Source organism: Schlesneria sphaerica, assembly GCF_044336245.1.
GTDB lineage: Bacteria > Planctomycetota > Planctomycetia > Planctomycetales > Planctomycetaceae > Schlesneria > Schlesneria sphaerica.
The window spans coordinates 2,272,106-2,329,776 of sequence record NZ_CP172346.1 but is presented as its reverse complement, the minus strand read 5'-3'; the positions used below and the strand labels follow the sequence as shown (position 1 = coordinate 2,329,776).

43 protein-coding genes and 1 tRNA gene (2 of these 44 running past the window's edge) are annotated in these 57,671 nt (G+C 55.7%); 23 read left to right on the top strand and 21 right to left on the bottom strand.

The features are described 5' to 3' along the window. From ACGY09_RS08565 to ACGY09_RS08545, 5 genes are all read left to right on the top strand, one after another. On the top strand, positions 1-1,483 hold the 3' portion of the coding sequence (locus tag ACGY09_RS08565) for a hypothetical protein (protein ID WP_397571221.1). It extends 446 nt beyond the left edge of the window; only the last 1,483 of its 1,929 coding nucleotides appear in the window; its start codon lies beyond the left edge, outside the window; it ends in the stop codon at positions 1,481-1,483. A gap of 63 nt (positions 1,484-1,546) precedes the next feature. Next, positions 1,547-2,515 (top strand): ABC transporter ATP-binding protein, encoded by a 969-nt coding sequence (locus ACGY09_RS08560; protein ID WP_373650702.1) that lies wholly within the window; start codon positions 1,547-1,549, stop codon positions 2,513-2,515. Between the two features lie 235 nt (positions 2,516-2,750). Next, positions 2,751-4,325, top strand: coding sequence for a hypothetical protein (locus ACGY09_RS08555; RefSeq protein WP_397571220.1), 1,575 nt, complete (start codon positions 2,751-2,753; stop codon positions 4,323-4,325). Positions 4,326-4,447: 122 nt separating this feature from the next. Further along, a complete protein-coding gene (locus ACGY09_RS08550; RefSeq protein ID WP_397571219.1) occupies positions 4,448-5,875 on the top strand; it encodes a DUF1501 domain-containing protein in 1,428 nt (475 codons plus the stop codon). 26 nt (positions 5,876-5,901) lie between these two features. Next, entirely contained in the window at positions 5,902-7,350 is a 1,449-nt protein-coding gene (locus tag ACGY09_RS08545; protein ID WP_397571218.1) for a DUF1501 domain-containing protein, read from the top strand. A gap of 102 nt (positions 7,351-7,452) precedes the next feature. On the opposite strand, the gene ACGY09_RS08540 is transcribed toward ACGY09_RS08545, so the two are convergent. Continuing rightward, positions 7,453-8,865 (bottom strand): APC family permease, encoded by a 1,413-nt coding sequence (locus ACGY09_RS08540; protein ID WP_397571217.1) that lies wholly within the window; start codon positions 8,863-8,865, stop codon positions 7,453-7,455. A 31-nt stretch (positions 8,866-8,896) separates the two neighbouring features. Then, positions 8,897-9,487: a lactate utilization protein C gene (locus tag ACGY09_RS08535; RefSeq protein ID WP_397571216.1), complete on the bottom strand. Its 591-nt coding sequence runs from the start codon at positions 9,485-9,487 to the stop codon at positions 8,897-8,899. Positions 9,488-9,924: 437 nt separating this feature from the next. On the opposite strand from ACGY09_RS08535, the gene ACGY09_RS08530 reads away from it, so the two are divergent. Next, positions 9,925-11,367 (top strand): hypothetical protein, encoded by a 1,443-nt coding sequence (locus tag ACGY09_RS08530; RefSeq protein ID WP_397571215.1) that lies wholly within the window; start codon positions 9,925-9,927, stop codon positions 11,365-11,367. A 34-nt stretch (positions 11,368-11,401) separates the two neighbouring features. Here the strand turns inward: ACGY09_RS08530 and ACGY09_RS08525 are convergent, their stop codons facing one another. From ACGY09_RS08525 to ACGY09_RS08510, 4 genes are all read right to left on the bottom strand, one after another. Beyond that, complete coding sequence (locus ACGY09_RS08525) at positions 11,402-12,256, bottom strand: hypothetical protein (RefSeq protein ID WP_397571214.1); 855 nt, start codon at positions 12,254-12,256, stop codon at positions 11,402-11,404. Between the two features lie 339 nt (positions 12,257-12,595). After that, the gene (gene aroB, locus ACGY09_RS08520) at positions 12,596-13,786 is read right to left on the bottom strand and encodes a 3-dehydroquinate synthase (protein ID WP_397571213.1); all 1,191 of its coding nucleotides are present in this window, start codon (positions 13,784-13,786) and stop codon (positions 12,596-12,598) included. Further along, positions 13,783-14,640 (bottom strand): sugar phosphate isomerase/epimerase family protein, encoded by an 858-nt coding sequence (locus tag ACGY09_RS08515; protein WP_397571212.1) that lies wholly within the window; start codon positions 14,638-14,640, stop codon positions 13,783-13,785. Before ACGY09_RS08515 ends, aroB begins: the two co-directional genes overlap by 4 nt. Positions 14,641-14,738: 98 nt before the next feature. Next, positions 14,739-16,055 (bottom strand): hypothetical protein, encoded by a 1,317-nt coding sequence (locus tag ACGY09_RS08510; protein ID WP_397571211.1) that lies wholly within the window; start codon positions 16,053-16,055, stop codon positions 14,739-14,741. A 500-nt stretch (positions 16,056-16,555) separates the two neighbouring features. On the opposite strand from ACGY09_RS08510, the gene ACGY09_RS08505 reads away from it, so the two are divergent. The 9 genes from ACGY09_RS08505 (at position 16,556) to ACGY09_RS08465 (ending at position 26,535) form a co-directional block, all read left to right on the top strand. Then, the gene (locus ACGY09_RS08505; RefSeq protein WP_397571210.1) at positions 16,556-17,308 is read left to right on the top strand and encodes a hypothetical protein; all 753 of its coding nucleotides are present in this window, start codon (positions 16,556-16,558) and stop codon (positions 17,306-17,308) included. Positions 17,309-17,701: 393 nt separating this feature from the next. Next, positions 17,702-19,177, top strand: coding sequence for a neutral/alkaline non-lysosomal ceramidase N-terminal domain-containing protein (locus ACGY09_RS08500; RefSeq protein ID WP_397571209.1), 1,476 nt, complete (start codon positions 17,702-17,704; stop codon positions 19,175-19,177). Positions 19,178-19,247: 70 nt separating this feature from the next. Next, positions 19,248-20,258 (top strand): hypothetical protein, encoded by a 1,011-nt coding sequence (locus tag ACGY09_RS08495; RefSeq protein ID WP_397571208.1) that lies wholly within the window; start codon positions 19,248-19,250, stop codon positions 20,256-20,258. Between the two features lie 132 nt (positions 20,259-20,390). Further along, entirely contained in the window at positions 20,391-21,326 is a 936-nt protein-coding gene (locus ACGY09_RS08490; RefSeq protein WP_397571207.1) for a carbohydrate kinase, read from the top strand. A gap of 195 nt (positions 21,327-21,521) precedes the next feature. Then, entirely contained in the window at positions 21,522-22,808 is a 1,287-nt protein-coding gene (locus ACGY09_RS08485) for a glucose-1-phosphate adenylyltransferase (protein ID WP_373650717.1), read from the top strand. Positions 22,809-22,811: 3 nt separating this feature from the next. Next, entirely contained in the window at positions 22,812-23,516 is a 705-nt protein-coding gene (locus ACGY09_RS08480; RefSeq protein WP_373650718.1) for a 16S rRNA (uracil(1498)-N(3))-methyltransferase, read from the top strand. A 193-nt stretch (positions 23,517-23,709) separates the two neighbouring features. Beyond that, positions 23,710-23,783: transfer RNA gene (locus ACGY09_RS08475), tRNA-Met, on the top strand. 287 nt (positions 23,784-24,070) lie between these two features. Continuing rightward, a complete protein-coding gene (gene ychF, locus ACGY09_RS08470) occupies positions 24,071-25,159 on the top strand; it encodes a redox-regulated ATPase YchF (protein ID WP_397571206.1) in 1,089 nt (362 codons plus the stop codon). Positions 25,160-25,194: 35 nt separating this feature from the next. After that, entirely contained in the window at positions 25,195-26,535 is a 1,341-nt protein-coding gene (locus ACGY09_RS08465; protein WP_397571205.1) for a Gfo/Idh/MocA family protein, read from the top strand. Between the two features lie 299 nt (positions 26,536-26,834). On the opposite strand, the gene ACGY09_RS08460 is transcribed toward ACGY09_RS08465, so the two are convergent. Then, the gene (locus ACGY09_RS08460; RefSeq protein WP_397571204.1) at positions 26,835-29,990 is read right to left on the bottom strand and encodes an efflux RND transporter permease subunit; all 3,156 of its coding nucleotides are present in this window, start codon (positions 29,988-29,990) and stop codon (positions 26,835-26,837) included. Positions 29,991-30,388: 398 nt separating this feature from the next. On the opposite strand from ACGY09_RS08460, the gene ACGY09_RS08455 reads away from it, so the two are divergent. Together ACGY09_RS08455 and ACGY09_RS08450 are read left to right on the top strand one after the other, a co-directional pair. Further along, a complete protein-coding gene (locus tag ACGY09_RS08455; protein ID WP_397571203.1) occupies positions 30,389-31,114 on the top strand; it encodes a hypothetical protein in 726 nt (241 codons plus the stop codon). 21 nt (positions 31,115-31,135) lie between these two features. Then, on the top strand, positions 31,136-32,155 hold the full coding sequence (locus tag ACGY09_RS08450) for a Gfo/Idh/MocA family protein (RefSeq protein WP_397571202.1): 1,020 nt from the start codon (positions 31,136-31,138) through the stop codon (positions 32,153-32,155). Between the two features lie 5 nt (positions 32,156-32,160). Here ACGY09_RS08450 and ACGY09_RS08445 read toward each other — a convergent pair whose 3' ends face one another. The 7 genes from ACGY09_RS08445 to ACGY09_RS08415 all read right to left on the bottom strand — a co-directional run bounded on the left by ACGY09_RS08445 (position 32,161) and on the right by ACGY09_RS08415 (position 41,324). Next, a complete protein-coding gene (locus ACGY09_RS08445) occupies positions 32,161-33,600 on the bottom strand; it encodes a DUF1501 domain-containing protein (RefSeq protein WP_397571201.1) in 1,440 nt (479 codons plus the stop codon). Positions 33,601-33,886: 286 nt separating this feature from the next. Further along, positions 33,887-34,654 (bottom strand): metallophosphoesterase, encoded by a 768-nt coding sequence (locus tag ACGY09_RS08440; protein ID WP_397571200.1) that lies wholly within the window; start codon positions 34,652-34,654, stop codon positions 33,887-33,889. A gap of 722 nt (positions 34,655-35,376) precedes the next feature. Further along, complete coding sequence (locus ACGY09_RS08435; protein ID WP_397571199.1) at positions 35,377-36,669, bottom strand: phenylacetate--CoA ligase family protein; 1,293 nt, start codon at positions 36,667-36,669, stop codon at positions 35,377-35,379. Positions 36,670-36,679: 10 nt separating this feature from the next. After that, positions 36,680-36,958 carry an exodeoxyribonuclease VII small subunit gene (locus ACGY09_RS08430; protein WP_397571198.1) on the bottom strand — a complete coding sequence of 93 codons (279 nt, stop codon included), beginning with the start codon at positions 36,956-36,958 and terminating at the stop codon, positions 36,680-36,682. Positions 36,959-37,371: 413 nt separating this feature from the next. After that, positions 37,372-39,141: a hypothetical protein gene (locus ACGY09_RS08425; RefSeq protein ID WP_397571197.1), complete on the bottom strand. Its 1,770-nt coding sequence runs from the start codon at positions 39,139-39,141 to the stop codon at positions 37,372-37,374. A 21-nt stretch (positions 39,142-39,162) separates the two neighbouring features. Beyond that, positions 39,163-39,801, bottom strand: a complete 639-nt coding sequence (gene pdxH / locus ACGY09_RS08420) for a pyridoxamine 5'-phosphate oxidase (protein WP_397571196.1) — start codon at positions 39,799-39,801, stop codon at positions 39,163-39,165. A gap of 119 nt (positions 39,802-39,920) precedes the next feature. After that, positions 39,921-41,324 carry a dicarboxylate/amino acid:cation symporter gene (locus tag ACGY09_RS08415; RefSeq protein WP_397571195.1) on the bottom strand — a complete coding sequence of 468 codons (1,404 nt, stop codon included), beginning with the start codon at positions 41,322-41,324 and terminating at the stop codon, positions 39,921-39,923. Between the two features lie 238 nt (positions 41,325-41,562). Here ACGY09_RS08415 and ACGY09_RS08410 point away from each other — a divergent pair, with 238 nt between their 5' ends. The 3 genes from ACGY09_RS08410 to ACGY09_RS08400 all read left to right on the top strand — a co-directional run bounded on the left by ACGY09_RS08410 (position 41,563) and on the right by ACGY09_RS08400 (position 45,394). Beyond that, positions 41,563-41,922, top strand: coding sequence for a co-chaperone GroES (locus tag ACGY09_RS08410; RefSeq protein ID WP_397571194.1), 360 nt, complete (start codon positions 41,563-41,565; stop codon positions 41,920-41,922). A gap of 244 nt (positions 41,923-42,166) precedes the next feature. Beyond that, the gene (locus tag ACGY09_RS08405) at positions 42,167-44,320 is read left to right on the top strand and encodes a hypothetical protein (RefSeq protein ID WP_397571193.1); all 2,154 of its coding nucleotides are present in this window, start codon (positions 42,167-42,169) and stop codon (positions 44,318-44,320) included. Positions 44,321-44,428: 108 nt separating this feature from the next. Beyond that, positions 44,429-45,394: a dihydrodipicolinate synthase family protein gene (locus ACGY09_RS08400; RefSeq protein WP_397571192.1), complete on the top strand. Its 966-nt coding sequence runs from the start codon at positions 44,429-44,431 to the stop codon at positions 45,392-45,394. A gap of 335 nt (positions 45,395-45,729) precedes the next feature. Here the strand turns inward: ACGY09_RS08400 and ACGY09_RS08395 are convergent, their stop codons facing one another. The 4 genes from ACGY09_RS08395 to tal form a co-directional block, all read right to left on the bottom strand. Next, positions 45,730-47,340, bottom strand: coding sequence for a CTP synthase (locus tag ACGY09_RS08395; protein ID WP_397571191.1), 1,611 nt, complete (start codon positions 47,338-47,340; stop codon positions 45,730-45,732). 79 nt (positions 47,341-47,419) lie between these two features. After that, entirely contained in the window at positions 47,420-48,172 is a 753-nt protein-coding gene (gene kdsB / locus ACGY09_RS08390; protein WP_397571190.1) for a 3-deoxy-manno-octulosonate cytidylyltransferase, read from the bottom strand. Positions 48,173-48,179: 7 nt separating this feature from the next. Next, entirely contained in the window at positions 48,180-48,704 is a 525-nt protein-coding gene (locus ACGY09_RS08385) for a tetratricopeptide repeat protein (protein ID WP_397571189.1), read from the bottom strand. 96 nt (positions 48,705-48,800) lie between these two features. Beyond that, on the bottom strand, positions 48,801-49,769 hold the full coding sequence (gene tal / locus ACGY09_RS08380) for a transaldolase (RefSeq protein ID WP_397571188.1): 969 nt from the start codon (positions 49,767-49,769) through the stop codon (positions 48,801-48,803). A 419-nt stretch (positions 49,770-50,188) separates the two neighbouring features. Between tal and ACGY09_RS08375 the strand changes: the two genes are divergently transcribed. Next, positions 50,189-51,324 (top strand): IS630 family transposase gene (locus ACGY09_RS08375; protein WP_397568373.1). Its coding sequence is split into 2 segments (ribosomal slippage): positions 50,189-50,618 and positions 50,618-51,324, totalling 1,137 coding nucleotides; the frame shifts between segments, so codons are not numbered across the junction. 7 nt (positions 51,325-51,331) lie between these two features. On the opposite strand, the gene ACGY09_RS08370 is transcribed toward ACGY09_RS08375, so the two are convergent. Together ACGY09_RS08370 and ACGY09_RS08365 are read right to left on the bottom strand one after the other, a co-directional pair. Beyond that, positions 51,332-51,643 (bottom strand): Rieske (2Fe-2S) protein, encoded by a 312-nt coding sequence (locus ACGY09_RS08370; protein WP_373650738.1) that lies wholly within the window; start codon positions 51,641-51,643, stop codon positions 51,332-51,334. Between the two features lie 41 nt (positions 51,644-51,684). Beyond that, positions 51,685-52,650, bottom strand: a complete 966-nt coding sequence (locus ACGY09_RS08365) for a sugar phosphate isomerase/epimerase family protein (RefSeq protein WP_397571187.1) — start codon at positions 52,648-52,650, stop codon at positions 51,685-51,687. 210 nt (positions 52,651-52,860) lie between these two features. Here ACGY09_RS08365 and ACGY09_RS08360 point away from each other — a divergent pair, with 210 nt between their 5' ends. Together ACGY09_RS08360 and ACGY09_RS08355 are read left to right on the top strand one after the other, a co-directional pair. Beyond that, the gene (locus ACGY09_RS08360) at positions 52,861-53,460 is read left to right on the top strand and encodes an aminodeoxychorismate/anthranilate synthase component II (protein WP_373650740.1); all 600 of its coding nucleotides are present in this window, start codon (positions 52,861-52,863) and stop codon (positions 53,458-53,460) included. Positions 53,461-53,584: 124 nt separating this feature from the next. Then, the gene (locus ACGY09_RS08355) at positions 53,585-54,640 is read left to right on the top strand and encodes a YhcG family protein (RefSeq protein ID WP_397571186.1); all 1,056 of its coding nucleotides are present in this window, start codon (positions 53,585-53,587) and stop codon (positions 54,638-54,640) included. A gap of 120 nt (positions 54,641-54,760) precedes the next feature. On the opposite strand, the gene ACGY09_RS08350 is transcribed toward ACGY09_RS08355, so the two are convergent. After that, positions 54,761-57,671, bottom strand: the 3' portion of a protein-coding gene (locus ACGY09_RS08350) for a DUF885 family protein (protein WP_397571185.1). 665 nt of this gene lie beyond the right edge of the window; only the last 2,911 of its 3,576 coding nucleotides appear in the window; its start codon lies off the right edge, out of view; its stop codon occupies positions 54,761-54,763.

Below are 57,671 nucleotides of genomic sequence, written 5' to 3'. Positions count from 1 at the left end.
GGATGACCCAAACGCGGTTTCAGGGAAGGGGGGCGGAATCAAATTCCACTTGCCTGATAATCTGTTCCCGCCGTTTGTGATTGCGACGGATGCCCTGCAACTGGTCGTCCTTGACCACGTCCCGCGCTGGGAAGAGTCGCGCCGCCAAGCCTTTCTTGACTGGCTTTATCTCGGCGGAACTGTCGTCGTCCTGCACGACACCAGCGGAAAATTCCCCGATTTCACGGGCCCCATGAGCGTTCTGAAAACTCCTCTGGACGATGTGCGATATGGCGCGGGCCGCGTGCTGTATATGCCTCTCACCCGCTCGCAGTTCAGCGAAGCGGAGCTGAAACAGGCCTGCGCAGGGTTGCCCAAAAACTACCTTCCACCAAACTCGGAAAGCACTGACGATATTGTCGACCGGGTGGAGGAAACTGAGGAGAACGTCCCGCAGCAGAACTTGAATTATAACATGAGCGAGGGGACTGACCCGTTTAAGTCGACCTCGTTCCTGTCCCAGCTCAAGCAGATGACCAAGCCAAATCATAACTGGGTCCTGCTCCACATGATGTTCTGGGCCTACATCCTGCTGATCTTCCCGGGCTGTTACCTGCTGGGGAAAAAATGGTCTGATTTTCGGGTCGTCTATGCGGGGTTGCTCGGGACAGTAGCACTCTTCAGCCTGCTCTTTTCTTACGTTGGTCAGCGTGGTTATGGCGAAGCCACCGCCGTGCATACCGTCGCCATTGCCAAGCCGTTGCCCGGGGGACAGATGGACGTCTGCAGCTGGTCGAACATCTTCGTCACGACCGGTGCATATTACGATGTCCGGCACAATGCATTCGCGGCACTCTACTCGACCTGTAATGAGCATGAGCAGGTCAAGGGTGAGGTCAACAATGGTGCCGAAGCACTATTCAAAGTCGATATTCCTCCCTTCTCGAATCGCGAACTGGCAGCACGCGCAAAAATGCCCATCGAAGGGCCGCAACTCAAAATTACTGATGTGAAGTTTACTGGCAGACAGTTGTCGAAGCTGGATATTGACGTCAGCGGTCTCAAACCGGAAGACGTACAAAAGCAGTATGCCCTGATCGGCAATTCGTTTTACCTGCTGAAATGGGACGACGGTAAACTGGTGATGTCGGCTGAGACAGGGAACGTCGTCGGGATGCTGCGGGTTCAGGAAAAACAGACTCAGTATCCCTATGGATTTAACTACGGATATGAATATGGGGATCAAACACCTGTGAGCGTACGCTACACGCAGATGTTCGATCTACTTCTCTCTCGCAGCATGAGTGTCAGCCGTACTTCCGACGCAGAACAGTATCGACTTCCACCCGGTCTCGTTCGAGTCTTTCTCTATGCCCGAATTCCGCCGGAATTCGGCATTCAAAATCCACTGCTCGGAAAGCAGGAAGGTTGGGTCCTCTACTGCATCGACCTGACGGCTACCGAGGAAAGTGTCATTCCAGCCGTCGGTCCCGTATCAGAATAATCTTCAAATTCTTCAGCTGAGTTCTTATCAGTCTCACTCACGACAACGCCGAAAGCCCCTCACATGAGCAATTCGACGAACGGCAGTGCAACGCGTCCGGTCATTGAAGTCGATGATGTCGTCCACTCTTACAAAGGACGACGTGCTCTAGACCATGTCAGCTTCAAAGTGATGCCGCAGTCGCTGCATGGATTTGTCGGGCCCAACGGTGCCGGAAAGACGACGTCGCTGAAGATCATCTGCACCCTGCTCCGGCCGCAGTTCGGAATTGTGAAAGTCTTCGGGCACGACGTCGTCGATGAACAGAAACTGGTCCGCCGTAAAATCGGGTTCATGCCGGATCACTTCAGTACGTACCGGCAGATGACTGTGTACGAGTATCTCGATTTCTTCGCTGCTGCCTACGGTTTACCCTTTGCTCAGCGGACGCAGGTCATTGATGAAGTTCTCGCCTTGACCGATATGGAAAAGCGAAAGAATGATCTGATCAGTGGCCTGTCTCGGGGGATGCAGCAGCGGACAAGCCTGGCACGCGTGCTGGTCAATGACCCGGAACTGTTGTTGCTCGACGAACCCGCTTCCGGACTCGATCCACGTGCCCGCATTGAACTCATGGAAATCCTGAAGGCATTGCGGTCGATGGGAAAAACGATCTTCATCAGCTCTCACATTCTGCCCGAGTTGGCCGAGCTGTGTGACTCTGTGACGATCATCGACAAGGGCAAGGTGATGTACAGCGGTTCGATGAGCGGCTTGCAGACTTCCTCCAACGAGTATCCGACCTGGCGTGTCACGCTGGATTCTGAAGTCGAAGGAATCGCCGAGCAGATCCTGGGACTGCCCGGGATTATCAGTGTTGACCAGGTGGAGGGACGACCTGATTATCGCGTTGCATACGACTGGACGGTGACCGACCGCAACAGCCTGCTACGGGGAATCCTGGACCTGGGGGCACCGATTACTGCGTTTACAGAAGACAAACGGCATCTCAACGATGCGTTTATGGATCTGACTACCAAAGGGGTTAAATAGCTCGTGGTGGCAGGCGAGACACCTCTCACGCTCTGGTTACTCGATTACGCAACGCGTCTCACTGTTGCGGTACTGCTCGATTCCCAACTCTGCGTCCAGGAGCGATCATGGCTTAAGCCGTTCCTTCGTCATCGTGGATCCAGCGTGAAACCCCGCTCATGCCAATTTGACCTGCCGACTCCTGAATTCGTCCCATCGTGTTGAACCGGATCATCCATTTTAGCCGAGTCGTTCTATGTACTATGGCGTAGTGGCGCTGCTGACTCGAGCTTTAAGGCAGGATGCGCGGCAGTTTCGAAATCATCTGTTCCGACTCGCATTTGTTGGCTTTATTTATCTGTCCCTGTTGATCGCCGGAATTCAGAGCTTTGTTCTGGGGGCACCCGGACTAAGGTTCTTTGAAAATATTGCCTGGCTGAACTTGTTCTTTATCACCTGCGCAGGAATTGGCTTCTTCTCGTCTGCAATCACAGAAGAAAAGGAAGAAGAGACCATCGGTTTGCTGCAAATGGCTGGATTGAACCATATCGGTATTCTGCTCGGCAAATCGACCAGCCGACTGATTCAGGTCCTGCTGCTGCTGGTCGTGCAGTTTCCATTTATGTTGCTGGCGGTCACGCTGGGGGGTGTCACGACGCACCAGCTTTTTGCCGCGTACGTGGACATGATGGCGTACACGGTTCTCCTCGCGAATGTGGCTTTGGTCTGCTCGGTCTGCTTCAAACGCGGGGGCAGTGCAGCCGGAGCGACCACGTTGTTGATGATTCTCTATGCCGTCGTGCCAGGAATTGCATCCTTGGGACTACGGGACCTGCTCGCGAGTGGCTGGACGAAGTCGGAATGGTGGAAATCGGCGATCCTCACGACGCTCGAATGGCTGCAGAGTTCGAGCGTGTTTTTTGAGATCAATTCCGTCCTGCAGACAGGTTTTGATCAGCCGATTCTCACAAAGCAGGTCATCTCGAACGTCGTTGCGGGCATTTTCTTCTTCGGCCTGGCCTGGCTATTGTTTGGGCCCTGTGTGCAGAACGCGGATGCGGGCGGTGACTCACGAGGTGCCGTACTCAAATCGACATCGCGAGTCCGGTTTCTCAGTGCCGGGCGTGCCTGGATAAATCCACTCAGTTGGAAGGATTTTCATTTTATCGGCGGCGGGACTTCGCACCTGATTGTGAAGTTCATGGCATATGTGGGCTTACTGATTCTGATCGCAGCCATTTCGCAGTCTCCGGGAAACTGGCTGGGACTGAGTTTGGCAGAATTTCCTTCAGTGTACTTCTCGATCATGCTTGGCGCACTGATTCTTGAAGCGAGCATCTTGGCATCGCGCGTGTTCCATGACGAGATTCGCCTGCAGACAATGTCATCGTTGCTGATGTTGCCACGATCCATCCCCTACATTGCCTACTCAAAAGTGGCGGGGTGCATCATCGGATTGGCTCCGGCCGCAATTTGTCTCGTCGCCGCAACGCTCCTGTTGCCTGACTTTCAGCCTCGCGATTTGGGGAACTTGCTGGCCGAGCCCGCCTTCTGGGGGGTTATCATGATAGTCCTGGTTTTTCTGCATCTCGTCGCGCTGCTGAGCCTCTTCGTGAAATGGGGGTCGCTACCTCTCGCCTTTTTCCTGATGGGACCGATTTCCTTCTGTTGCCCAATCTGGCAAGTGGTGTTCATTTTCAGTCAACAAGTCACGAACGATTTCTGGGGTAAGCTTCCAGCGACGATGACCGTCTGGGTGCTGATCGGGCTGATTTGCTTCGTCTTTCAGATGATGATTGCAGCACGATTGCAGGAACTCGGGACGAAATGACTCTGGACACCATTGCCGGTGTCAAAGTTGGCTGGCAGCGTGTGGGCTCTGCGGTATCATGCAGTTGGATTTGACCGACCCGAATTCTGATTCGCTGTTCCTGTTGCCCACCGGAATCGACTATGTCCCAAATCGACAGTCTGCATCGGCAGCACCTCTTGTCCCGACGAGACGTATTAAGTCGAGCGGGAGCAGGCTTTGGTGCGATAGCGCTGGCCGGGATGTTTGCGGAGGAACAGAACCTTCTCGGGGCCCCTGCATCACCGCTCCTTTTGCCTCACAAAGCAGGAACCGCACGGAACGTGATTTTCCTGTTTATGGACGGGGGGCCAAGTCATCTCGATACGTTTGATCCGAAGCCCCTCGTGAATGAGTATGCGGGAAAGCCTCTGCCCCCTTCGATTAAACGCGTGATCACTCCCATGGGGGTCACCGAGAACGGTCTGCTCGCCTCCAAAAGAACCTGGAAAAATTGCGGACAAAGCGGCCTGCCGGTTTCTGACTGGTATCCCCGCGTCGGTGAATGGATGGACGATATCTGCGTGATTCGGTCCTGTACTTCGGACGCATTGAATCACGTGGGGGGCGTGACTCAGATGAACACCGGCAGTATTTTCGGCGGGCGTCCGAGTCTGGGGGCCTGGGTCCACTATGGATTGGGTTCCGAGAATCGCAATCTCCCGGGGTATGTTGTGCTTCTGGACGGCGACCGAGAACCCCCCGGAGGAAACCGGGTGTGGGGAGCAGGATTTATGTCCGCAGGGCACCAGGGGACCAAGTTCCTGCCTGGCGACCACCCCATCCTGCATCTGAGTTCTCCCGCAGAGATCAGCGACCTTCGCCAACGACGGAAACTCAATTACATCAATCAGATCAACAGAGACCATCTGGCTCGTCGCCCAGGTGATAGTGAGCTCGAGGCTCGCATTGCTTCCTATGAACTTGCCTTTCAGATGCAGGCCCATGCCCCGGAAGCGGTGAATCTCGCCGAAGAGTCCCAAGCCACCCACGAGGCCTATGGACTCAATCAGAAGCGGACACAAGCCTTCGGCAAGAACTGTCTACTGGCAAGACGGCTGATCGAACGGGGCGTCCGCTTCGTTCAGGTCTATTCGGGTTCGGGCAGTCGGTGGGACGCTCATGCGAAGATCGAGCAGAACCATACCGAACTTTGCGGCGCGACAGATCAACCGATTGCCGCACTTCTTCAAGACCTCAAGCAGCGCGGACTTCTCGAAGAAACCCTGGTCGTGTGGGGAGGAGAATTCGGGCGGACGCCGATGAGTGAAAAGGGGGATGGACGTGATCATAACCCCTATGGCTTCACAATGTGGCTGGCAGGGGGAGGGGTCAAAGGGGGACAGATTATCGGAGCGACGGACGATTTCGGAATGCACGCTGTTTCACGTCCCGTCCACGTGCATAGTCTTCACGCCACAATTCTGGCAGCATTAGGACTGGATCACACAGAGGTGATCTATCGGCTACAGGGGAGGCCGGAACGTCCGACGGTTAACGAGGGTGAAGTCATCGATGAAGTCTTCGGCTGAGCAAGTTTTGATGAGGAGACAAATTGATGTCGCTTCGGTTTGTCGCCGATGATCGGGCGGGCCTGCGGATCGATCGGCGTGAATGGTTGCGAATCGGAGGTCTTGCGGGGCTCGGATGCGGAGTCGCATCGTCACTGAGTCAGCAATCCGCTTTCTCCGCTGACTCGGCCCGTGTACTATCCCGCCCCGACGGGTTTGGGCGAGCCAAGTCGGTCGTCGTGCTCTATGCGAGTGGAGGACAGAGTCAGCTTGAGACCTGGGATCCCAAACCGGACGCACCTGAGCAGATCCGAGGCGAGTTTTCCTCCATAGCGACCTCGGTCTCCGGCGTTCGACTCTGTGAATATTTGCCGCGAATGGCTCAACTCGCGGATCAGTACACAATCATCCGGTCGATGTCGCATGATGACCTCGACCACGGTTCCGCCATTTATCTGTCGTTGACCGGTCAGTTTCACCCGCAGAAGTCTTCGAATTTTCCTCCCCGACCTGAGGATGCTCCTTCCCTGGGGGCGATCCTTCACCGAGTTCGTCCCACTTCCCAATTCCCGTATTCGGCCATTGATCTGAATGGGCCCGTTCTGATTCCTGATCTTCCTTCCCCCGGTCAGGATGGTGGATTTCTCGGGCGGACCTACGAACCGCTCATGGTGGGTGATGTCACGGCCCCCTCTGCGATTTTGAACGGATTGGAACCACTTCCCAAGCTTCCAACGATCCGGCAATCTGCCAGAAGCTCGCTGCTGGCCACGATCGATCGGGCTCGCGATCAACTGGAGAATCATCGTTCGACCAGAGCGATGAGCGAGCTTTACCGCCAGGCCTACACGCTGCTGGCAAACCCGAAATGTCGGCTTGCATTTGATCTGACACAAGAGCCTGAAGCGGTGCGAAACCGTTACGGTCGTTTTCGGTCGGGCCAGGCCTGCCTGCTGGCTCGGCGTCTGGTCGAGGCAGAAGTGCCGTTGATTACGGTGTTCCTCAACGAGAGTATTCGAGGTCAGGATAATGAATTCGGCGTCACTGACGCTTATGGCTGGGACACGCACAATGACATTTTCGACTCAATGAAAGCTCATCTGCTTCCCCGGTTCGATTTTTCTGTCTCAGCCTTGCTTGAGGATCTGCAAACCCGTGGATTACTCGACACGACTCTGGTCGTTTGCATGGGCGAGTTTGGGCGAGCACCCCGAGTCGCGGTGGAGCCCAATTTCAAAGGAAGTTCGCCAGGTCGCAAGCACTGGGCCGCAGTTTACTCAATCATGCTGGCCGGGGCCGGAGTGGGTAAAGGGCACGTCATCGGGGCATCTGATCGAATCGGAGCCTATCCCGAATCGTCCCCTGTGTCCCCCGGCGATGTTGCCGCGACCATTTTTTCCTCACTGGGAATCGACCCTGCCGGACACTACAACGATCCGACCGGACGGCCAATTCCGCTCGCAACGGGACGTCCGGTGTCAGAGCTTTACCATTAGTGTCGCCTGACAATGTGTACCGGCTCGAAATTCTCAGAACGGTATCAACGGAAGCCTGGCGAGAACGCGGGCTCCTCTTTCGTCCGTCCGGCGTCTTCGAACTTAGGCCTTCGGTCTGGTAAGCCAACTGAGCCCGCAACTGAGAAAATAGAGCGGAATCCCCGCAAGAAACGGAACTGCGATCAGGGAGAGCAGTGGTCCCGCATAAGTGGCGGCGGAGTAGAGTCCAAATACGCATGTCGCACAAAACAGTAACGGGCATAGAGGAAACAACGGCGCAGTAAAGGGGCGAGACCTGTCCCGGTCAATCCGTCTCAGAATGAAATAGGCTATTCCGGTGCTGAGAAAGAAGAGCCAGAAGATCGGGGCTGATGCGGCAAACAGCGTATCGAATCCTCCATAGTACGAATCCCACGGCACGGGTTGCAGGTGAAGTTTCGTCAGAACAGCATCGATTATTGAACGCCCCTGATGAGTCCCCACGGCGAGGATCATGATGACCGTCACGATGCCTTGCGCCAGAAGTGACCAGACTGGTGCGTTTGTGCGAGCCGACCAGCGTCCCAGGAGTGAAAACAACGCATGATCGGCCCCAACGACCGCGTGCACGCGTGAGACAGCGAGAATCAATCCATTCAATCCACCCAGCGCCGATATCATGACCAGCAGACTCATGGCACGGCCCGCGTTGGCTCCCAGTGCTGCCGCGAGCGCATCTGCAGCAGGCTTTTGAGAATTTCGCAGTCCTTCGAACCCCAGCGCCTGTAAGTACGCCATGTTCACGAGGACGTAGACTGTTGTGATCAGTCCTAACCCGTAAAGCAGTGCGAGCGGAATATTTCGTGATCGGTTGCGAACTTCTGCAGTGACGAAAGCGGCATCATTCCAGCCGCCATATGCGTAAAGAACCAGAATCATCGCCAGTGACCACCCCGGTCCGGTAATCGGTTTGGTTGCTGTCATTTCAGCACCCGAATTTGAAGAAAGTCCGACGGCAATCAGCATGACCAGACCCAGCAGCTTCGCTGCGACGAGCACCTTTTGCGTGTGACGCCCAGCGTGGACTCCCAGCATATTGATCAGTGTGAGTCCGACGACGGAACCGAGCGCAAACCACACGACGCTCGCCGGTGGGGCGTGAAAGACTTCGACTGCGTATTCCGCAAAGACGTAAGAAAGAGCGCCAATACTGCCAGTTTGAATAATCGCCAGTTGGGACCATCCAAACAGAAATCCAGCCCAGGGTCCGAAAGCTCGCGTCAGATAGTTATACTCGCCGCCCGACCGGGAATAGGTGGTGGCAAGTTCGGCGTAGCAGAGGGCACCAACAAATGAGAGTCCTCCGCACAACACCCACAGCGTTAATGCGGCTGCGGGGCTGGGGACATTACTGCAGATGATTCCGGGTGTCTTGTAGATCGTGCTGCCGATGACGATTCCGATCACCAGACTCACTGCGTCCCACAGTGACAAGGGACCGGATTCATCTCGTTCGTTCGTAGTGATCTCTGCCAATCGTTTCCCTTTGCGACGGTTTCGTTGTGGATCATCCGACGATGAAAATCGTCATCGATCGGGATCCATGAGCTCCGATCACCAGCGACTGTTCGATATCCGCGGTCTTCGAGGGCCCGGCAATGAACCCCCCATAAGGCGAACCAGTCACGTCAAGCCGCTCATAAGCCTCGTACAGGTTGTTTACGATTGCGCTGGCCTGAACCACAAGTGAAAGGTGCTGGCAGAGAAAATAAATGACCCTGTGTTTGACGGCCTCGTCACTGACCCACACGGCGGCGTTTTCGGCGACGGCGACTCCTCCGGGCAAAATCGCGAAGTCGACGTCAGAAAGCTGGTGAGGGTCAGCGATCGCATCAAGGTCGACGTTACCTGTCACAGCAGTCGTAACAAGCGACAGCGTCTTGGATGCGGATGCGAACTGTGGAAGCGCATTCAGATGTTCCCGGATGTCTGCTTCAGACGCGACTCGGATAGCACGGCCGCCGATCGACTCGAGTACCGAAACGAACTGTGCAACGGGGTCTTCGTATCGAATCCAGGGCCCGTCCAAGGGAGGTAACGGAGCCGATTGAGGAAGTTGTCGACGAACTGATGCAAGAATCGAATCGCGTGAAGACATAACGATCTGCGATTTCCAATCGAGGGTAGTTCAAACAGGGCGAATCCTGGGTAATCGCATGCGAACTGGCATGCCCGATCTCCCGAAACTTGCACACAGTCTAAACAAGGTGAAATCACAACGCACGTCTGCCGCCTGATTGTGTGAAGTACACCGGTTGGCGACCGCAGCGTAGAGGGGGGCAGCCGACTTTCGGTGCAGTGTTCCGGGCCAATTTTATTTGGCAGTAACCACTGCTTTTTCACGTGGCGAGGGAACTGAACGCGACGCCGCAGGGGATACTGAAAATTTCGTTCTGAAACCGCCCCGATTCGGCAGAATCTGCCGATCGACGCAGATAAGTCCTCCTTCCAAATCCCTTTTGATTCAGCGTCAAAGTGTGGCCGGTCGATAGAAAACGGTAGGACGTGTTCTTTGCCGGAGTTGGGACGCTCACATTGTCTGCCATTTTGAAACATCAATCCGCTTCTGGACGCTACCCTCATCAGGTCCTGCTGGTGACTGGGGTGCTATTGATGCTGGTGGGGCAAAGTGGCTGTACTTACGCTCGCCCCGCGATGAAATCGTTTTGGCAACGGGTCCCTCCCGTGCGCTGGCCAGTTCGGTTGTCCGAACAACAAGTCGCCGAATCGCGAAAGAGTTCCGAGCCGACGGTTGCCGCCAACGTCGCTATCAATGATGACGTTCCGACGGATTCCGATTCGAATCAATCGGCCGTTGAAGGTGAAGCCGTTCCGCGATCGCAGTTTTCTCGCGTTACTTCCTGGTTGCCGCGGATAGACTCCTGGTCATCGGGTGAGGCGTCGACAACGCCCGAATCCCCAGCGACGACCGAAGAGAGTGCACAAGCGTCGCTGAAGTCGGATCGAAAAAGGTCTCCTTTAGAACGCCTGGATGCGGCGCTCAACAATGACTTGCAACAGGCCCGTGCTTTGCCTCAGCAGAGCGAGACCATCAAGGAGCAGCGAAATCGGGTGGACTTACTCATCGCCCGTGCCAAAGCGTTATTGTCGATGGGACAACACGAACAGGCACTCGAGATGGCGGACTTGGCGCAGCAGTTGAGTGATTCGCACCAGTTGGATTTCCATCCCGATGAAGACCGGCCCGCGGATGTCGTGAGGCGAATTGAAGGTCAAATGGAAGCGGTGGGAGATCTCCCTGAGTCGGAACTCGGGCGTTCGGAGTCCGGAAAGGCTTCAAAAGACGCTGTCGACCCTCTGGAAAAAAAGATCGATCCCAACTCGCCTGAGCAAGAGCTCAAAGAGCTGACGCGCAAGAACCGTAATTGGACGGCGCTGTTTCGCCGCGTGAAGAAAACATCGGCAGTTGAACTGGATGGGATCCTGCCATCCTCCGAAGCGGTAACTCTGGGTCTACCGCTGGATCTGAATACCGCAGAAACACTTCCCGAACGCGGGCTCAAATCGGTCCAACCCGGAGCGATCGTGAGGGCTAATCGCAGCGTATCGCTCAAGTTTGTCGATCCCGTTGGAGATTCAATTTCGCCTACAATTGAACCCGTCCTCGATGAATCGATCCCCTCGATTAATACGTCAATCCAGACGGAGAATGAGACCCCGATGGAAGCGCCCGCCATTGAGCAGCTCAATGAGGGAGAGGCCCGCTTTTCCGACCGCGAGCAGCGCGCTGTGACTCTCGGCGACCTGGATGATGAAAACGTCGAGATGCCGCAATTCGAGAATGTGGAAGTTCCCGCGAGATCGCGAAAAACTGAAACGCGGCTCGAGGAATCACAGTCACGGGTCTCGGATGACGAGGCGCACTCTGTCCATAATATCGATTGGCTGCTGGCTTACGGCGTAATTGGAGTTTGCACTGTCTTCGCTGTGGTCTGTTACCGAAGCGGGACCACCTGATCGATCGACTTCGCGCCTTTCGTAGAAGCTCGTTTCAGCAGAGACTTGTGGCGATCTTCCATTCGAGAGATTTCAAGAGCCGCTGATTCCGGGTTGACTCGAAATTCGGCAAGTTGGCGAGGATGGACTGCATCATCGCAGCGAACTCAGGCTCTTCCACCGGAGTGTCCGAGAGCTGCTGAATAAAGTTCATGCGAAGTCCCGCGGAGACGAGATCTTCGATAGGGTTGTGGCCAAGTTGAGCATCGGCGGAGCCAGTGCTCTCATGAAAATCGCTCGCTCGTTCCCGGTCGAATGCAAACTCGAATGATTCGCTGTCAGATGCCACTATCGATACCAGCAGGTCGGTCGACCGATCGCATTGACGACGCAGTCTGTCCAAGTTTCGGAACGGGATATCATACTCCTCGGGGAGGCTGACCAGCCGAGACAAGACTTCCAGTCGCAACTGGAAAAGACCACTGACAATGTTTCGACAGACGCGAGTCAGGTCGGTGGAATTGGTGACTTTGTGGTGTGCAGAAAGGCATGTCGCCCAGGTGCGGACGAGCATCTCACAGACGAACAGTCGGGGGGCGATTCGCTCTAACAGGCTGAGATTCCGTTTCGGGTCTTCTAGCCCCCTAGCGAGAAGCGCCGTCCAGCGTTGCTGGAGTTGCCGGTTGCTTTGCCAGAATATTCGGATCGCGTCGGGCGAGACAGGCTCATCACAGTGGCGATGGGCTTGTCCGAGACGCGAAACAAGCAGTGCTAGTTCCGCAACAGAGCGAGTTGAGATTCCAGAATTCACGGACAGCATACAGGCCTCATCAATAGCAACGGCGGGACTCTCCTTCGCAATTGCAAACGGAATGCCACCTCTGCTGATGACGGGATTTATGCCCGGCATGCCTCATTCATGAGGTGAATTCCACTGGAGAAGATTCCCCAAACCCCCGTGAATTCATGCGTCGACTTTGTACTGGATTGTAATAACAGCACGTGACAGCAAACGGTGAATCCTGATCAGGCCCGGGCTGTTTGCTGATGAGAACGCTGCCGCAATACGACATCGGGCGATCAATGTTTACCGGAAGCAACATCGATCGCCCTCGTCTTCGGTCCAGACAGAGATGCAGAATGGATCTTTGGATTCCGGTCAAGCGGCGATGGTATCCCATCTGGAACGGAATGTGGCCGCAGGAGTCTGCAGCCACATCTTCACTCCAGACTCACTTCTTGCGGGCTTTTACCGCGAGTGGTTGAGGACATTTCGCACGTCCGATTCAGGGACGTCAGAGAAGGTTTTGACGGCGCCTGCCCGGATCGGCAGGACGAACCTCAAGCTTCCGGAGACAGATTTTTTGTCCAATCGCATCCGAGAGATCACATCATCGTCCGACAGCCGCAGCGTGTCAGGAAGTGCGGTCGGAAGATGGAGAGCTTCCAGCAGACTGATTTGTCGCGCGGTCAGTGCGGCGTCGATCAAACCGCGTTGTTCGGCAAGGCGACTGGCGTGAATCATCCCGATTGCCACCGCCTCACCGTGCAGCAGTTCGCCGTATCCAGCAAGTGCCTCGAAAGCGTGACCAAACGTGTGGCCGTAGTTAAGAGCGGCACGCAGTCCTCTGGTCTCGAATTCGTCCTGTTCCACCACACTTGCCTTCAGTCGGCAGCTGCGGGCAATAATATGCCGAAGAACGAGGGGATCTCGATTGTTGATGGCTTCGATGTGGTGTTCGAGATATGTCAGAAATTCAGCGTCCAGAATCACACCGTACTTCACGACTTCGGCCAGCCCCGCACGATATTCACGTGCCGGGAGTGTGGCGAGTGTTGCCGTGTCGATCAGGACTCCGATCGGCTGATAGAACGCGCCAATCATGTTCTTGGCGCGAGTGTGGTTAATACCGGTCTTACCACCAACTGAACTGTCGACTGCAGACAGCAGGGTGGTGGGTACCTGGACGAAGGGAAGCCCTCGCATGTAGGTGGCAGCCAGGAATCCCGCAAGATCCCCAATCACTCCGCCGCCGACCGCGACGATCAGTGTGCGGCGATCCGCGTTCAGCGCGATCAGTCGATCATGCAGACGCGTCAACATTTCCGCCGACTTGGATGTCTCGCCCGCCGGGAGAACTTCCGTTTCACATCGCCATCCAGCCTCGATAAGCGATTGACTGACGACACGTCCGTGCGAGTTAAACAGGTTCTCGTCCGTCACGAGAAACGCGAACGGACGCTCCACAGGACGCTTCTCAGCGATCCAGACACTTCCCTGTGGCGGAGGCTGAGTGCAAAAAGCGGATGACATGCCATCGCGTACGTACCACCAGTTCTCAAACAATTTCCCGCAAGAGCTGAGTTGATCGGTGACAATGGCGATTTCATACGATCGTGGCCCAAGATCCACTTTCAGGCTAGCGTCGTCGTGAATCACTTTGGACCTCCATTCCCCGTTGAACGTCCCGTGGCAGACACTTCGTCATAAATCCGCTTGAGGTAGTTGATGCTTTCACGGGCAATAAGTTCGGCCCCAGGCTTGTAGTCGAAAACCTCGACACTGACCCATCCGCTGTAGTTCGTTTCGAGCAGGGCCTGGATGATGGGACGGTAGTCCGTCCGGCCCATTCCCGGTCCCAGCAGATTGTCGTCGTTCACGTGGAAGTGGCCCGTGATAGAAGCGTACTGCTTGATCAGATCAGGAATCGACACGGATTCGCTCAACATCGCTTTTACATCCTGGTGCAGCACGATACCGGGGTGGTCCACTCGGTTGATCAGTTCCGCTGCCTCTGCACAGGAATTGACGAAGTTGGTTTCTTTTGTCGTGAGTGGCTCCATCACGATTTTGACACCCCGGTCGGCGAATGCAGGCAGGGCGTTACGAAAAACCTCGGCTGCATTGTCGTACGCTTGCTCCCGTGAAACGCCCGGCTGAATGTTGCGCTGGAGGGGCGAACCGAATACCATGACTTCGCCCCCCAGATCGGCGCAGGCTTTCCCCAATTCGATCAGATAGTCCGTGGTTGCTTTACGGACAGCCTGGTCGTTGGTCGTGAGGTGAAACCCTTCTGTTTTTGCCAGCAGCCAGTGCAGCCCGCAAATCGTCAGTCCGTGATCTGCTGCGACGGACTTCAGTTCTCGCCGCTGCTCGGAAGAGACGTCTGAGATTCGAGAAGCAAGGGTAAACGGGGCCAGTTCGATACCGGTGTAACCCGTTTCTGCGATGAAGCGACACTGTCGTGCCCAGTCCCAATTCTCGAACAATTCCTGACAGATCGCGTATTTCATAACCTCTCCGGTGGGTGGGTGTCTCGCAGGTTCAGACCTGCTGCACTCAGAATTAATCGGTAAGTAAGGGACACTCCGCTCCAGCGGACTGCCTCAGTTTATTTGGAGGGAACAGCCTGTGGGGGATCATTCACGAGTCGTGACTTCAGTTGATCCAAATCGAAAGGCTTTCCCTTCAGTTGTTCGAACAGATCTCGCTGGGGTGCCGTCAGCACTTGGAGAACCTGTTCGTCGAGTTCCTGTTTCGTTGCCAGAATTTCCTGCTTCAAACGGTCTGCGAGATCTGCTGCTCCTGTATTGCGACCCGGAAGGCCTATCAGCATTCGGACCTTTTTGACCAGTTCCTGGTTCAGTTCTGCAATCAATTGCTGCTGATCCGCCGTGATTTCCAGTGCTGACGCAACCTCCTTCTCGTTGAGTGCTTCATTTCCCAGTTGCTGCCAGTAGATCTGTTGTAATCGCTCGAACTGGTTTGCTGTCAGCATCGTTTTCAGGTCGACAACATACTTGTCGTACAGTTTAGACTCCAGTTCCTGCCGCCAGTTTTGCTCTTCTCCTCTGGATTTTCGACGCACTTCATACAGTTGAGACGTGTATTCTTTCGCGAGTGCCCGCAGTTTTGCGACGAGGGGGAAATCATTTTCAATCCCCAGTTCCACTACCACCGGTTCCTTACCGATGAGGAAGAGGATTCCCCGTAAGCGTGACTGCGCGATGACAGGCGGTTCAGGCCTCGTCGCTGTCTCCTGCCGGGAGAGTTTGAACGGCCGCCCTTTGAGCTCGGCAAAGCGAATCCGCTGGTCGGCGGTCAGTACGTCATCGTAGGCGCGATCACGGTCTTTCATGATCTTTCGCAGCGATGCCCGGACGTCGCTGAGGTCACCTCCTCGGTTTTGCGAGGCATCCCTTTGACTCTCGAGGTCACGTTTCTGAGTTTCGAACAGGTTGTGTAGCGAGTTCAGCCCATCGATCTGTTCTGCGGTCAGCTCCAGGGCTTCAGTCACTTCGGCGTCGTGGAGTGCCTGAAAGCCCCAGCGTTGCCAGTGAATCTGTCGAAGCCGGTCGTACTGTGATGGTGTGAGCAGAACCTTTAGTTGCTCAACGTACTCGGATTCGACGTCAGCAAATACCTCCTGAGGCGTTCTGGGCTGTTGCCGATCTTCCTGGGCAGGAAAATTGATCCTCTGTTTCAAGGTGACTGGAAAGGACTTCAGTAGCAGGCGAATTCGCAGAAGTTCATCCGAGTCTGGCTCAATTTGAAGTTCACGCAGGACGGGCTCGCGTGCGATCAGGCTGATCATTCCCACGAGGTGGGGTGGGTTCACATTTTCCTGGTTCTGTCCGAACGACGGGACGACCGAACACACGACCATGGCAAATGCCAGGCACAGTCGATGAAAGGAATCTCGGTCCATGGGCCGTTTCCTGAAAGCAAAAACGTTGGTCGAAGCATCCTGCCACCGGTAATTTGTCTCCAGCGTAGATCCCAAACCACCTGAGTTCAACGAGTGCCTGACAAAAGGAGCAGGGGATTTCTGCCTGCAGAATGAAGCCCGAATCAGGGTAATCCGCAGGGCATAACCAAACCCCACAAATTTGCACGTGAACTGCAGGGTCGTCGCCATTGTCGTTTGACGCCGTTAGAACCGAGCCATACTTTGGCAACAGGAAGAAACAGAACTCGTCGGTCAGGGTGCTGCTGCTTCACCCGAAGCTGCGACTGTTTGTGAGGGCCGGATTTGGCAAATGTCACTTCAGGGCATGTGGCGTTTGCGTTCTGTGCGGTGGTCGTTGACCGACGCTGAAAGCGTGTCGTTCCTTCGATCGAGCGGGCTCCTCCAGATAATTAAGTCGGACTCAGTTTGGGTGTAACTGCCTTTTGAAAAGCGGTTGCTCGGTCGGGAAAGGTATTCAGTTGCAGAGACAAACGGACAAAGTCGACGTCGCTTTACAGGAAACCGGATCTGAACGTCCCGCGTTCATGGAAGTACTGGGGCTATTGCCTCCTTACGAAGCAGCGGACGTCAAGGCAGCTTATCGCGCCAAGGCATTACTGACCCATCCCGATCGAGGGGGAGATCCTGCTGACTTCAATCGGCTGAAGGACGCTTACGATCAAGCGCTGGAATTTGTCGCCTTCTCTGGTAGTCGCCGTGAATGGATTGCCGCTCGCGTAGAGCCTTATCTTTTGCAGGAGGAAGTGGTCGCTGAAGTCATCAAGCGAGGCGGACGAGTTCAGGTCGAGCGGATCCCCTGGATGGAAAAGTCGTGCGGAGAAGACTTTGCTCATCTGGCCGAGCGACTGCGACGGATCAAGCTGCATCATGTCGCCGACGGCGACAACTTTCTGAAGTTTCTCGCTGACCATAAAGCTCATTTCCTCGTCGAGCTTGATTTGGCGGGAAGCCGAATTACCAGCCAGGGGCTGAATCATCTTTCGTCGTTCGACGCGCTGCGCAGCCTTAACCTGAGCGGCACAGGTGCGGACGCTCGATCGTTGCGTAATCTGCTGCCAAGCTTACCGTCGCTTGAGTGGCTCAATGTCCGTGGCACAAAGCTGGGCTGGTGGAACCGGTTCATACTGCGACGCGCCTTTTCTCACATTTCGATCGTGACGGACACAACCCCCGCTGTCATTCCCGGAAGCGAAACGGTCGACCACAGTTGAGGATTCTGGGATGGAGCCGATTCTTCCAATTCGACTCTGAATGCCCGAGTTCTGAGAAAAGGTGACGTCCGCGCTACCGGTCCATGGGGGGCGTACGACGCCTCCTTCAGGTCAGCACAGAGCGAACTGAACTCGGATCGCTCCGCGTGCTCCAGAACTCTGCGCGCATCTGACCGATCCCTTCCGCACGTCATTTAAGTGAGTTGTCGCAGGTCCGTCTTTGCGCGGTTACTGACTGCAATGGTTCCTCCAGTTCTTCAATTATTGGACAGCCACGGCGGGTGCATCTCGATCTGAATGTCGCTACGATCAGCGCAGATTACCCGTGCGATCGAGCGGGTGATGTAGAACGCACTGGAACGTCAAGAAGAACTCGGTTGGATAAGGATCGTCATGAACTTTGCTCCTTTGTTCAGATCGGTGGGGTTGCTGCTTGTTTGTCTTGTGACGTACTCCCACCCGGAGGTTTTCGGTGGCGAGGGATTGCGAGTGGGAATCGCGGAGGTGGACATCACCCCTCCTGTCGGTTTTCCTATGGCGGGCTACTACCACGAACGACTGGCAGAAGGGGTGATTGACCCGCTGAAAGCGAAGGCAATTGTTTTCCGGGACGGCGATACTTCGGCGGCGCTGGTTGTCTGCGACCTGATTGGGATTGCTACGGATCTGGTGAAGGAGATTCGCAAGCGAGCCTCGACAGAAACGGGGATCCCGGTTTCCAATATTGTGATCACGGCCACGCACTCGCATACTGCGCCGGATTATATGAAGGAGCTTTACCTGAAGCTCGGGAAAGAGAATCAGGCACCGATGCGGGCAGAATTCATTGAGAAGCTGATTGCTGGCCCAGCGGAAGCCATTCGCAAGGCTCATGCGACGGCGAAGCCTGCGCTTCTGGAAGCAGGGGCGGCGACACAGCTGATCCCTGTTTCGTTTAACCGCCGCTTTGTCATGCGCGACGGCAGCGTCAAGACGTGGCAGAGTCATGATAATCCTGACGTTGTCCGAGCCGCCGGCCCAATCGATCCCCGAATCGAACTTCTGGCTGTTCGCGACGAGACCGGTGTGGCGAGGGGGATTCTCAGCAATTTCGCACTGCATCTCGATACCGTCGGCGGCATGCGATGGAGCGCAGACTACCCGTACTTTATTGATCAGGCACTCAAGAAATCCCTTGGGAATGAAGTGGTTTCGATCTTCGGAACGGGTTGCTGTGGAGACATCAATCACGTCAATCCTAACAGCAAAGAGCGAAACAAGGCCGACTACATTGGAACCAGCATCGCGGAATCTATTGAGCGTGAACTGGGGAAGCTCAAGCCGTTGGCAAAGACGGGTCTCGTCGCGAAGTCGGAAGTCGTCCAACTCCCTCTGCAGGAAGCGACTGAAGACGAAGTGAAGTGGGCGATCGAGATCCTGCAAAAGGCTTACCGCAAGGAAACGGTGGACTTTTTTGATCACGTCACCGCGCACAAGAAAATTATGCTCGATCAATTCCGCCATCGTGAACCCTACGCCAACGCGATTGATCACATCACGTGGGGACTGAGCCATTCGCTGAAGGGGATCGGCGAGACGATTCCCGCGGAAGTGAACGTCATTACACTGGGACAGGACGTGGCAATTGTCTGTCTCCCCGGCGAGGTCTTCGTCGAACTGGGTATGGCCATCAAGCAGGGGTCTCCCTTCAAAACGACTCTGGTGATCGAGCTGTCAAACTGTGTCGAAACGATCTACATCCCCAACCGTCCCGCCTATGCCGGGGGGAGTTACGAAGTGACAAACTCTGCAACGAAGCCCGGTTCCGGCGAAATGCTTGTCGAGACCGCACTTCGACTTCTGCGCGAGGCTGCATCGGCATCCAATTGACTTACCCCTGAGACTGGATGACAATCTCAGGTACAAAGTCTTTCGAGCTCGCTGCTGAAGGGGCATGACCATGTCTACTCACCAATGGATGCTTCTGGGTGTCACTGTGGCAATCGGCGCGATATGGACGCAGGGCCAGACCAATGCCCAGCAGATCTACGTCGGCAGTACGCCTGCTGAGATGCAATACCCTCGCAGTATGGGGCTCGATTCCAATGGCCGGGCGGTTGGCGTCGAAGGTCGGTCCGTCGACCAGTACGGTACTTACACCGATGACTACGGACGCCAGACGATGGCCGGCCCGGCAACTTTCACTGCCGTCCCCGGGCACTATCATGGGGGCGGCTACACCTCGGGCGGATACTATCCGGGTGGTTTCAGCGGACTTGGGTATTCCAACAGTATTGGGTATTCCGTCGGGCTCAGCGGTTACTCGGGGGGCTACTATTCGGCAGGCTATGGAGGGCCCGGGCCGGTCGTTGCAACAAACACTCTGCTGGCACCTCGGACGATTGTCGTGGGAGGTGTCTATCCTTCCAGAACAGTCTTGAATAATGCAACTCGTGGTGGAGTAATCGAATACACACACGGCGGAAACGGGTATGTCTACACCCCTGGATCGTCGTACCAGACGGTAATCTCGTCAGGTCCATCAATTTTCCCTGCTACGACGATCATTGAATCTTCTCAACCTCCAGTCATCATCGAGCAGAAGTCGAACAAGTTTCTGAACAATTCGAAAGTGACAGCCGCTCGGGGGACGGGCGGGACCGCCGAGATCAAGTTGATCTTCCCGAAAGAAGCGACGGGGGCACTTTCGTATGTATTGAACGGAACAACGTACACGATCAAGCCGGGGTATCATCAGACGTTCGTGGACGACCGGGTCTGGACGATTGAATTTTTGCGGGGGGGGAATCGCAGTCTGCCAATGCGATATCAATTGACAGCGGGAACATACATTTTTGAAGCCGACGAAAACGGGTGGGACCTGAAACAGGTTCCCCAGGTAATTCAGGCTGTGAACCAGACTGTTCCAGCTCCTCCACCTCCTGCACCGGTGCCGACCCCTGGTCTGTAGCGAAGCGTTGGTGTTTCTCCTAACGAGCAAGTTTTTTTCTCCCTTAAATACAACAACACATTTCCGAATATCGTTGAATCCGTCGAAGGTCTTGCCCGACCGTCCATCATCGATCGGATTGAAAGCAATCGAATGAATCAGACTGTGCAAATGATTGGACTGGGCGAGCTTCTGTGGGATTGTTTTCCTCATGGCCGTCTTCCCGGTGGTGCTCCCGCGAATGTAGCCTTTCATGCCCAGCAGCTTGGACTGTCGGCGGCGGTCGCCACGCGTGTCGGTGTTGAGGAACTGGGTGATGAGCTTTGTCAGTTCCTTCGATCGCGTGGGCTCAGTACTGACCTTGTCCAGCGTGACTCGAAGCATCACACAGGTACGGTCACCATCTGGCCTGCATCGAAGAATAATGCGGGGTACACGTTTCTGGAAAACTCTGCCTGGGACTTCCTGGAACCCGAGCAAGAGTTGCTGGATGCAGTCAAGTCCGCCAAGTCGATCTGCTTCGGGACATTGGGGCAGAGAAGGCCGGTCTCTCGCAGTACGATTCATCATTGTTTGCGGCTCACTTCCGATGATTGCCTGATCGTGTACGACGTGAACCTTCGTCCCCCCTTCTTTGCAAAGGACTGGATTCTCAAGTCCATTGCCCAGTCGGATATCGTCAAACTGAACGATGACGAAGTCAAAGTCCTCGCCAAATTGTTTGAGTTCGGTTCCGACGACGAAGTTCGCTTCGCAAAAAGTCTCCTCGACGATCATCCTGGACTCCGGCTGGTCTGTGTCACCCGGGGGAGTCGGGGCTGTCTGGCCGTGACGTGTGACGAGGTTATCGAACTACCGGGAATTCCCGTTGAGGTCGCCGACACGGTCGGTGCGGGTGATGCCTTTACTGCGGCGATTATCTATGGCCATCTGCAGAAGTGGTCTCTGGAAGCGTCACTGACGTTAGCCAACCAGTTTGGCGCCCTTGTCGCCAGTCGAGTCGGCGCCATGCCAATCCTGACGGAAGAGCTTGCTGGGCTTAAGTCCAGTCTTGACTGGTCTTTCCGTGACACAAGAGTGTCTCCCTAGACGGTCGGTCGACGGCGGGAAAAGGCCGGTTTGTTTCTGAGCCCGATTGCTCCCGTTTCCAAGTTGCACTCGCTATTGTGTAACGCCCACTCCCTCGCCTGATTCGACGCTTTTGGTACCCCTGCTGGGCGAAATTGAAGGTATCCAGGCGGTGGGTGCAAGCATTGAAACGCCCCTGTTTTCGAGGACTTTACGATGAAAAATGTGCTGGCTGTCATTCTCGGCGGGGGAAAAGGGAGCCGCCTCTTCCCACTGACGGAAGTTCGATCGAAGCCGGCCGTCCCACTGGCGGGAAAGTATCGTCTGATCGACATCCCGATTTCGAACTGCATCAACAGCGGGATTAACCGCATCTTTCTGCTGACTCAATTCAACTCGGTGAGTCTGCATGCCCACATTCGCCAGACGTACAGTTTCGATCAGTTTGACGGAGGGTTTGTTGAGATTCTGGCCGCTCAGCAAACGATGGAAGGAAATAACTGGTACGAAGGTACGGCGGACGCAGTTCGCAAGAATCTTCGTCATTTCGATCAAGCAGGCTATGACTACGTTCTGATCCTCTCTGGCGACCAGCTCTACCGCATGGACTTCGCCAAGATGCTGGAAGCTCATAAGGAAGCAGGGGCCCACGTATCGATCGCGGCGTTGCCAGTCACGCGCGAGGCAGCGCGTGGCTTCGGTATCATGCGCGTGGACGACGAGGGGCGGGTTAAAGGGTTTCTTGAGAAGCCGAAGTCGGATGAAGAGATCGACAATCTCGTTCGAACCGATCCTGCCTGGATTGATGCGCGGGGTGTGAAAAGTCATGGTCGCGATTGCCTGGCCAGCATGGGGATCTACCTCTTCAATCTGAAGACTCTGGTGGATCTGCTTTCGAAGTCGGACTACCAGGACTTCGGCAAAGAGGTCTTTCCCATGTCGATCCGCACTCATCAAGTGCATGCCCATCTCTTCGATGGTTATTGGGAAGACATCGGAACGATTCGCTCGTTCTACGAGGCGAATCTCGATCTGACGTTGCCGAATGCGCCATTCAAGCTCGAGGACCAGGAGCGGCCGATTTACACCCATGCCCGGTTCCTCCCTCCCAGTCGCTGCGACGGCGTGCATGTTAAACGGAGTCTGATTGCGGATGGTTGCGTCATTGGCGAAGGTTCCACGATTGAAAACAGCGTCATCGGGCTGAGATGCAAGATTGGCAAAAACGTCACCATTGCAAATTCGATCCTGATGGGTTCGGACGACTATCAGAGTGAAGAAGAGATCCAGGCCGATGCGAATGCAGGGATTCCCAGTATTGGTGTCGGGGATGGCTGTCTGCTGGATGGAGTCATCGTGGACAAAAATTGTCGTATTGGCGACGGAGTCCATGTGCGGGGCGGCGACGTATTGAAGGTTCCCGAAAATCCCGCGGTCGTTATTCAGGATGGCGTCATCGTCATTCCCAAAGGGACCATCCTGCCCGACCGGTGGCAGCTCTAAACAATGACTCATCGGTTCTATTCACCTCAACTTCCTGAGACTGGTTCCGTCTGCCTTGCGGACAGTGAAGCCCACCACATGATCCACGTCTTGAGGACTCAGGTGGGTGATTCGGCTGAGCTGTTCGACGGGCGGGGGCTGGTTGCGACCTGCCGTGTCGTGCAGCTCCGCAAGCGGGATGTCACGCTCGATGTTCTGGAGACGCGACGGACACCGACGGCATCGAGAGAGCTGGTTCTTGCGACGGCTGTTCCCAAGGGAGACCGATTTGACTGGCTGATCGAGAAGGCCACAGAACTGGGCGTGACTCGCATCATTCCCATCACGACCACGCGGAGCGTCGTGGACCCACGCGAGAGCAAACTGGATAAGCTCCGTCAGACAGTTATTGCCGCCTGTAAGCAGTCGTGCCGGAACCATCTGATGGAAATCGCGGCCGTCACTCCCTGGAGCAAGTTTATTGAGGTGACCGAACCGGGCTCCCACCTGTTCGTGGCCCATCCTCAAGGAGGGTCGGTCGAGGAGTTGCTTCGGAAATGTGCGAGCGACACAAACCCCATCATTTTCGCGATCGGGCCTGAAGGGGGATTCTCGGAAGAAGAAGTCGCACTGGCCCTCTCTCGCGGGGCGGGGACGATTCATCTCGGTGGGCAGATTCTGAGGATCGAGACGGCGGCCCTTGCGCTGGCTGCACGCTTTCTGCTTTGACATTTCCGTGTTTGAATCGCGGATGTGCGGATGACGGCGTGGGGTTTGTGCTGGCATAAATGGACTCTGCAGTGGCGAGAACGGATCAAATCAAACGGAACCTTGGACCGACGCTTGTCCGCCCACACGAAATTGCTAAACTTCCGATCTGAACCAACGGTTCACTCGAGTGTCCTCTCAGGGCATCGATGATGGCGAGGTAGCTCAGCTGGTTAGAGCACAGGCTTCATAAGCCTGGGGTCGCGGGTTCAAGTCCCGCCCTCGCTACTTTCGATTTTTCTGACCTGTTTTGTGCAATCAGCTCCTGGACACTCATCTGCAAATGAGGATGGGACGCTGTAATCGATAACTTCTGACATCTTGCCATTTCGAGGCAAGTCTGTTTCGATGCGTTGAGCGGTCGTTCGCTCCGCGTGCTCTCGTGCAACCCGCGTGACATTGATCAAGCGGTTTGATATCAATCGTCGCGGTGAGATTCGTTTGCATGGGCACCTGTCCGCAACGAGATTCCACCGGCTCTATCAAAAAAATCTCGCAAAGGTCGTCGCGGTATCATGGAAGCTGGAATCGTCGGGCTCCCCAATGTGGGCAAAAGTACTTTGTTCAATGCACTCACCATGTCGAAGGCGGCTCAGAGTGCAAACTATCCGTTTTGTACGATTGAGCCGAACGAAGGAATCGTCAGCGTTCCCGATGACCGGTTGCGGCGGATCAGTCAGTACATCGTGCCTAAAAAGCTGGTCCCTGCCGCGCTGAAGCTGGTCGATATCGCGGGGATTGTGAAAGGGGCCAGCGAAGGGCAGGGGTTGGGCAATAAGTTCCTGACGCATATCCGTGAAGTCGACGCCATTCTCCAGGTCGTTCGCTGCTTCGACGATCCCGATGTCATTCACGTTTCCGGTACGGTGAATCCCGTCGCCGATATCGAAACGATTGAGATTGAACTGATGCTGGCAGATATCCAGACCTTGGAAAATTCGCTGGCGAAGGCTGAGCGAACCGCTCGAAGCGGCGACAAGGACGCGAAGCTGCGGGTCGAGGTGATCAAGAAATGTCTGTCGCATCTGACCACAGACCAGCCGCTGCGGAAAATGGAATTCGACGAGAATGAAGCCAAGGTGGTCTCCAGTTACGGTTTGATGACAGCGAAACCGATTCTGTACGTTGCGAACGTCGACGAAAACGACTTGGAAGGCAAAGGAAAGCTTGTCCAGGAGGTTCGTGACTTTGCGAATAAGGTCGGTGCTTCTGTCGTCCCCGTCTGTGCGAAGCTCGAAGCGGAAATCGCGGAACTCGACGAGGCCGATCGGAAAGAAATGCTTGAAGGAGCCGGTTTGTCGGAACCCGCATTGGCCGCCCTGGCCCGTGAGGCCTATCGAGTTCTCGGTTTGCAGAGCTACTTCACGGCGGGCGAGATCGAAGTACGGGCCTGGACAATTCCCATTGGGGCGACGGCCCCTCAGGCTGCGGGGGTGATCCATACTGATTTCGAGAAAGGCTTCATTCGGGCCGAGGTCTATACCCTGGCTGATCTGGAAACCTACAAGTCCGAAAAAGAAATCCGATCCGCTGGCAAATTGCGGGTGGAAGGCAAAAGCTATGTGATGCAGGATGGTGATATTTGTCATTTCCTTTTCAACTGAGCTGAACTGCGGATTCTCATTCGAAAGGTCGGTCGATGTCTCGCGATCATCAGTCAAGTCGACGCTCGTTTCTGAAACAGGCTGCCCTCGGCGCATTCGCAGCTCCGGTATTCATCCGGAATGTGCGAGCCGCTTCGCCGAATGACGTCGTCCGTCATGCCAGCTTTGGTGCGTCGGGAATGGCGTTCGCCGACCTTTCTGCCATCATCACACATCCTCAGGTGAAGCTGACCTGTGTTGCTGAAGTTGACCTGCAACGTGCCGAGAAGCTGAAGCAGACCTTTCCTGAATTGCGCGTCTACCAGGACTGGCGGCAGATGCTGGACGTGGAAGAGGGAAAGCTGGATTCCGTGAATGTTTCGACCCCTGACCACATGCATGCTTCGATGGCGATGGCGTCAATGGAGCGGGGACTGCATGTTTACGGTCAGAAGCCGCTGACGCATGACGTTTACGATTCAAGACGATTGGCAGAATACGCGGGAAAGAAAAATCTGGTGACCCAGATGGGGATTCAGATTCACTCGCATCCTGCCTATCGATCGGCGGTGCAGTTGATTCAGGAAGGAGCGATCGGGAAGGTCACCAGCGTTCATTCCTGGAGTAGTAAAAAATGGGGCGACGATACCGAGCGACCCGATCGCAGCGATCCGGTGCCCGACAGTCTGAACTGGGACCAATGGCAGGGGGTCTGTGAAACGCGCCCCTTCATCGGTGGAGGTTACTACCATCCGGGTAGCTGGCGCCGTCGACTCGATTTTGGTACGGGAACATTCGGGGATATGGGATGCCATATTTTCGATCCTGTGTTCAAGGCTCTCGAACTGACTGCTCCATTGACGCTGAAGTCGACGGGACCTGCGCCCAATGCCCATAACTGGGCCAATAATGCGGTGGTGCATCTCACGTTTCCTCAGACGAAGCACACCACCGGACCGGTGGTTCCCATCACCTGGTATGACGGGGACGAGCGACCCGGGGACGAGATCACCTCGCGATGGTTGAAAAAACGACCCTTGCCCGAGCAAGGCTCACTGTTCATTGGTGAAAAAGGGGCGTTGCTGTTACCCCACGTCGAAATGCCAATTCTCCTGCCGGAAGAGACCTACAAGGACTATGCCCGGCCAAAGCTGGAGGACATCAATCATTGGCATCAGTTCATTGATGCCGTGCGAGGTAAGGGAAAAACATCGGCCCACTTTGGCTACGCGGGCCCACTGACCGAGAGTGTCCTGCTGGGCGGTGTCGCGACTTTCTTTCCTCAGGAAACCCTTGAGTGGGACGCTGCCAGCCTGCAGTTTAAAAATAGACCTGAAGCTGCCATTCGACTGCGTAAACCTCCTCGTAAGGGGTGGGAAGTTAAAGGGCTCAGTTGAGCTCTCTTCTCTCTATTGTCTCCCTATTGGCCTTCGACCAGGTTGTCAGCCCACATCCGTCGTACAGCCTCGGGTGTGGGCTGATCGGTTCCCTGAAACAAAGGGGTAAGCCGATTTCTGGATGTCTGCTCGTCGGGTGGAATTGAGCGCACCTGCCGGTGGCTTCCGCCTGCCGCGTTTGAGAGTACCTCCTTTTACTGACACCGTGCTTGAGTTGTGGTCCACATCCATGGTGAGCCGAGCTGCGCGAGTACTCCTGTCAGCGTTGACGGTGCAGGAGTCCCTGTCAGCGAGATCACTCAGGTTGTGGCAACGGTTGCTGGGGCCATGGCGCTGGCGTCGTCATTGTTCCGTGGGCGTTCCACAAACCAGGGGTAGATCGCCGGCATGACCAGCGCCGTCAACAGGGTTGACGTGATCAGGCCGCCGATCACCACGGTTGCCAAGGGGCGTTGGATTTCTGCTCCTGCCGTGTGAGACAATGCCATTGGCAGGAAGCCAAGGCTGGCGACGAGAGCCGTCATCAGTACTGGCCGTAAACGATTGACCGCTGTCTCTTCCGCTGCTGCCTTCGGTGAAAAGCCTGCCACGCGAAGGTGCTCAGCCGCGCTGACCCACACCAGTCCGTTGAGGACCGCGACCCCGAACAGAGCGATGAAACCGACGCCGGCGGAAATGCTGAATGGCATTCCACGCAAGGCCAGAGCGTAGATTCCGCCTGAGGCTGCCATCGGAATCGCCAGAAAGATCAGGCTGGCAAGTCGGCCGGAGTGGAACGTGGTGTGAAGCAGCAGGAAGATCAGCACCAGGACCACCGGGGTCACCAGCAACAGACGCTGTTTGGCCGACTGGAGATTCTTGAAGTCGCCGCCCCATTCAATTTCGTAACCTGTGGGGAGTTTCACATTTTCGGAGATTGCTTTCTGAGCGTCGTAGACGAAACTCTCGACATCGCGGCCGCGGACATTGCATTGTACGTAGGTACGTCGCTGTGTCCGCTCGTGTTCGACGCCTGGAGGGGTTTCTTCGGTGATCAGGTCGGCAAGCTCACCCAGAGGAATCTGGCGGCCGTTCGGGGCAAAGATGGGAATCTGCTCAAGGCGGTAAAGGTTGGTCCGCCATTCGACAGGGATACGGACCATGATGGGGAACCGCATTCGTCCGCGGAAGACTTCACCGACTTTGTGGCCCCCCATAGTGGCGACAGTCTGCATGACCTGATCCGCATCGATTCCATAGCGGGCGAGTGCTTCGGGTTTGACCTGAATGCGAACAGTGGGAAGATTCGCCTGATGTTCGGCTTTCACATCGACGGCTCCCGGAATTGTGTGCAGAGACTTTTCCACCTGCTTTCCGATCCGGGCGAGACTCTCGAGTTCCGCCAGATTGGAGGAATCTCCACTCCCCTGCAGCGACCCGCTGGGGGCATAAATCAGGACGGCCACGTTGGCCTTCACTCCCGCGACCAGTTCATCGACGCGCATCTCGATCGGTTGAGTAAAGGCAAACAGCGCACCGGGGACATTGCTATTGAGTACAACTCGCATTTCGTCGAACAGTTCTTCGCGTGATTTTTCCTTCGGCCAATCCTTTTCTGGCTTCAGCAGCACCCACACGTCTGTTTGCTGTACCCCCATCACGTCGTTGGCAATTTCTGGACGTCCGGTCTTGCAGAACACCGTTTTCACTTCGGGGAATGCCAGCAGCAGGGATTCAACCTGTTTGCCCATGGGGATCGAATCCTCGAGTGTGGCGCTGGGCAACCGGTTAATTTCGATGAGCAGGTCCCCTTCATCCAGCTTGGGCATGAACTCGCCACCTAGATGCATGGCGATCGGAATGCTGACGGCAAACAGCAGCAACGCCGCCCCCACGGTCAGAACGGGGTGCAGCACGGTGCGATGAACAATGGGATGGTATACCTTATGGAACATCCGGATGATGAAGATCTCTTTTTCTTCCATCTTGCGAGGCAGTGCCAGTGACGCCATCACCGGCATGAGCGTCAGCGAGAGAACAAGTGAACCTGCCAGCGCGAAGAGAACAGTCAGGGCCATGGGTCGGAACAGCTTTCCTTCCGTCCCCTGCAGGGTGAGCAGCGGGAGATAGACGATCGAGATGATCAGCTCGCCGAACATGGTCGGTTTACGAACTTCAATCGCCGCGTCCCGGATGACCTCCAGGTGGGGCCGTCCCTCTTTATTGTGCGAGATCCGGCGCATGCAGTTTTCCACCATGATGACCGAACTGTCGACGATCAGTCCAAAGTCGATGGCACCGAGACTCATCAAACTGGCCGTAATCCCCGTCATGGCCATCATGTTTGCGGCGAACAGCATGGACAGGGGAATTGCCAGAGCGACGACGATTCCCGCACGCAGGCTCCCCAGCATCACCAGCAGCACGATGACGACCAGGGTTCCCCCTTCCAGCAGGTTCTTCTCCACGGTGTGCAGCGTGCGATTGATCAGTTCAGCCCGATCATAGGTCACTTCGGTGTAGACCCCCTTGGGAAGGGTTTTATTAATTTCCTCCAGACGTTCTTTTGCAGCCATTACGACGGTGCGGGAATTGGAGCCCCACAGCATCATCACCATTCCCATTACCGCCTCGCCCCGACCATCGCGGGTCACCGCACCCTGGCGCGTCAGCGGGGCAATGTTCACATCGGCGACGTCACGCACGAGTACTGGAGTTCCATCCGGATTGCCCCGGATGACGACGTTCTCGATATCGGATTCGTTGGTGAGCAGTGCAGACCCGCGGATGAATCGCTGCTCTCCATGATGAACGACGTAGCCTCCACCCGACGTTCCATTATTGGATGAAACAGCCTGAAACAGTTCAGGCAGCGAGACGGCGAAGCTGGCGAGTCGATCGGGATCGGGCTGGACTTCGAACGACTGGTAGTAGCCGCCATGCGAGTTGATTTCGGTTACTCCAGCGACCTGACGTAATCGAGGTGCAATCTGCCATTCAAGGATCGTTCGTAGGTCCATGGGGGAATAGCCTTCGCCACGAACTTCAAACTGGAGAATTTCTCCCAGAGCTGTAGTCAGGGGATTCAGCTTGGGTGTGCCATATCCTTTGGGAACTCGCTCGGCGGCATCGATGAGACGTTCAGCAATCAGTTGCCGGCCGCGAAAGACGTCGGTCCCTTCGTGGAAAACGACGGTGACCAGTGAGAGACCAAACTTCGAGACGCTGCGAATTTCTTCCACATTGGGCAGCCCACTCATGGTCAGCTCAACAGGGGACGTGACATACTGCTCGACTTCGAGTGGGGACAGCGCACCTGCTTCGGTGACGATCTGAACCTGAACGTTGGTCATATCGGGAACGGCATCAATCGGAAGGTTGACGGCCGAATAGATTCCCAGGCCGGCCATGATGACAATCATGGAAATGACCAGCATCCGATTATTCAGCGAAACGTCGATGAGCTTTTCAAGCATGGCAGGTGATTCTCGGCAGAGTAATTTGGCCCTGATTTCGTGGCCGCATTCTATCGGGGAACATCGCTGGAATGGCGTAATTCTCTCGACAAAGTAAGCAATTCGTTTGTACTAATGGGGCTGAAACGGGCAAACTTGTTGAAACCCGAACTTGTTGGTGCTGGCTGTTTATCGCTTTCGAGATCCCTAAATTTTGACTTCGATCGATCGGGCGATTCAGGGCATTCCTGGTCAAACGCTTCCGCCTTCTGCAGTGGGGAATTTGGTTTTGATCATTCCGTTTCGGATTGCGTGCGCTGTTGCGATCTCATTTAATCATCCGATGAATATAACCCGCTGAAGCCTGTTCCCTTCCTTCGCATCCACCGTTTGTCACGTCACTTGCAAAGGGCTATTCCGTGAAACTTGCGCATCGATCTGTCTTGTTAGCGGTGACGGTGGCTTCCTCACTGATCCTGATGCTTTGCACTCACGGTCCCACAGTTCGGGCACAGCAAGGGAAAGGGAAACCGAAGATCCTGAAGTCCACATCGTCGGGGGAGGTCAAGCAGATCGATGCCCGACTGCAGAAGCTGCAAGACAACTTCGAAGCCGAGTCGAAGGCGATTATTGATGGCTATGAACGTTCGGGGCAGTTTGATCGTGCCAAGTTTCTGCTGGAAGTTCTGCTGAAGCTGGATCCCAGCAACGAAGATTTCAAGAAACGAGTGACGGAACTTGAAGACCAGTTGCTCAAGACGACGGAATTCGACATCAAGTTTGATGCAGCAAGCGATTGGACTCCTGTCGGAACAGTCCAGAAAGACAAGTTGACCCGGGTCGAAGCGAGCGGGGATTACAAACTGATCATGACCGCCGCAACGGTGACCGCAGACGGGTTTCCTTCGGACAATGTCATGCAGGACCTGATCAGTCGCGTACCGACCGGTGCCCTGATGGGTATGGTTGTCACGGACGAAAATCAATCCGGCAAACAGCCCCCGGAACCGTTCCCAATCAAATCCAAACTCGAATTTACGCCGAAGAAGGAGGGAGTCCTGTATCTGAAGGTCAATTCGCCTCCGGGGGCGAAGTGTGTCGGTGATCTGAAAGTGAAAGTCAGCGGCGTGACGCGTGCGTCCTAGGAATCGGAAAAAGGAACGAGGATGACGCATCCGTCGGTACCCAATGTTATGTGTTCGATCGCATCGGATCTGTCCTCCTCCGACCTCGCCGTACGAGCTGACGGTCGCCCCTCGTGGAAGGTCGGGATTGTCGGCCTTGGGACGCAAGGGCTGTACCAGCTGGAACGGACCCGTCTGAACTCGCAGATTGAGGCAGCGATCGTTTATGACCCTGATCCGCGCAAACGACAGTTCGCTACAGGATTCGGGGTCATCGCTGCGGATGAACTGTCTCGCGTCACTGCCGGGGGGAAAACTGACGCCGTTTTCCTGACTGACCCGTTGGGAGCAGAGACGGCGTCGGCGATTCTCGAGAGTGGCCAGCATCTTGTGCTCGATCGTCCATGGACGTTGACGTGTGAGGAACTGCAATCCATTCAAACGCGTGCCGAGTCGGCACAGCTTTCTGCGACGTACTTCTGCCCGCGACGGTGGACGGCGGACGTTCTTTGTGCTGCCGAGGCCGTCCGTTCCGGGCGGCTTGGCAACGTATATTCCGTGCAATATCTGTCCTGCATCAGACATCTTCCTCCGCTTTCCGGCAGCGCAGGGGTTCTGCGAGAATTCGGGTTTGATCTGCTTGACCAACTGCGAGCATTGGTCGCTGCTCAGCCGATCTCCGTCTTTGGAAAAATGGTCGCGGACCCTCAACGGGGGGACGATCGCGCGTTCCTGGCCGTGATGGAATTCCAGAATCAGTGTCGCGCTGAAATCCGGATCGACTCGCGTTCTCGACTTGGTTTCCGAACCGGTTGGATGCTCGAAGGAACATCCGGGAGCTATCGAGGTGAACGTCTCTTGACGGAAACACTCGACGGCGAAATCGTTGACCAGCCGCTGGAGCGGCCCGTTTGTCACGCGGACCCGTTCCTGGCTGAACTGCCCGCCGCGTGGCAGGGTCAGCCCTGTCGACTTCCTTCACTGAGGGACGCTGCCAGCATCGTTGCTGTGATCAACGCAATCGAACAATCCTCACGCACAGGTGAAGTGGTCAGGCTTTAGTGCTTTCAGGCGAGTACTTCCGAGACGACCTTTCCATGCACATCGGTCAGTCGGAAATCGCGTCCCTGGAAGCGATAGGTCAATCGTGTGTGGTCCAGGCCTAACTGGTTGAGAATCGTTGCCTGCAGGTCGTGCACGTGGACCGGGTTACTGACGATGTTGTACGAGTATTCGTCTGTTTCTCCGAGGACCATCCCCGGCTTGACGCCTCCACCTGCCATCCACATCGAAAAACAACGCGGGTGGTGATCGCGGCCGTAAGTCGTATCAGTGATGGCTCCCTGACAATAGACAGTTCGACCGAATTCACCCCCCCAGATCACCAGCGTATCATCGAGCAGTCCCCGTTGCTTCAGGTCCATAACGAGTGCTGCTGACGCCTGGTCCGTCTCTTTACATTGCTGAACCATTCGATCGGGAAGCCCGCCATGATGATCCCAGTCACGGTGATATAGCTGGATGAACCGCACACCCCGCTCCACCAGCCGCCGGGCCAGCAGACAATTGGCAGCGTAAGTTCCCGGCTTCTTCGAGTCTTCGCCGTACAGTTCGAACGTGTGTGGGGACTCGTGCGACAGATCCATCAGTTCCGGCACCGAGGTTTGCATCCGAAATGCCAGTTCATATTGGGCGATTCGGGCGGTGATCTCGGGATCGCCGACGTCCTGGTACTGCATCCCGTTCAACTCAGCCAGTCCATCCAGCATCTGCCGGCGTCCCTGGCGGTCCATTCCCTGTGGATCAGACAGGTACAATACGGGGTCGCCCACGCCGCGCAGCTTCACTCCCTGATGCTGTGATGGCAGGAAGCCGCTTCCCCACAGACGTGCCAATAGACCCTGACCCTTGGTTGCCCCATTGGAGATCATCACCACGAACGCGGGAAGATCTTCGTTCATCGTCCCCAGTCCGTAATCGACCCAAGATCCAAAACTGGGACGCCCAGGCAACTGGCTCCCTGTTTGAATGAACGTGATGGCCGGATCGTGATTGATGGCTTCTGTATGCATCGAGCGAATGAGGCACATTTCGTCGACGATCTTGGCCGTGTGCGGCAACATCTCGCTGACCCACGTCCCCGACTGGCCGTGCTGAGCAAACTTGAACTTCGAGGCGACAACGGGAAAGCTCGATTGCCCTGAGGTCATCCCCGTCAGTCGCTGCCCCATGCGAATGGATGCGGGAAGTTCCTGCTTGTGAAATTCGGCTAACCGTGGCTTGTAGTCGAACAAGTCCATCTGCGAGGGGGCACCGGATTGAAACATCCAGATGACCCGCTTGGCCCTGGGGGCGATGTGGCTGACAGGCAGAGGATTATTTGCCTGTGCGTCCCGTCCCAGCAACGAAGCGAGTGCTGCCGTTCCCAGTCCTGGTGCGGAGCGCCCGAAAAAATGGCGTCGCGTCAGTTTGTCAGCCGTTGCCGTCAAGTAGGACAAGTCAGTCATTTCGGCATCTTTCGTTTGGCATGCTCGGAGCGACGGAATCCCGGGGCAGGTCCGTCAATCGATCAAGTCACTTGAGGGGCGGCATGGATTCTGGGAGTGTCGGGTTCGTCTTTCCGAATCTGTCCGTATATCGGACAATAAGGATAAGGCGAAATGAGTGAGTAGCCAAGTCGACGTCGTGATTGCGTTATTCGATCAAGATCAAATCAAGTCCCGTTCTGCTGGACACTGCAGTCGCCGGCAAAACCCGGGCTGAATCTTGTATCCCGCGCACTGATTGCGCGAGCTAAGGTTGGCTTGTGCACTGAAATAATTGGGTTGTCCAGCTTCCGTTGGGAGCAAGTTCCCACAACCGGTATTCCGGGGGGCCAAGGTCGATCACAAGTTGCTCGGTTCGGGGGCGGAATTTTGGACCCACGGCCGGCGTTGAGAAGACCGTAGCGTGACCAAAAGAGGCGACAATTTCGTGATGCACGTGCCCGCACCCGATGAGCTGCACCTGGGGAAATTCGTCCAGTAGAAGCTTCAGATCGGCCGCATCCTGCAGACCAATCTTATCAAGCCAGGGACTGTGGACAGGGACAGGAGGATGATGCAAGAACAACAGCGTACGCAGCGAGCGGGAAGCCGTCAGTCTCTCCTTCAGCCATTGAATTTGATCCGACGCCAGCGATCCCGCGACCTGACCAGGAAGTTGTGAATCCAGTCCGATAATCTGCCAATCCGACCATTGTTCCACGAAACGAATTCGATCAGAGCAGAGGGGCTGAACCCCTGGAAACCGATTTGCAATTGCCGCGCGATGGTCGTGGTTACCTGGGATGACTCGCACCTTATCGATCCAGTCTCCCAATTCTGCGATTACGGCGTCATACGTGGCAGCAGCTTCGTCGTGAGCAATGTCCCCTGTCAGAACGAGCAAGTCGAAATCCGGGAACTGCTGACGGAGATGTTGAAGGACGGATTGAAAGCGGGGCCAGGTCACGATCTCGCGCAGTGCCGTCGTTTTTTCGGTAAACAGGTGGCAGTCGGTCAGTTGAACGATGCGGTGCATTCGGACTTTTCCCCGATTGGACAGTGACTACTGACTCGACCTGCGTCGCAAACGGTCGCCGGTCGGGGCGACGCGGACCACGGACGAGTCGCCTCTACTTGCCTGATTTTCCCATTCTCCCGAAATCTTGCGTCAGTCCCTTCACTGTTGCGCGCTGCACATGGTTGAGCACCTTGAGCACCTAATTGGTCAAACCTCTATTTTTCAGGCGTTTCGATTAGATGCTCAAGGTGCGCACGTTTGAGCATCGTGAGCACCTAATCGCTTGTGGCCGCTCGAAGACTCCTCCCCCTTGAAACAGACGCTCTTAACAGGGAAATCACGAGAGAAAAGTCATGGTGGGCCATTGGGTTTTCCCGCAGAGGACGAGGTAACGCTTTAACGTGACACACGGTGATCAGCGACCCGCTGCCCGAACTTGGAGCTGGCCCGTCGAGTCTGGGGTGCCAAATCGGACTCGTATTTTCTGAGTGTATTCCGTCTATCGTACAGATTTACAAAAAGACGTCAAGATTATATGTCGTTTCGAGGTGTCTGGGCGCACGATCTCATCAGGGAGTTCGACGCGTTTCTCGAGCATCAGTCGCATCGGCGAGACCGGACGTCATATTCGTGGGTTGCGCGACAATTCGGGGCTTGGCCGGAGCTGGAACGCAGGGGACAAGTCTGAACAAACTCTCAGACCCTGCGCAGGAACCCGCCACCGAGGCCCTGGCCTGATTTCAGGATTCGCGGACGAGACGTCTGGCTTTCATCTCGAAGCGAGGGAGGGACTCAAAGGGAACAAGTTTGACTTCGGCGTGGAACTGGAGTTTTTGCTTAATCGTCGCCGAAATGCTTTCGACCAGCGTCTCAGGATTGGCCGAAGGGGTCGGTTCCAGTTCCAGACGGATGTGCTGCATCTCGCGGTGACGCGTGACGACAATCCGGAATTCCGCCACCGCAGGAAATTCCCGAACGATCTCTTCGATACTTGAGGGGAAGACGTTGTTTCCGCGAATGATCAGCATGTCATCCGTCCGGCCCTGAATTCCTCCCTTGAGTCGCATCCAGACGCGCCCTGACGGATGGGGATCCTGCGCCACTTCAACCAGATCACCCGTACGGTAACGAATAAGCGGCGAGCCGATACGGCCGAGATTGGTGATGACCAACTCCCCTTTGCCGGTCGTAGAGGGATTTCCGGTTTCGGGATCGATGATCTCGGGGATGCAGGCCGATTCATTGACCGTCAGGCAATCCGTATCGTCTTCGCATTCGGTGGCGAGCGGACCAATCTCTGTCATGCCCCAATGGTCGAACACGCGGGCACCCCATGCCTGCGCAATGCGGGCCCGCACTGAGGGGATCGAACCTCCGGGTTCTCCCGCGACGAGGACTGCGCGCACGGAGCTCTGAGAGACATCAATCCCTTGCGCGGCCGCGACCTCAGCCAGCCTCAGCGCGTACGTCGGGGTGCATCCAATCCAGCTGACCTGATTTTCGAGGATCAGTTTGAGTCGGGCTTCACTGCTCATTCCACCCGCAGCCAGACAGAGGTTTCCCTGGCGTGAAGCCCCCTCGAAAGCGGCCCAGAATCCGAGGAACGGGCCGAACGAGAAGGGAAAGCAGAGGCGGTCGTCTCGCCGCAGGCCCAGCAAGCGATAAATGGTCGACCAGCATTCCAGCACCCAGTTCCAACTGGCTGACGTATCCATCCAGCGCATCGGTTGACCGGTGGTCGTCCCGCTTGTCTGGTGCAACCGGCAGTAGTCGCCCACGGGAAATGTCAGGTTCGTCCCGTAGGGCGCAGCCGCCAACTGATCCGCGACTAATTCCGACTTCGCCGTCAGGGGGAGCAAGTGAAGGTCGTCCAGCCCTCGAATCGATTCAGGATCGATTCCTGCGGCGGCGTACTTTTTTGTCCAGAAGGGGTTCGCGGGAATCACTTGTGCCAGAAGTTGCGTCAGCCGATCACCCTGGTATTGGGTAAGCTCGGACCGACTCCACAGTTCCCATCGCTGGTCGCGCGTCACAGCATACCTCTTAGAAAAGCGTCTTGGGATCGGCGATCCCGGCGGTGGGCGCGGCATTGAAAGGCGCTGTCACGGGTTCCCCATCGGCTTTAAAGTTGATCAGAACTTCGATCTTCTGCTCTGCCTGTTCCAGAAACGCGTGACAATTGCGCAGTAACCCGATTCCCCGCTCGAACTGGACCAGGGAGGCCTCAAGGCCCAGTGAATTGTCTTCGAGGTCGCTTACGATCTGCTGAAGTTCACCCATCGCCTCTTCAAAGCTCAGGTTGGGTTTATCTTGGGTTGTCATCTCGGGAACCGTTGAACTTTCGTCACTTTGTGGGCTCTTTTCCGCCCGGGACCGTTTGGCCAAGCCTGCGTCTCCTTGGAATTCGTTCGTTCCTCACGGTAGGGACCCCTCAATCCGGTTGCAAGCGTGAACTGGTTCCGTGGTAGCCCGTGCCGGTTCATCTCGATTACGGTGACATTCATTCGGACCGGGCGCATTGTGGCTGATCTGCTGGATCTACCAGAAGTTCATGAAAGACAGTTAATGGCGAGACACTGATCCGCGACCCTGAGCTCCTGGAACGAAAGTTTTTCACTGAGTCGCCACCATTACGATTTGTGAGGACCTCCGAAGCCGATCGTGCGGACATCTGTGAGTAACTCTCCGTGGGGGATCGCCGTTTTCGGAACATCACCTGGTCCTTCACCTGCCGGTCAGCGGAGTCCCCGTTCCGCGAGCAGCTTTTTCGTCGTGGCGGGGTCGTGCTTCATCCGGATTCGCCAGACCATTTCCTCCGGGGAAACGACATGGACATTGGCAGGAAGCCGATCGGCACACCATAGGGCGGCATCGTAGCCACGCGACGCACCATGTTTCACGGCAATATCCTGGGGAATATTCTCAGCGTCTTCGTCGTCACCCGCTTCGTGTCGGAAATAGGACCAGGCGTGGACGATCACCCAGTCGTCCCGCGTCGATTTTCCAGCAGTGCTCTCTTTAATCTCCCTGGCGACCTTCGCCGGTGTTCCGCTGCGCGGACGGGCGTTGGAGTTTTCCCAGATTGAGTACCGGGCCGTAATCACGGGGATCTCGATCCCGCGCTGGTCTTTAACCCAGAATGTTTTCCCGGCGCCTGCTTCGTAGGGGGCATACTGAAAGACAAGAATGGCGGAAAGGCCATCGGTCTGCTCGGCAATCGTGGCATACGCTTTCATTGCCTTTGCAGACTCGGCTCGCGCGACATTGAATGCCAGGATATGGGTTCCGGTTTGACGCATGTACTTCCAGGTGCGCTGGACCTGGCGCGCCAGTAGTTGGCTCGCTTCAGGCCGGGCATCTCCGAACAGATCCGGGTAGTAGTAGCCTCCTCCCCACTCGATGAATTGATCGTTGCGGGTCTGTGTATGCCAGGCGTACTCCATCGTAACAGGGCAGAGTTGTGCCAGATGTGCGAAGCAGCAGGACCACCCGAACGGAATTTTGCCTCGATGCGGGTTGTTCCAGTAGCTGGTGTTACCGTGGAAAAAATTCGACTGCAGCCACTGCACATTGTCACCGTCGGTCATTGCGAAGCTGACCGTACTGCGGTGGTCATTCCAGTTAATATTCTGATGGTCGAAGGTTTTCTTGACTGCGGGCTGCCGGTTCTCGCTTCCGGCCATCAGGACCGGCAGGTTCATGCACCAGTCCGTTGCCGTCTGAAAGTGGCCATAGATGCTGGTCAGTTTCGTTGTCTTGAATTCGTCACCCCCGTTCCAGCCGAGAATGGGGGACAGAGGTTCCAGCCACTCGAGGGCCGCGACGATAGGCTCATCCGCTCCGAACAGAGTGAACGCGTTCTGGGCGATGGCCAGATCACGAGTGTTGGAAATGCGCGGGTCCTGGGCGCAGAGCAGGTGGCGGTTGAATTTGTCCTTGTAAGTTTCAAAGCACCAGGCGAGCGACTTGTCCCTCACATCCAGCAGTCGCGTCAGGCCTGCGGCTGTGGCTTCGGCTTCGATCTCTTCCGAAACGAGCACTCCGTCGAGAAGTCCGGCCAGGCTGGTCGCAATATTCACCGACTGATCCATCCCTTCCCGATGGTCCGAGGTTGCTCCGTCTGACCGATCGGTGGAATAGAGAATGTAGCCTTTGATGGTGCCCCGGCGTTTGAATCGGCCGACCAGTTCCCAGGCCGTGGCGGTCCCTCGCTCTTCGACTGCGGGATGCGCCTTAAGGAATTCCTGATACCAGCGTTCCATGTCGACATTGTCGTTGTAGACCCAGACTAATTCGTCGCCATGTCCGTGATTGACGCTCTTTGCCGCCAGCCCTGCGACGGACTGAACGAGCATCTTGATGGCGGGATCACCATGCTCGCGAGATCTCACGAGCCCCTTGGGAACTTTCTGAACGGGCCACCAGCGCGCATCGTCAGCCCGACCGACAGAGCTTATTCCGCAGAGAACGACAAACAGAAGCCATATTTTGTCCGAGACTTTCACGATTGCTTTCTCCGGCGTTTCTCAGGGATTGATACGACCGATTGACCATCCACCCGCTGGACTTCGTTCGTAGGCAAAGCGGTCATGCAACCGGCTGGGACGGCCCTGCCAGAACTCGATCCGATCGGGAACCAGCCGATAGCCCCCCCAGTAAGCAGGGCGGGGAATGGGCGATCCTGCAAACTTCTCTCGAAGCTGTTCAACTCTTTGAACCAGTGCTTCGGCCGATTCGAGCGGGCCACTTTGAGAAGATGCCCACGCTCCCAGTTGATTGGAAACGGGGCGGCCTGCGAAATACGCGTCTGATTCTTCTGCGGAGACCGGTTCGACGCGTCCTTCGAGTCGAACCTGACGTTCGACTTCTTTCCAGTAAAAGCAGAGTGCCGCGAGGGAATTCTGAGCCAGTTCTCGACCTTTTCGGCTTTCATAATTCGTGTAGAACGCGAAACCTCGATCGTCAAAGCCCCGCAGATAGACAATCCGTGCAGAGGGACGGCCATCAGGAGTGCACGTGGCCAGCGTCATCGCGGGGTATTCAGTGATCGGAAAGTCTCGGGCTTCCTGATACCACTTTCGAAATTGCTCGATCGGGTCGGCAACCAGGTCGGATACATCGAGTTGACCTCGGTTGAAATCGGCATGGACAAAGTCTTCAACCATGGGAAGGGCCTCACAAGGGTGTTCAGTGTGCGGGAGGGAGACTGGGATGTCGATGCCAGTTGTGCTGGTCCTTGCGCCCGGTTTCCGCCCTGCTGTGTCCAAGATCACGTTGGGAACAATCAAACGGCATGCGGCGACACGATATTCTCGCTGCTGCCCGAATCCTCATCCGTCTCATGTGCGGGCTCTGACCTGGCGACGCATGTCGCGATGGCCAGGTCGCCGGTGACGTTCACGACTGTGCGGCACATATCGAGGATCCGGTCGACGCCGAGAATGATCCCAATCGATTCCCCGGGGATCCCGACGGAGTTCATGACGGCCACGATCAGCGGAAGTGAACCGCCCGGTACCCCTGCCGTGCCGATTCCCGCCAGTACAGACATCAACACGACTTTAAACTGCTGACTGGCGGTCAGCTCGATGCCCATGACCTGTGCCAGAAACAGGACGACCACCCCTTCAAACAGGGCCGTCCCGTTTTGATTGCCCGTGGCACCGACTGTCAGGACGAAATTCGAGATTCGTTTGGGAAGCCGAAGTTCCTCAGAAGCGACTTTCATCGCCGTTGGCAGTGTGGCACTGGAAGACGAAGTGCCGAAGGCAACGAGCATCGCTTCGGAAACGTTCGAGAAGAATTTCCAGGGGGACATCCGGGCGAAAACAAACACCACAATGGAATAGACCACGATCAACTGAATTCCGAGACCCAGCAGGGCCGTCAGTACGAACCAGACGAGCGTCTTCAGAATGTCGAATCCCAATTGAGCGGTCAGGGCAAAGACCAGGCAGCCCGCCCCGTAGGGAGCCAGTCTCATGGCAAAACTGATGACGGACATGGAGATGGCATAAAGGCCCTCCAGCCACGAGACGAAGGTCTGCGTCTCGATCGGACGGGTCGTAATCGCCATCCCGCAGATAAGTGCGAAGACCATGACGGACAGCATCCCGTTCCCTTTGGAGCTGCCATCGACTGCACCGACCATCTCTTGCAGGGGATTTTCGGGCAGCAGGTCGACAATCGTGTCGCGAACGGGTTTGGCATCCTTCAGCTTGTTCATTTTTTCCGAGGCACTGCCCGAGTATTGGGTGATCAGCTTCTGCCGCTGGCCCTCTTCGAGTGCGTGTCCGGGACGAAGAACTCCTACGAGTCCCACACCGATCAGAACCGCAGCGGTCGAGAGGAGTCCGGTGAAACCAAGTGTCTTCAGCCCCATGCGGCCCAGTTTCTTGAGGTCACCAATTTCCACTACCGCCAGTGCCAGTGCCGAGAAGACCATGGGAAGCACGACCATGAACATCATCCGGAGGAAGATTTTTCCGACGGGTTCAACCCAGTAGATCAGCGTATCCAGCCAATCTTTCAGGCCGTTTTTGTTGGCGTCGCCGGGGACGCCCGCTTCGACGGTGGCCACCACATGGGCCGCAAGTCCGCCCAGAATTCCGACAAGCAAACCAATCAGAATTTTCGTATGCAGCGGAAGGCCGTGCTGTTTATCCTCGTGGCGACGATCGGTGGACATCGAGATCCTTTCGTAAAATTGACTTCAGCGAAGGAGGATACAGGTCGGTGCCGTGAAGGTCACGTCCAACGAGCATACTTCATCGCTTAAGTGATGCCGCAATTCAGATTGCGTCGTTTCCCGTCTCGCCATGGCAAGCAGCAGCCAAGCAAAAACCGCGATGCAACGAACTTCATTTCAGTTGCAATTCTGCGATAAAATTCGATATCAACTCAGCAAAACTGGAAAGAGGTGAGCATTGGACGAATACGTTGAACCACTGGGAAAAAGAATTCTGATACGCAAAGACGAGAGCCGTCAGGTGACGCGAGGAGGGATTGTTCTGCCCGACAACTCCGAGATTCCCACTATCACGGGACGGGTTGTCGAAATCAGCATTCAGATCGAACGGGACGATGATTTTCCTATTCGGAAATATGACAAAGTCATTTTCCATCCGAAGCACGCCATCCCCGTTGACTTTGAACCGGACAATCTGCTGTTCGTTGTCCCTATTGAAGACGTGGTGGCGGTCTTCCGTCGCACCAAAGTGTCGAAAGTGCCGGACGAAGTGGAAGACGAAATCGAGCCCTCGGATGAAATTACGGACGAAGAATAAACTCAAAGTTGATCTTGCACACAATTTGCTTAGGGAAGGATTGTGTGTTCGGATGAACAGATCTAAGTGATGTTTTGTCTCGTTTTCAGGGGTGATTTGCGGCGGGAAAGTAGACGCTTGCTTCTTCCTTCGACACTCGCGTTGTGAGATTTGCAGAAGCAGTATACACTTCCGATTACCGGTTGAATCTCAGTATGGACGCTGGGCTCCCGGAATCAGGACACCTCTCATCGAATGGGTGGGTATGCGCTTTCAACTCTCGCAAACCACGCCGCCTCATCTGAATCGTCGACTGCAGCTCCGAATGTTGTCGTTCGTCGGATTGATGGCGATCATCATGTTCACCGTGGGTGCTGTGACCAGGCGCCCGGGTGTGAGCACGAAGCCGCAGGGGATCTCACCCGATTCGCTGAGCTTTGAGGTTCGTCGTGAAACGTTCGACTTGAAAGAGGGCGAGTTTATCGCTGCTCTTTCAGACGATCTTGCAACCTTGGAAGACCTTTCACCGGTTGCCGAAGAAGACCTCAGAGGTCAGTCGCCCAGGTCGAAATCCCTGGACGATCGGACGCCATTCACGACCCGCAGCAAAGAATCCAGGAAGGCCGGCCGGGAGAGCGGCAGTGATCCTGTTCCCTCGGGCAATCCATTAGCCCTTGATGTGGCTGACGAGTTTGGGGCACGTACCCCTTCGCGGTCAGTCAGTGATTTTGATCGAGTTCCTGCAACAGCCGCTCCTCCGGCGGTTGATGACTGGGCTCTCGACCCGGACTTCGCAGGTTCCGCCCCCGCGCGAAACGAACCAGAAAATTTCATCAGACCGATTCCACGGCACCGGAAGCCTCAGCAACTGGATAATTCGTTCGAAGATCTTCGCACGCCGCGCCTGACGACGGACCCCCCCCCCGCTCGAAGAGATGAACGTCTGCCTGCCCCCAGCAGTGTCGACGAGGGTGACGACTGGAATGTCGCTCCTCGCTCGCGACAGGTGAAACCTGCCAGCGGGCTGTCGACGCGTGGTCCCGCCTACGATCCAGACGAACGTCCGGCCGCACCGATTGAGCTCGGTCGCCGGGGGACAGTCACGCCGTTTCCTCCCAGCCAGCCAGAACCGGTTGATGCAGAAATTGCGAAACCTCGCATCGACAAACGATATCTGGACAGGGTCAAAGACAACGATATCGGAATTCGCAGCGACGAATCCGAAGCCTTCTTCTGGTTGCTGGATCATTCACGGCGGGTTCCTCCGTCCCAGCTGGAACGTGTCTCCAACAAGGATGTGCAGTACATCAATCTGATGACCGAACCAGATCGCTATCGTGGTGAACCGATTACGATCGAAGGGGATCTGTGGCGCCTGTACGAGCTGAAGGCCAATCGGAATTCGTACGGCGTGGCCAGGATGTATGAAGCGTGGATCTTCACCGGAGATTCCAGCAATCATCCGTTCCGCGTCGTCTGTACGAGTCTGCCCAGTGGCATTGAGCCGGGCGAAAATCTGCGGAAGCCTGTCCGCGTCACAGGATACTTCTTCAAGAAAGAAGGCTACCAGTCCAACGGTGGAGTCCACATTGCTCCGACGATTCTGGCACGACGCATTAACATCAACACCATGCCCAACGGAATTCCGTCTACCAGTGGAATTCTCCCCTACATGATCGGGGCCGTCATGGCGATCGGGCTGGCCGTGCTAGTGACGATTGTTGGATTCGCGATCAGCGACGGACGATCGTCGCGAGCGGGAATGGATCGATTACGACGTCACCCACAGATGTCTTTTGCGGGACTCAAGATTCCAGAAACCGTCTCTGTCGAATCGGCCCTGAAGCAATTGGCCGAACAGGAACGCAACGCTGCAGTGACGGGGGCGTATGGCCCCCTGGTCTCGCGACAATCCGTTCGGACGCAGACACTCCGCGACCGCTCGCCCTCACGTCACCTGCAGGCAGAGGCAACACACCAGCAAAAGCGGCTTCAGACCGGTACACTGCAAGACTGGTCCAGCCGTCAGGCGGCGGCCCGAGCCGAAATCGAAGCGCTGGCTCAGACCCGAACGGCAACGAAGGCCGCCTCAGTCGAACGTGCGGATGAACTGGACTTCAATCGCCTCGATCCTGCTCGGAATGTACTTCAACGGGATCAGGCACTCAGCGAGATTTCCACTGTTGCCCCCGACAATGACGCCGTATCGTTCACTCTCGCTCCGACAATCGATCAGATGCGATTGAAGCACGAGACCGAGTCGCTCTGGCCAGGTGAAACGTTGACATCGGATATCGCAGAGCAGAGTCGACCCGCCGCAGCCTCCAACATCCCCGAAGCGTCGCAGGTTGAAGACGAATCCACAGACGACAGGGTACGTCGGAACCGGCGCAATTGGCGACGTGGAAAGTCGGCCTGACGGTCGCTGCATCGGAACGTCTGAAAGTAGATCTTACCTGGAACTGCCGGTCTTCTTTGTGCGCTCCGCTTGAAACGGAATTTAACGACACTCTTCGTGATTGCTCCCATGGTGTCAGTCGATCCCCTGAACCTGGTCCAGCCCCGGCGCAAAATCACTGGCGTCTCGGCCATCCTGCTGCCGTTTACTGAAGCGGGTGAAGTCGATTGGCTGGCCTTCGATCAGCACGTTTCCCGAACTGTCGAAGCGGGGCTGATTCCCGCCGTCAATATGGACACGGGCTATGTGAATTTGATCGATGACTCGACACGCAACTACGTGCTGAACAGGACGCACGACATTCTGGCAGGGCTTCCCTTCGTCGCAGGAGCGTTCGTCGCTGATCGAGAGGGCGATGCGTTCCAGTGCGATGCCTATCTCCAGCAGATCGAGTTCATCGAAGACCGGGGCGGACTGCCCATCGTTTTTCAATCCTATGGGCTGACGCGTCAGTCGAGTGAGAGAATCGTTGAGAGTTACGCGCAATTGGCTTCCGCCTGTGACCGCTTCCTGGCGTTCGAGCTGACGACCAGTCTGGCACCGTTTGGAGCAATCTACGATTTGCCCACTTTCGAAGGGGTGATGTCGATACCTCAATGCGTCGGGGTCAAGCACTCTTCATTTCGTCGGGAACCCGAATGGGAGCGACTGCAATTACGAAACGAGTCGCGGCCCGACTTTGTGATCTTCACGGGGAACGACTTCGCCATCGATATGGTCATGTACGGAAGTGACTACCTGCTGGGACTCAGCACCTTCGCGCCGGATTTGTTCGCGATGCGTGACAAATTTTGGGAAAACGGGGATCGCCGCTTCTATGAGCTGAATGACCAGTTGCAGTACCTGGGGCACTTCGCTTTCCGTCACCCGTCGCCGGGATACAAGCACTCGGCAGCTCAGTTTCTGCATTTACGCGGGTGGATTGGCACGGATCTGACCCACCCCTTCAGTGTGCAGCGACCCTCGTCAGATACCGAGATTCTGCAGGAAATTCAGGTGCGACTGGAACAATTTGTCGCAGAAGTTTCCGCATAGCCAGGGATCGATCTGGTTCATTTTTTCGTTCCATCTATCTGAGCGGGGGGGGTTGCGCTCACCAAGCAGGAAACCGGGATCGACTCTGAGAAAAGGATCGGGGGGGGATTCAGCGTGGCTCAAGCGACGCACCAGTTGTGTGGTCCTGTGGGTGATTTAGAACTTGGGCTATGGTGCCGCACTTTGGAAAACCTCTTGCTGCTGACGCCGCCAAGGTAGCCGCGAAGACGCGTCAACCTTGGCTACCCGCGGGTCGGGGAGTAAACAAAGCGGGGGAACCGCCTCATATTTTGAGAAGGTTCCCCGCATGCTTTACGCGCTGATTCCGGCGAAGGTTACTTTCGCGACTGGTGTCGCAGGAGTGCGGCTTCGATGAAACTGCGAAACATCGGATGCGGATGGTTTGGTTTGGATTTGAATTCTGGATGGAACTGCACTGCAGCGAACCAGGGATGGTCGGGAAGTTCAATGGCTTCCACAAGTGTGCCGCTGGGGCTGTTTCCGCTGAGAGACATCCCACCTGCGATGAACCGTTCACGATATTCGGGGTTGAATTCGTAGCGGTGGCGATGACGTTCTGAGATCTCGTTGGTTCCGTAGATCTTTGCCATCAACGAATCAGGAGCGAGCACGCATGGCTGTGCTCCGAGGCGCATCGTTGCCCCCTTCTTCTCGATGTTCCGCTGGTCCTCCAGCAGGCAGATCACCGGGTGAGGCGTTGCTGTGTCGAACTCGGTGCTGTCCGCATCTTCGAGACCGAGTTTGTGCCGGGCGTATTCGATCACGGCAACCTGCATCCCCAGACAGATTCCGAAGTAGGGGATGTTCTGTTCGCGGGCATAGCGCACCGCCTGGATCTTCCCTTCAATTCCCCGGTGTCCGAATCCACCAGGGACGAGCAGACCATCGATACCTGCTAGAACAGATGCGGCTTCCTGCTGTTCGAGTGACTCGGCTTCAATCCGTTTGACGATGACGCGGGTCGAATGCGAGAACCCGGCGTGATCCAGGGCTTCGTAGATCGATTTATAGGCGTCGCGATGTTCAATGTACTTGCCAACCACGGCAATGTTGACGTCGTGCAGCGGATTCTTGATCCGGTGAACAAGATCTTCCCAGTCATCCATTTCGGACTGGCCTGCGGGAAGGTGCAGTTTCTCGAGAATCAGCTTATCCAGACCATATTCGACCAGCCCGCAAGGAACTTCGTAGATCGAATATTCCTTGTCCTGTTCAACAATAACAGCACGTTTCTCAAGATTGCAGAAAAGGGCAATCTTGTCGGCGTTATCCTGACCGAGGTCGCGTTCCGTTCGCACGATCAGAATGTCAGGTTGGATACCGATCTGCCGCAGCTGCTGCACGCTGTGCTGGGTCGGTTTGGTTTTGAGCTCTTTTGCCGCTTTCAGATACGGGACGAGCGTCAAATGAATGAACAGACAGTTTTCTCGACCAATATCGAGTGGGAGCTGTCGAATGGCTTCAAAGAACGGCAAGCCTTCAATGTCGCCTACGGTGCCGCCCAGTTCGGTGATGACGACATCGACATCAGGACCGGCGAGACCGCGGACAGCGGCCTTGATTTCGTCGGTGATATGCGGAACCACCTGGACTGTCTTGCCCAGATACTTCCCTTCACGCTCTTTCTGGATCACTTTGGAATAGATCCGTCCGGACGTGTAGTTGGACTCGCGCGTCAGGGGGCTGTTGGTGAATCGCTCGTAGTGTCCCAGGTCGAGGTCTGTTTCTGAGCCGTCATCCAGGACGTAGACTTCGCCATGCTGAAAGGGGCTCATCGTCCCCGGATCAACATTGATGTACGGGTCGAGTTTCTGCATACGAACTTTGAGTCCGCGTCGTTCGAGGATAGTCCCGATTGAAGCAGAAGTGAGGCCTTTACCGAGCGAGCTTACCACGCCGCCAGTGACAAAAATATGCTTGGTCATTATGAAACTTTGAAGGAAGGTCAGGCGGGGGAACGAAGGATGGATAAAGGGGGAATGATGAGTGCGATGAGAACCGGCTTCATTCCGCTGCTTTCATCCTCTGGACGAATCGAGCATAGTCCTCAGGTGTGTCGATGCCAACTGAGTGATGCTCAACAATTGCGACTTGGATCCGGGCACCCGCTTCCAGCGCTCTTAATTGCTCAAGTTTCTCAAGTTGCTCCAGTCTTGATGGAGCCAATTGCGTCAGCCTGAGCAAAAAGTCGCGCCGGTATGCGTAGATACCAATGTGTAAGGTCCAGGGATGCTCGGCTTCCAGGACTTCTGCGGCTTCGCGATCCCGACAAAACGGGATCGGGGCGCGACTGAAATACAGAGCCCGGCCGTCGGCACCCGTAACAACTTTGACGCAGGAAGTTGCCTGAACCTGTTCGAGGGACCGCATGGGTGTCCCCAGGGTGGCCATATCGGCATCAGAGCAATCGATCAGTGCCTGGACGACGGCGTCGATGTTCGCAGGATCGATCTCGGGTTCGTCCCCCTGGATGTTAACGAAGATGTCACCGTCGGGGCAGCTTCTGCGGGCGACTTCAGCGATGCGGTCGGTACCGCTCGGGTGTTCGCCGGTCATTTCCGACCGTCCACCGAAATTGGCGACGGTCCGAGCAATTTCGTCATCGTCTGCGGCGACGATCAATTGGCTGAGACTGCGAGCCTGCGAGGCCGAATTCCACGTGTATTGGATCAGGGGACGCCCCGTTTCGGCCAGCAGTAACTTTCTTGGCAGGCGAGTCGAGTGCAAGCGGGCAGGGATGATTCCGTAAACCTTCATGATGCTTTTACTTCTGACTGCTCGTTAATGCCATTAAGTGTTGAAAATCGAGATCGTTTCGCAGGGGGTCGAAATCTGTTTCCCGGGGGACAAGTTTGAGCAGTTCACGATCCATTCGGAACGCCCTCCCGAGCCATGAGAGGGCCTCGAACTTTTCGCCCGCCAGCGAGTAATAGCAGGCGAGATTGTACAGGACGACGGGAACATCCTTGTGGAACTGATAGGCCAGCTTCATGGCGTCAATCGCCTTGGGGAGCTGGTCCACTCTTTTGTAGCACCAGGCCATCCGCATCAGCGCGTTCAGCTCAGTCGGTTTTTCCTTGTGAGCTTCGCGGAAGTCGTCAAGCGCCGGTTGCATCTCTCCTTTCATCAACAAGGCTTCGCCATGCAGCATGCTGACATTGTATCGCTCATCGCCGACATCTTCGATGTGTCCCAACTCGCGTAGTGCGTGGTCAGGCATGTTGAGCGCCAGATAGCCTTCTGCGGCCAGAATCTGACGTTCACGACGCTTTGAGGAATTTATGGGCATGAAAGTAAACCACTGGTGGCCGGGGTTGCCTTGCGTTAAGGAACCCGACAGTGCGGCAATGTAACGGATTGCGCGCGGCAGGACAAAGCTGACGGATCAGCGAAGTTTTCCGGCGATGAGTTGCTCGAGCTTAAGAATATCCGCCGAGAACTTCCGAATCCCTTCTGCGGTTTTCTCGGTCGCCATGGCGTCTTCATTCAACAGGAAGCGGAAGCTCTTTTCATCCAGTGTCTGCTTCTCCCACTTCGATGACTTCGCCGCGCTGGCGTCCAGTTTACGGGGCAGGGGATCCGTCGAAGCCGCAAGTTCCCCGAGGAGTGCGGGGCTGATGGTCAACAGATCACAACCGGCGAGCTCGGTAATCTCACCTTTATTGCGGAAGCTGGCTCCCATAATTTCTGTCTGGTAGTCGAACTTCTTGTAGTACTCGTAAATCTCCGTCACCGAGCGGACTCCCGGGTCTTCTGCGGGGGCGTATTCCTTCTTGGTTGCCGCTTTGTACCAGTCAAGAATTCGACCGACGAAGGGAGAAATCAGTCGGACTTTCGCTTCTGCACAGGCGACTGCTTGCGGGAACGAAAAGAGCAGCGTCAGGTTGCAGTGGATTCCTTCGCGTTCGAGGATTTCGGCAGCCCGAATTCCCTCCCACGTGGATGCAATTTTGATCAGGATTCGATCTCGGGAAATCCCATTTTTCTCATAGATGTCAATTAACTGCCGGGCCTTGGCGAGTGTTCCCATTGTGTCGAATGACAGTCGCGCGTCGGTTTCTGTTGAGACTCGTCCAGGTACGATCTTCAGGATTTCGATCCCGAAATTGACCAGGACATGATCGATCACGTCTTCGACCTGTTGTGCACCTGATAACCCTGACCCCTTTCGGTCTGTCACGGCTTTGTCGACAAGATAGGCATATTCCGGCTTGGAAGCGGCAGCCAGGATCAGTGACGGATTGGTGGTCGCATCTTGTGGCTGATACTGCTTCATCGACTCGAAATCCCCGGTGTCGGCGACAACGACCGTGAATTTTTTAAGTTGATCGAGTTGCGATCCGGATCCAGACATAGTGCATCTCCTGCCAATGTGGCGAAGGGAACGTTCCGCTGCAGTCTTTCACAAGTTTTACTCGTTGCGACCGACAGATTCCATCACAGGAAATTCATGTGGAGGCACTTCGCAAGGACGCACGACCTGTTAGCGGTCTCACTTGCGAAGCCTCCCTCTTCGCTGGGAACGGGAGGAGGGCAAATATCGACTTGTCAAAACTAAACGTCAGTCTGTCACAACACGATCGCCCAGAGGCACTCAGTAATCTGTCTCACCTCTAAAAATGAAAAGCTACTCCGCTTTCGAGAGACATTGATGCAGTGGCTCACTAGGCGGAATTTTGTCGTCACAAGTCACTAGTGCATTGTCACCCATCGAAACAGGGATTGCCATAATCCGTATTTTGCGAGAATCTGTATGGCACAAGGAGGTGTGCGATGCAGAAGAAGTATATTGTTCGGTTGAACGACGAAGAACGTCAGGTCCTTCGAGAAGTCGTCGGTAAGCTGAAAGGCTCGAGCCAGAAGGTGAAGCGAGCTCAGATTCTCTTGAAGGCCGATGTCGAAGGTCCGGGCTGGTCTGATCGCAAGATCGCCGAGGCGTTCAACTGTCGGACACAGACCGTGGAAGATGTTCGCCGTCGATTAGTGGAATGCGGTTTCGAAGAAACTTTGTGTGGCGCGAAGCGTGAGACGCCAGCGACGCTGAAGTTGTTGGATGGTAACCAGGAGGCGAAGATCATCGCCTTGCGTTTAGGACAGCCGCCGAAAGGCTATGCGAACTGGACGCTGCGTTTGTTGGCTCGTAAAGTCGTCGAGTTGGAGATTGTAGACTCCATCAGTCACGAAACTGTCCGTCGCACACTCAAAAAAATGGCATGACCAACCGCAAGATTCAGTACTGGGTGATCCCTCCCGAAGCCGACGCCGAATTTGTCGCGGGCATGGAGGATGTGCTGGATATTTATGCAAGACCCTACGATTCAGGCTGCCCGGTGATCTGTATGGATGAGCAACCGGTCCAACTTTTGAAAGAAACACGGACACCGATTCCCGCGACAACGAAACATGCCAAGCGGGTTGACTACGAGTACGAACGGGCCGGCACTGCAAACATTTTCATGTTCACGGAACCTCTGGCTGGGTGGCGCAAAGTGACCGTCAGACAGACCAAAACAAAGATCGACTGGGCTCTGGAAATGGCTCGTTTGCTCGACGGTCGATATGCGACGTCAGAAAAGATTATTCTGGTCTGCGACAATCTGAACACACATACGAAAGGTGCGTTCTACGAGGCATTTGAGCCGGACCGCGCTCGCTCATACGTCCGACGCATCGAATTTCACCACACACCCAAACACGGCAGTTGGCTGAACATCGCTGAGAACGAGCTCAGTTCCCTGACTCGACAATGTGCCTCAGGTCGACGCTTTCCTGATATCAAGACCCTTCAGAGCGAAGCCACGGCTTGGTCTGACCAAGTGAACTCAACACAACGAGGGGTGAATTGGCAAATGAAGATTGACGATGCACGAACTAAACTCAAATCCGTATACCCACGTTCTTTGATGTGACAAAGCACTAGGCTTCAGGCAACTCGACGTAGAGTTCGGAACCCTCGACGATGACTTCAAAGCAGGGATGCTTCAATTGCGCGTTCAAACAGTGTCGGCCTGATGTCACATCAAACTGCCAGCCGTGCCAGGGGCAGGTGACTGTCGTTCCGGAAAGAGCGCCGCGCGCGAGCGGTCCTCCGGCATGCGGACAGATCCCGTCCAGGGCATGAAAGCGTCCCTCGACGTGAAAAATGGCCACGATCCGGCCAGCCACCACAAACTCGCGCCCTTCTCCCTGTGGAATATCCGAAACGTTCGCTACCCGATGTCGATTCACAGCAAGACGATCCTCTGCAAGTATTGCCCGGAACCGGGGAGTCAAGAGTTGGCGAACGCGTGTTCAATCGCGGATTTTGTTTTGTTGAATCCCGTCCGTGCGACCTCGAGAGCATCCTGCTTCCAGTAGTCTCGATTGAAGAGTTCGAGCGAAACGGCGCCGCGATAGCCTGCATCTCGCAAAGTTCGAAAGATCATGCCGAGCGGCGCAATTCCGTCACCCGGATAGACGCGATGGGCGTCGTTGATGCTGTCGCGGGCGGGCGTTGCCGGGTAATCATTGACGTGGAAATTGTGCATCCGGGATCCGGCGAACATGGCCAGCCCCTCGAAGCTCGAGCCTCCCTTGAAAATGTGGTAGACGTCGAGGAGGAAACAGGCACTGGGATGAGCTGCTTCAACGCCGATGAAGGCGACTTCTCCCAGTCGCGCCAACGTCTTGGAAAAGCCCCAGAGTTCCAGTTGAGGCAGGACTCCTTCTGCTTGCCCCAGTTCGCAGAGCGCCCGGTATCGGTCTGCGAGTTGATATGGATCAAGCCCCGTTTTATCGGTCACGCCGACGGGAGGAGCGGCCAGACGTTCTCCACCGATTTCCCGGACAAGTCCCATACATCGCCTGGCTTCTTCCAGGCCACGTTTTCGCTCAGCTTCGTCTTCCGCGAGAAATGCCGCAAACCCAATCGCACTTTCCACCTGAAGTCCCGCATCGGCGATTCGCTTTCGCAGATCAGACAGGGTACCACCTGATTTGACATAGTTGTCAATTTCGCCAATCCACGGCTCAATTCCGGCATATCCTGCTTTCGACGAAACTTCGATGGCACCGAGAATGTCGAGCTTGTTCCCTTTGTAAGGGCAGTCGCGAATCGTGCTGGTATTCAGGCAAATGCGAAAAGGCTGAGTATTTTCCGGAGCAGCCGATGCCACCGCGGGTGCCAGCAGCGATGTGGTCGCAGCGATTGTGGCCGTCGTTCCGAGAAATTCTCTGCGATTTAAGGTGGTCAACATCAGCTTCTTTTCCACGGTTTTGAGAGCTTTGAATCAGGCCCGGATTGTCCAGAATCGAATCCCGCAAAACAACGCTGTCAGGCATTCGCGGTTGGCGATGAAGGAAAATCTCGGAGCGTCAGTTTACTTCCCACTCTCTCCAGTGGAAACTGCCCTGACAATGTTGCCCTGTTGTGCAGTCAGCCTTGACCCTCCAGCGATAATGAAGACATGCTGTTCATCCTCGATAACTACGATTCGTTTACTTACAACCTCGTGCAGCGGTTTGGCGAGATCGACTCACGAGTGGATGTACGAGTCGCACGAAACGATGAAATCACAATCGATGAAATTGCCGCGTTAAAGCCCAGCGGAATTGTGGTTTCGCCCGGCCCCTGTACTCCGCACGAAGCCGGGATCTCGATGGAACTGATCCGGCAACTGGGCCCCCATATCCCGACGCTGGGTGTGTGTCTCGGGCACCAGTCCATGGCCGAAGTCTTTCATTCGCCGGTCGTGCGTGCTGAACGGCTGATGCATGGAAAGGTCTCGCCGATCCATCACCTTGGAACAGGTGTCTTCGAAGGATTGCCCAATCCCTTCACTGCAACCCGCTACCACAGCCTTCATGTTCCCGAAGCGACGTTGAGCCCTGAGCTCGAAGTCACGGCCTGGGCCGACTTCCCGGGACATCCGCGAGAAATCATGGGCTTGCGGCACCGAGTCCATCCCATCCACGGAGTCCAGTTCCATCCGGAAAGTTTTCTGACCGAAGGGGGCATCGATCTGCTCAAAAACTTCCTTAAAATTGCCGGTGAAATTTCTTCGTGAAGCTGTTTCAGGCCTCACTGGCATCACGGTCGCAATGTTGACTGTCCCCGTGAATTGGTCACCGACGGTTTCCGGTGATTGCAGGTAAGGCCTTCAAACATGGCGAAGAAGACTTCCCCGAGGAATGCGCTGGCTGAGGCGAAGACCGGACAAGCGATACGGCCTTCGTTTATTGGGCGACCTTCGACAAGTGATCGAAGCCGCGAGAGAACAGACAGCGCGAGCGGTCAATTCGACGCTGGTCATCATGTACTGGCAAATCGGAAAACGGATTCGTGAAGAGGTCCTTCAAAACGAACGTGCCGAATACGGCAAGGAAGTGGTACAGGACCTGGCGATACATCTGACGGCTGAATTTGGGAATGGGTTCTCTCGATACAGCCTTTCAAGAATGATGTCTTTTGCTGAGAAGTTTGGCGACGAACAAATTGTTGCGGCGCTGTCGCAACAATTGAGCTGGAGTCATTTTGTCGAACTCATCCCGCTGGAAGACCCGCTCAAGCGAGATTTCTACGCCGAAGTGTGCCGTCTGGAGCGGTGGAGCGTCCGAACACTGCGGCACAAAATCGGCCATTTGCTCTATGAGCCGACTGCTGTCAGCAAAAAGCCGGACGAACTGATCGCCCGAGACATCGCTGCTCTGCGGGACGAAGACCGCATGACACCCGATCTGGTCTTCCGGGACCCTTACTTTCTGGATTTTCTGGGTCTCACGGGGCTGCACATCGAAAAAGATGTCGAAGATGCGATCTTGCGAGAGCTGGAATCTTTTATCCTGGAGATGGGGACCGATTTCGCATTCGTCGCCCGACAGAAACGAATCACGGTCGACAACGAAGATTACTATCTGGATCTCTTGTTCTACCACCGTCGGCTGCGGTGCCTGGTGGCAATTGACCTAAAGCTGGGAAAGTTTCAGGCGGCTGACAAGGGGCAGATGGAATTGTACCTACGCTGGCTCCAGCAGCATGACACCCATCCGGGAGAAGAACCTCCTCTGGGCCTGATCCTGTGCGCCGACAAGTCACAAGAGCACGTCGAACTCTTACGGCTGAATGAAAGTGGGATCCGCGTCGCTCAATATTTAACCGAGCTTCCTCCTCGAGAATTGCTCGAAAAGAAACTGCACGACTCGATCCTCATCGCCCGCGAACGTCTGGCGCGCGATGAGGATCACTAACAGCCTAAGGACTGAAGGTGGAACTGGCTCCTGTCCCAAACTGCTGGCATCACAGTCGATGCCGAGTTCTCTGGTGCCAATCGAGGGTTGCCACGGAGCCTGTGCCACCAACTCTTTTTCTCACGGTTTCCTGGAAGCGTTATCTTCAGTCAGCTTCAGGCTGCGTCCTACGAGTTCCGGCAGGAATTTCACGGGCACAGAGGCTTCGTTGATGACGGCTTCGTGATAGCGTCCGAGGTCGAATTCGGTCCCCATCGATCGCTGGATCTGCTGGCGGAGTCGGAGGAAAGCAGAACAACCGACGAAATAGGTTGAAAGCTGACACGAAGACTGTTTGGCGCGAACGACCTTCAGTCGTGCTTCCCCTTCGGCCTGGAAGGCATCTTCCGTCAGGAACCGCAGGGCCTCATCATCCGACATTTCAGTGCAGTGCATCTTGTGATCAAGGATGGCATTTGCGACGCTGCGAAGTCGGAATTTGAGCTGCATCATTCGCAGGGCCGGGTCCCCCTCTCCATAGCCCTGATCGAGCATCATTTGCTCGCAGTAGTTCGCCCATCCTTCGGCGTAGACGCCGGATCCCAGAACTTTGCGTATGAGAGACGGATTTCGGTTGGCGTATTCCAACTGGACATAGTGGCCCGGATAGGCCTCGTGGATTGTCAGAATCTTGAGCATCTGGCGGTTGTACTCACCCAGAAAACTGATGACGCGTGAGCGGTCCCAGTCTGCCGGAGGAGGGCTGATGGCATAGATGCTGGCCGTATTGGGATCGAGCGGGGGGGCGGGTTCCAGAAACGCGACGCTGTTTCCCCGCTGGAATTCGGGCATCTCGATGATTTCGCACCGGTCAGGATCGGGCAGTCGCAGAAGATTGCGGTCTTTGATGAACTGCTTGATGGTTAGGACGGTGGCACGAGCATCGTTTGCCAGTTCCTCTGCTGAGCTGTGGTCTCGACCGATTTCCTGAAGGACCTGCTGAATGGCAGACTGCCGCCCCGCTTCATCATCGGGAGGGAATGGATGACGGGGGAAATAGCGTCCCCAGAGCAGCTTCGCGATGAGCAGCAGATCGCTACGAACCAACTTCAAGTTGGCCTCTGCTTCAGCGAGAACGTCATCTGCGGTGACGCCCGCATCCAGCACCATTTCGAGTTTCTTTGCAAATTTCTCTCTCCCCAGCCGCCACTCACCGTTCGCGCGAGGAAGCAGTTCGTCCTCAAGGAATTTCTGGTGGCGTTTCAACTCTTCGACGACAGTTGCTGCCGCACTCTGCACCGCCTCCCGCTGTGGCGAGTTTCCGATGATCTCGAGCAGATCCTGTTGGAAGAATGCGATGGCACCCTTGTTCTGAAGGATTGCCGTTTCGGTTACGATTCGGGGCGGGTTCTTCAGATTGGAGCGCGCCGCGACCAGGATCCTGGGAATCGCCTGCATGCGATTCAGTGCGTGAGTAATCGCAGACTCTTTCGACTGGGTCGATTGGGTGAGCAAGCTATAAACACAATCGGTCGCCAGTCCCGTATAGATCCTGGGGTCTGTCTCATAGGGACGCTCGACCTCTTCAAGCCAAAGGTCGAGTTTCAACGAGTCGCGCAGGATCTCAAAATCGACCTGTCCCTCGCGCGATAGCGATGAGTAGGAGATTTCTCTGGCCAGGCGGTCAAGTGTTGCCTGTGTCAGTCCGAAACGTTTCTGACGGGTCTCGGAAGAGACATCGTCGAGCAACGAATCAAATCGGCGGTCACCCAGCCGTGAACCGCGTAAAGGGCTAAAAGTAAAATCCGCTTCCAGGTATTCCTGAAAGATTCTTGCCAGTGTCTGGTCGGCGTCGGTCGGCATCGTGTCTGCGTCCTTTCGTTCCACGTTCCATACGCTGGTCAAAACGTCGTAGGTGCGGGGATCGAGCTGCTTGAGTTCGATCGCGTTGTAGGGAAAGAAGTCGTTTCGGCTGAAGTAGGCCTCTGTCGTCTCAGCAAAAAACTCTTGAGGGTTCGTCATGGCATAAGCGCGACCGCGACTCTTGCGGCCTTCTGCATCCTGTCGTTCCACATTGTCGTAGTCACCACTGGAGCGGGCCCGTTCAAACGCTTCTCGGATCACAGAATTCTCGAACCCGTCCTTCAGTACGCGATGGTGATAGGCATGAGCCAGCTCATGCAGGGCGAAGTTCGGCATACGTCGGGTCTCGGCCTCGAAGATGCCGATATTTGTGAATTCGATTCCCTGTGCCATCGCGGGGTCACGACCATGATCTCGCAGCCAATCGGCCGCCGGGTGATATTCCGCCAGGGGAGGCGTGTTGGGGTACTCGGGAGAGAACCAGAGGGGGACTTTCTTCAGTTCCGCCAAAGGACCCGGCGGGACGACACGCTCAATTTCCAAGAGTTGCCGCTGGAGCAGTTCCAGAGCCTTCGTAGTCTCTGCAGGCAGGCTTACGAGCAACTGAGGATGCACATGGACGACCCATCCTGAGAGGTTGCGAACGGTTTTATCGGTCGTTTCTGCGGCAGCGACATTGCGAGCGAGTGCCTGGGCTCGGATCGCAGCTTGAGCGTTCAGAAGTCGCTTTGGCCATTCAAACTTTGGCGCCTGCTGCGGTTCGTACCCCTGCAGGTGGCCCGTCAGACGAGTGGCAGGTTTGGTGTATTTGAGTTCGGTTTCTCCAAAGACTTCTCGGCACACAGCAGCAAGTCCCGGATCGTATTCCAGCAGTAGCTCTCGCGTGTTGACATGATTGTGGTCGTGGTCATTGATGCGGTTGTTATCAAACCATGACTGGACTCCTTCGGCGAAGTACTCATGGTGGTTCACGGACGCGTACTTCCCCTTCCAGAAGCCAGCATTCATGGCTGCGTCGTAGGTTTCTTTCAGTCGGCGGTCGAAAGTTGGATCGACATTAACCATCCCACGCAAATGAATGTTATGGGCAAACTCATGAATCAGAATGTTTTCTGCTTCGTACGGGTCACCCGGAAAACCCAGCAGGTTTTCTTCCGCGACCGAGCAGTAGGGATCGGTCTCACTTCCC

What these genes read in the sequence shown, in the direction of transcription:
- ACGY09_RS08560 (WP_373650702.1), top strand. Translation starts at nt 1,547, where the DNA reads ATGAGCAATTCGACGAACGGCAGTGCAACGCGTCCGGTCATTGAAGTC.
- ACGY09_RS08555 (WP_397571220.1), top strand. Translation starts at nt 2,751, where the DNA reads ATGTACTATGGCGTAGTGGCGCTGCTGACTCGAGCTTTAAGGCAGGAT.
- ACGY09_RS08550 (WP_397571219.1), top strand. Translation starts at nt 4,448, where the DNA reads ATGTCCCAAATCGACAGTCTGCATCGGCAGCACCTCTTGTCCCGACGA.
- ACGY09_RS08545 (WP_397571218.1), top strand. Translation starts at nt 5,902, where the DNA reads ATGTCGCTTCGGTTTGTCGCCGATGATCGGGCGGGCCTGCGGATCGAT.
- ACGY09_RS08535 (WP_397571216.1), bottom strand. Translation starts at nt 9,487, where the DNA reads ATGTCTTCACGCGATTCGATTCTTGCATCAGTTCGTCGACAACTTCCT.
- ACGY09_RS08525 (WP_397571214.1), bottom strand. Translation starts at nt 12,256, where the DNA reads ATGCCGGGCATAAATCCCGTCATCAGCAGAGGTGGCATTCCGTTTGCA.
- ACGY09_RS08515 (WP_397571212.1), bottom strand. Translation starts at nt 14,640, where the DNA reads ATGAAATACGCGATCTGTCAGGAATTGTTCGAGAATTGGGACTGGGCA.
- ACGY09_RS08510 (WP_397571211.1), bottom strand. Translation starts at nt 16,055, where the DNA reads ATGGACCGAGATTCCTTTCATCGACTGTGCCTGGCATTTGCCATGGTC.
- ACGY09_RS08500 (WP_397571209.1), top strand. Translation starts at nt 17,702, where the DNA reads ATGAACTTTGCTCCTTTGTTCAGATCGGTGGGGTTGCTGCTTGTTTGT.
- ACGY09_RS08495 (WP_397571208.1), top strand. Translation starts at nt 19,248, where the DNA reads ATGTCTACTCACCAATGGATGCTTCTGGGTGTCACTGTGGCAATCGGC.
- ACGY09_RS08490 (WP_397571207.1), top strand. Translation starts at nt 20,391, where the DNA reads ATGAATCAGACTGTGCAAATGATTGGACTGGGCGAGCTTCTGTGGGAT.
- ACGY09_RS08485 (WP_373650717.1), top strand. Translation starts at nt 21,522, where the DNA reads ATGAAAAATGTGCTGGCTGTCATTCTCGGCGGGGGAAAAGGGAGCCGC.
- ACGY09_RS08480 (WP_373650718.1), top strand. Translation starts at nt 22,812, where the DNA reads ATGACTCATCGGTTCTATTCACCTCAACTTCCTGAGACTGGTTCCGTC.
- ychF (WP_397571206.1), top strand. Translation starts at nt 24,071, where the DNA reads ATGGAAGCTGGAATCGTCGGGCTCCCCAATGTGGGCAAAAGTACTTTG.
- ACGY09_RS08465 (WP_397571205.1), top strand. Translation starts at nt 25,195, where the DNA reads ATGTCTCGCGATCATCAGTCAAGTCGACGCTCGTTTCTGAAACAGGCT.
- ACGY09_RS08460 (WP_397571204.1), bottom strand. Translation starts at nt 29,990, where the DNA reads ATGCTTGAAAAGCTCATCGACGTTTCGCTGAATAATCGGATGCTGGTC.
- ACGY09_RS08450 (WP_397571202.1), top strand. Translation starts at nt 31,136, where the DNA reads ATGACGCATCCGTCGGTACCCAATGTTATGTGTTCGATCGCATCGGAT.
- ACGY09_RS08445 (WP_397571201.1), bottom strand. Translation starts at nt 33,600, where the DNA reads ATGACTGACTTGTCCTACTTGACGGCAACGGCTGACAAACTGACGCGA.
- ACGY09_RS08440 (WP_397571200.1), bottom strand. Translation starts at nt 34,654, where the DNA reads ATGCACCGCATCGTTCAACTGACCGACTGCCACCTGTTTACCGAAAAA.
- ACGY09_RS08430 (WP_397571198.1), bottom strand. Translation starts at nt 36,958, where the DNA reads ATGACAACCCAAGATAAACCCAACCTGAGCTTTGAAGAGGCGATGGGT.
- pdxH (WP_397571196.1), bottom strand. Translation starts at nt 39,801, where the DNA reads ATGGTTGAAGACTTTGTCCATGCCGATTTCAACCGAGGTCAACTCGAT.
- ACGY09_RS08415 (WP_397571195.1), bottom strand. Translation starts at nt 41,324, where the DNA reads ATGTCCACCGATCGTCGCCACGAGGATAAACAGCACGGCCTTCCGCTG.
- ACGY09_RS08405 (WP_397571193.1), top strand. Translation starts at nt 42,167, where the DNA reads ATGCGCTTTCAACTCTCGCAAACCACGCCGCCTCATCTGAATCGTCGA.
- ACGY09_RS08400 (WP_397571192.1), top strand. Translation starts at nt 44,429, where the DNA reads ATGGTGTCAGTCGATCCCCTGAACCTGGTCCAGCCCCGGCGCAAAATC.
- ACGY09_RS08395 (WP_397571191.1), bottom strand. Translation starts at nt 47,340, where the DNA reads ATGACCAAGCATATTTTTGTCACTGGCGGCGTGGTAAGCTCGCTCGGT.
- kdsB (WP_397571190.1), bottom strand. Translation starts at nt 48,172, where the DNA reads ATGAAGGTTTACGGAATCATCCCTGCCCGCTTGCACTCGACTCGCCTG.
- ACGY09_RS08385 (WP_397571189.1), bottom strand. Translation starts at nt 48,704, where the DNA reads ATGCCCATAAATTCCTCAAAGCGTCGTGAACGTCAGATTCTGGCCGCA.
- tal (WP_397571188.1), bottom strand. Translation starts at nt 49,769, where the DNA reads ATGTCTGGATCCGGATCGCAACTCGATCAACTTAAAAAATTCACGGTC.
- ACGY09_RS08365 (WP_397571187.1), bottom strand. Translation starts at nt 52,650, where the DNA reads ATGTTGACCACCTTAAATCGCAGAGAATTTCTCGGAACGACGGCCACA.
- ACGY09_RS08360 (WP_373650740.1), top strand. Translation starts at nt 52,861, where the DNA reads ATGCTGTTCATCCTCGATAACTACGATTCGTTTACTTACAACCTCGTG.
- ACGY09_RS08355 (WP_397571186.1), top strand. Translation starts at nt 53,585, where the DNA reads ATGCGCTGGCTGAGGCGAAGACCGGACAAGCGATACGGCCTTCGTTTA.